This is a genomic window from Gilliamella apicola, assembly GCF_003202915.1.
GTDB lineage: Bacteria > Pseudomonadota > Gammaproteobacteria > Enterobacterales > Orbaceae > Gilliamella > Gilliamella apicola_Q.
This window is the reverse complement of record NZ_QGLP01000007.1, coordinates 57,672-115,342: the sequence shown is the minus strand read 5'-3', so window position 1 is coordinate 115,342 and position 57,671 is coordinate 57,672. Positions and strand designations below refer to the sequence as shown.

52 protein-coding genes and 1 riboswitch (2 of these 53 cut by a window edge) are annotated in these 57,671 nt (G+C 36.3%); of the genes, 22 read left to right on the top strand and 30 right to left on the bottom strand.

Translation table 11 applies throughout. The annotated features are described in order from the left end of the window. A protein-coding gene (gene plsB / locus DKK79_RS12400) for a glycerol-3-phosphate 1-O-acyltransferase PlsB (RefSeq protein WP_110424354.1) crosses the window boundary here: on the bottom strand, window positions 1-360 show its beginning. The gene continues 2,061 nt to the left of window position 1, outside the view; the window shows 360 of its 2,421 coding nt (coding positions 1-360); the start codon lies at window positions 358-360; its stop codon lies off the left edge, out of view. Window positions 361-835: 475 nt separating this feature from the next. Between plsB and DKK79_RS12395 the strand changes: the two genes are divergently transcribed. Beyond that, a complete protein-coding gene (locus tag DKK79_RS12395) occupies window positions 836-2,179 on the top strand; it encodes a Na+/H+ antiporter family protein (protein ID WP_110424353.1) in 1,344 nt (447 codons plus the stop codon). A gap of 31 nt (window positions 2,180-2,210) precedes the next feature. Continuing rightward, window positions 2,211-3,500, top strand: coding sequence for a 16S rRNA (cytosine(967)-C(5))-methyltransferase RsmB (gene rsmB, locus DKK79_RS12390; protein ID WP_110424352.1), 1,290 nt, complete (start codon window positions 2,211-2,213; stop codon window positions 3,498-3,500). Window positions 3,501-3,552: 52 nt separating this feature from the next. On the opposite strand, the gene DKK79_RS12385 is transcribed toward rsmB, so the two are convergent. After that, window positions 3,553-4,089 (bottom strand): NAD(P)H-dependent oxidoreductase, encoded by a 537-nt coding sequence (locus DKK79_RS12385; protein ID WP_110424351.1) that lies wholly within the window; start codon window positions 4,087-4,089, stop codon window positions 3,553-3,555. 111 nt (window positions 4,090-4,200) lie between these two features. Here DKK79_RS12385 and DKK79_RS12380 point away from each other — a divergent pair, with 111 nt between their 5' ends. The 3 genes from DKK79_RS12380 to radA all read left to right on the top strand — a co-directional run bounded on the left by DKK79_RS12380 (window position 4,201) and on the right by radA (window position 7,093). Further along, the gene (locus DKK79_RS12380; RefSeq protein ID WP_110424350.1) at window positions 4,201-4,542 is read left to right on the top strand and encodes a winged helix-turn-helix transcriptional regulator; all 342 of its coding nucleotides are present in this window, start codon (window positions 4,201-4,203) and stop codon (window positions 4,540-4,542) included. A gap of 190 nt (window positions 4,543-4,732) precedes the next feature. Beyond that, window positions 4,733-5,707: a phosphoserine phosphatase gene (gene serB / locus DKK79_RS12375; RefSeq protein ID WP_110424349.1), complete on the top strand. Its 975-nt coding sequence runs from the start codon at window positions 4,733-4,735 to the stop codon at window positions 5,705-5,707. A 9-nt stretch (window positions 5,708-5,716) separates the two neighbouring features. Beyond that, complete coding sequence (gene radA / locus DKK79_RS12370) at window positions 5,717-7,093, top strand: DNA repair protein RadA (RefSeq protein WP_034883774.1); 1,377 nt, start codon at window positions 5,717-5,719, stop codon at window positions 7,091-7,093. 73 nt (window positions 7,094-7,166) lie between these two features. Here the strand turns inward: radA and ppnN are convergent, their stop codons facing one another. Both ppnN and DKK79_RS12355 read right to left on the bottom strand, forming a co-directional pair. After that, window positions 7,167-8,543 carry a nucleotide 5'-monophosphate nucleosidase PpnN gene (gene ppnN / locus DKK79_RS12365; RefSeq protein WP_110424348.1) on the bottom strand — a complete coding sequence of 459 codons (1,377 nt, stop codon included), beginning with the start codon at window positions 8,541-8,543 and terminating at the stop codon, window positions 7,167-7,169. Between the two features lie 536 nt (window positions 8,544-9,079). Then, window positions 9,080-11,638 (bottom strand): tetratricopeptide repeat protein, encoded by a 2,559-nt coding sequence (locus tag DKK79_RS12355; RefSeq protein ID WP_110424346.1) that lies wholly within the window; start codon window positions 11,636-11,638, stop codon window positions 9,080-9,082. 537 nt (window positions 11,639-12,175) lie between these two features. Continuing rightward, a riboswitch (molybdenum cofactor riboswitch) is annotated at window positions 12,176-12,301 on the top strand. Here DKK79_RS12355 and moaA point away from each other — a divergent pair. Beyond that, window positions 12,298-13,272, top strand: coding sequence for a GTP 3',8-cyclase MoaA (gene moaA, locus DKK79_RS12350; protein ID WP_110424345.1), 975 nt, complete (start codon window positions 12,298-12,300; stop codon window positions 13,270-13,272). Its footprint overlaps the riboswitch before it by 4 nt. On the opposite strand, the gene gluQRS is transcribed toward moaA, so the two are convergent. The 3 genes from gluQRS to folK all read right to left on the bottom strand — a co-directional run bounded on the left by gluQRS (window position 13,252) and on the right by folK (window position 15,254). Then, window positions 13,252-14,142 (bottom strand): tRNA glutamyl-Q(34) synthetase GluQRS, encoded by an 891-nt coding sequence (gluQRS, locus tag DKK79_RS12345; RefSeq protein WP_110424344.1) that lies wholly within the window; start codon window positions 14,140-14,142, stop codon window positions 13,252-13,254. The two genes, moaA and gluQRS, sit on opposite strands and share 21 nt — an antisense overlap. A 35-nt stretch (window positions 14,143-14,177) precedes the next feature. Continuing rightward, window positions 14,178-14,633 (bottom strand): RNA polymerase-binding protein DksA, encoded by a 456-nt coding sequence (gene dksA / locus DKK79_RS12340; RefSeq protein ID WP_034883770.1) that lies wholly within the window; start codon window positions 14,631-14,633, stop codon window positions 14,178-14,180. A gap of 135 nt (window positions 14,634-14,768) precedes the next feature. Beyond that, window positions 14,769-15,254, bottom strand: coding sequence for a 2-amino-4-hydroxy-6-hydroxymethyldihydropteridine diphosphokinase (gene folK, locus DKK79_RS12335; protein ID WP_034883769.1), 486 nt, complete (start codon window positions 15,252-15,254; stop codon window positions 14,769-14,771). A 187-nt stretch (window positions 15,255-15,441) separates the two neighbouring features. Here folK and DKK79_RS12330 point away from each other — a divergent pair, with 187 nt between their 5' ends. Then, complete coding sequence (locus DKK79_RS12330; protein ID WP_110424343.1) at window positions 15,442-16,800, top strand: MmgE/PrpD family protein; 1,359 nt, start codon at window positions 15,442-15,444, stop codon at window positions 16,798-16,800. Window positions 16,801-16,854: 54 nt separating this feature from the next. On the opposite strand, the gene DKK79_RS12325 is transcribed toward DKK79_RS12330, so the two are convergent. The 7 genes from DKK79_RS12325 to syd all read right to left on the bottom strand — a co-directional run bounded on the left by DKK79_RS12325 (window position 16,855) and on the right by syd (window position 23,176). Further along, a complete protein-coding gene (locus DKK79_RS12325; RefSeq protein ID WP_110424342.1) occupies window positions 16,855-17,607 on the bottom strand; it encodes an amino acid ABC transporter ATP-binding protein in 753 nt (250 codons plus the stop codon). A 10-nt stretch (window positions 17,608-17,617) separates the two neighbouring features. Then, on the bottom strand, window positions 17,618-18,289 hold the full coding sequence (locus DKK79_RS12320) for an amino acid ABC transporter permease (RefSeq protein WP_110424341.1): 672 nt from the start codon (window positions 18,287-18,289) through the stop codon (window positions 17,618-17,620). Continuing rightward, on the bottom strand, window positions 18,286-19,068 hold the full coding sequence (locus tag DKK79_RS12315) for an amino acid ABC transporter substrate-binding protein (RefSeq protein ID WP_110424340.1): 783 nt from the start codon (window positions 19,066-19,068) through the stop codon (window positions 18,286-18,288). Before DKK79_RS12315 ends, DKK79_RS12320 begins: the two co-directional genes overlap by 4 nt. Further along, entirely contained in the window at window positions 19,068-19,589 is a 522-nt protein-coding gene (locus DKK79_RS12310) for a GNAT family N-acetyltransferase (protein ID WP_110424339.1), read from the bottom strand. The genes DKK79_RS12315 and DKK79_RS12310 overlap by 1 nt, the downstream gene beginning before the upstream one ends. Beyond that, on the bottom strand, window positions 19,586-20,947 hold the full coding sequence (purB, locus tag DKK79_RS12305) for an adenylosuccinate lyase (protein ID WP_110424338.1): 1,362 nt from the start codon (window positions 20,945-20,947) through the stop codon (window positions 19,586-19,588). The genes DKK79_RS12310 and purB overlap by 4 nt, the downstream gene beginning before the upstream one ends. Window positions 20,948-21,338: 391 nt before the next feature. Next, window positions 21,339-22,514 (bottom strand): amino acid aminotransferase, encoded by a 1,176-nt coding sequence (locus tag DKK79_RS12300; protein WP_110424337.1) that lies wholly within the window; start codon window positions 22,512-22,514, stop codon window positions 21,339-21,341. A gap of 128 nt (window positions 22,515-22,642) precedes the next feature. Further along, window positions 22,643-23,176 (bottom strand): SecY-interacting protein, encoded by a 534-nt coding sequence (gene syd, locus DKK79_RS12295; RefSeq protein ID WP_034883760.1) that lies wholly within the window; start codon window positions 23,174-23,176, stop codon window positions 22,643-22,645. A gap of 732 nt (window positions 23,177-23,908) precedes the next feature. Here syd and rne point away from each other — a divergent pair. From rne to metA, 6 genes are all read left to right on the top strand, one after another. After that, the gene (rne, locus tag DKK79_RS12290; RefSeq protein ID WP_110424336.1) at window positions 23,909-26,578 is read left to right on the top strand and encodes a ribonuclease E; all 2,670 of its coding nucleotides are present in this window, start codon (window positions 23,909-23,911) and stop codon (window positions 26,576-26,578) included. Window positions 26,579-26,641: 63 nt separating this feature from the next. Next, entirely contained in the window at window positions 26,642-27,571 is a 930-nt protein-coding gene (locus tag DKK79_RS12285) for an ABC transporter permease subunit (protein ID WP_034883758.1), read from the top strand. Beyond that, window positions 27,564-28,424, top strand: coding sequence for an ABC transporter permease subunit (locus DKK79_RS12280; RefSeq protein ID WP_110424335.1), 861 nt, complete (start codon window positions 27,564-27,566; stop codon window positions 28,422-28,424). Before DKK79_RS12285 ends, DKK79_RS12280 begins: the two co-directional genes overlap by 8 nt. A 2-nt stretch (window positions 28,425-28,426) precedes the next feature. Further along, complete coding sequence (gene sapD / locus DKK79_RS12275) at window positions 28,427-29,416, top strand: putrescine export ABC transporter ATP-binding protein SapD (protein ID WP_034883756.1); 990 nt, start codon at window positions 28,427-28,429, stop codon at window positions 29,414-29,416. Window positions 29,417-29,437: 21 nt separating this feature from the next. Beyond that, on the top strand, window positions 29,438-30,250 hold the full coding sequence (locus DKK79_RS12270) for a peptide ABC transporter ATP-binding protein (protein ID WP_110424334.1): 813 nt from the start codon (window positions 29,438-29,440) through the stop codon (window positions 30,248-30,250). 257 nt (window positions 30,251-30,507) lie between these two features. Next, a complete protein-coding gene (metA, locus tag DKK79_RS12265) occupies window positions 30,508-31,440 on the top strand; it encodes a homoserine O-acetyltransferase MetA (protein ID WP_034883754.1) in 933 nt (310 codons plus the stop codon). 145 nt (window positions 31,441-31,585) lie between these two features. On the opposite strand, the gene fucO is transcribed toward metA, so the two are convergent. From fucO to DKK79_RS12220, 9 genes are all read right to left on the bottom strand, one after another. After that, window positions 31,586-32,737 carry a lactaldehyde reductase gene (gene fucO, locus DKK79_RS12260; RefSeq protein ID WP_110424333.1) on the bottom strand — a complete coding sequence of 384 codons (1,152 nt, stop codon included), beginning with the start codon at window positions 32,735-32,737 and terminating at the stop codon, window positions 31,586-31,588. A gap of 18 nt (window positions 32,738-32,755) precedes the next feature. Further along, window positions 32,756-33,562, bottom strand: a complete 807-nt coding sequence (yfaU, locus tag DKK79_RS12255) for a 2-keto-3-deoxy-L-rhamnonate aldolase (RefSeq protein ID WP_110424332.1) — start codon at window positions 33,560-33,562, stop codon at window positions 32,756-32,758. Between the two features lie 55 nt (window positions 33,563-33,617). Beyond that, on the bottom strand, window positions 33,618-34,883 hold the full coding sequence (locus DKK79_RS12250; RefSeq protein WP_110424331.1) for an MFS transporter: 1,266 nt from the start codon (window positions 34,881-34,883) through the stop codon (window positions 33,618-33,620). A 144-nt stretch (window positions 34,884-35,027) separates the two neighbouring features. Beyond that, window positions 35,028-36,233 carry an L-rhamnonate dehydratase gene (gene rhmD, locus DKK79_RS12245; protein WP_110424330.1) on the bottom strand — a complete coding sequence of 402 codons (1,206 nt, stop codon included), beginning with the start codon at window positions 36,231-36,233 and terminating at the stop codon, window positions 35,028-35,030. Between the two features lie 28 nt (window positions 36,234-36,261). Next, a complete protein-coding gene (locus tag DKK79_RS12240) occupies window positions 36,262-37,020 on the bottom strand; it encodes an IclR family transcriptional regulator (RefSeq protein ID WP_110424329.1) in 759 nt (252 codons plus the stop codon). Window positions 37,021-37,424: 404 nt separating this feature from the next. Beyond that, entirely contained in the window at window positions 37,425-38,201 is a 777-nt protein-coding gene (locus DKK79_RS12235; RefSeq protein ID WP_110424328.1) for a class I SAM-dependent methyltransferase, read from the bottom strand. 203 nt (window positions 38,202-38,404) lie between these two features. Then, window positions 38,405-40,117, bottom strand: coding sequence for a dihydroxy-acid dehydratase (gene ilvD / locus DKK79_RS12230; RefSeq protein ID WP_110424327.1), 1,713 nt, complete (start codon window positions 40,115-40,117; stop codon window positions 38,405-38,407). 27 nt (window positions 40,118-40,144) lie between these two features. After that, window positions 40,145-41,413 (bottom strand): MFS transporter, encoded by a 1,269-nt coding sequence (locus tag DKK79_RS12225; RefSeq protein WP_086358802.1) that lies wholly within the window; start codon window positions 41,411-41,413, stop codon window positions 40,145-40,147. A 14-nt stretch (window positions 41,414-41,427) separates the two neighbouring features. Next, entirely contained in the window at window positions 41,428-42,345 is a 918-nt protein-coding gene (locus DKK79_RS12220) for a dihydrodipicolinate synthase family protein (protein WP_110424326.1), read from the bottom strand. A gap of 224 nt (window positions 42,346-42,569) precedes the next feature. On the opposite strand from DKK79_RS12220, the gene DKK79_RS12215 reads away from it, so the two are divergent. Continuing rightward, on the top strand, window positions 42,570-43,712 hold the full coding sequence (locus DKK79_RS12215) for an iron-containing alcohol dehydrogenase (RefSeq protein WP_110424325.1): 1,143 nt from the start codon (window positions 42,570-42,572) through the stop codon (window positions 43,710-43,712). A gap of 52 nt (window positions 43,713-43,764) precedes the next feature. Here the strand turns inward: DKK79_RS12215 and DKK79_RS12210 are convergent, their stop codons facing one another. Next, window positions 43,765-44,517 carry an IclR family transcriptional regulator gene (locus tag DKK79_RS12210; protein ID WP_034883954.1) on the bottom strand — a complete coding sequence of 251 codons (753 nt, stop codon included), beginning with the start codon at window positions 44,515-44,517 and terminating at the stop codon, window positions 43,765-43,767. A 257-nt stretch (window positions 44,518-44,774) separates the two neighbouring features. Here DKK79_RS12210 and pgi point away from each other — a divergent pair, with 257 nt between their 5' ends. Beyond that, window positions 44,775-46,424: a glucose-6-phosphate isomerase gene (pgi, locus tag DKK79_RS12205; protein WP_110424324.1), complete on the top strand. Its 1,650-nt coding sequence runs from the start codon at window positions 44,775-44,777 to the stop codon at window positions 46,422-46,424. 88 nt (window positions 46,425-46,512) lie between these two features. Here pgi and crr read toward each other — a convergent pair whose 3' ends face one another. From crr to DKK79_RS12185, 4 genes are all read right to left on the bottom strand, one after another. Beyond that, window positions 46,513-47,016 (bottom strand): PTS glucose transporter subunit IIA, encoded by a 504-nt coding sequence (crr, locus tag DKK79_RS12200; RefSeq protein WP_034883952.1) that lies wholly within the window; start codon window positions 47,014-47,016, stop codon window positions 46,513-46,515. Between the two features lie 9 nt (window positions 47,017-47,025). Continuing rightward, window positions 47,026-48,753, bottom strand: coding sequence for a phosphoenolpyruvate-protein phosphotransferase PtsI (gene ptsI / locus DKK79_RS12195; RefSeq protein WP_110424323.1), 1,728 nt, complete (start codon window positions 48,751-48,753; stop codon window positions 47,026-47,028). A gap of 52 nt (window positions 48,754-48,805) precedes the next feature. After that, window positions 48,806-49,063 carry a phosphocarrier protein Hpr gene (gene ptsH, locus DKK79_RS12190; protein ID WP_034883950.1) on the bottom strand — a complete coding sequence of 86 codons (258 nt, stop codon included), beginning with the start codon at window positions 49,061-49,063 and terminating at the stop codon, window positions 48,806-48,808. A gap of 140 nt (window positions 49,064-49,203) precedes the next feature. Continuing rightward, window positions 49,204-49,536 carry a hypothetical protein gene (locus DKK79_RS12185; protein WP_110424322.1) on the bottom strand — a complete coding sequence of 111 codons (333 nt, stop codon included), beginning with the start codon at window positions 49,534-49,536 and terminating at the stop codon, window positions 49,204-49,206. 125 nt (window positions 49,537-49,661) lie between these two features. Here DKK79_RS12185 and DKK79_RS12180 point away from each other — a divergent pair, with 125 nt between their 5' ends. After that, window positions 49,662-50,204: a UPF0149 family protein gene (locus DKK79_RS12180; protein ID WP_110424321.1), complete on the top strand. Its 543-nt coding sequence runs from the start codon at window positions 49,662-49,664 to the stop codon at window positions 50,202-50,204. 33 nt (window positions 50,205-50,237) lie between these two features. Next, window positions 50,238-51,551 carry a Xaa-Pro aminopeptidase gene (gene pepP / locus DKK79_RS12175; protein ID WP_110424320.1) on the top strand — a complete coding sequence of 438 codons (1,314 nt, stop codon included), beginning with the start codon at window positions 50,238-50,240 and terminating at the stop codon, window positions 51,549-51,551. An 82-nt stretch (window positions 51,552-51,633) separates the two neighbouring features. On the opposite strand, the gene DKK79_RS12170 is transcribed toward pepP, so the two are convergent. After that, window positions 51,634-52,428, bottom strand: a complete 795-nt coding sequence (locus DKK79_RS12170; RefSeq protein ID WP_110424319.1) for a TonB family protein — start codon at window positions 52,426-52,428, stop codon at window positions 51,634-51,636. A gap of 154 nt (window positions 52,429-52,582) precedes the next feature. Here DKK79_RS12170 and ispB point away from each other — a divergent pair, with 154 nt between their 5' ends. The 3 genes from ispB (at window position 52,583) to DKK79_RS12155 (ending at window position 54,991) form a co-directional block, all read left to right on the top strand. Beyond that, window positions 52,583-53,566, top strand: a complete 984-nt coding sequence (gene ispB / locus DKK79_RS12165; RefSeq protein WP_110424366.1) for an octaprenyl diphosphate synthase — start codon at window positions 52,583-52,585, stop codon at window positions 53,564-53,566. Window positions 53,567-53,721: 155 nt separating this feature from the next. Further along, the gene (locus tag DKK79_RS12160; protein WP_110424318.1) at window positions 53,722-54,594 is read left to right on the top strand and encodes an EamA family transporter; all 873 of its coding nucleotides are present in this window, start codon (window positions 53,722-53,724) and stop codon (window positions 54,592-54,594) included. Between the two features lie 46 nt (window positions 54,595-54,640). After that, entirely contained in the window at window positions 54,641-54,991 is a 351-nt protein-coding gene (locus DKK79_RS12155) for an EamA family transporter (protein WP_110424317.1), read from the top strand. A gap of 121 nt (window positions 54,992-55,112) precedes the next feature. Here DKK79_RS12155 and ffh read toward each other — a convergent pair whose 3' ends face one another. Further along, window positions 55,113-56,480 carry a signal recognition particle protein gene (ffh, locus tag DKK79_RS12150; RefSeq protein WP_110424316.1) on the bottom strand — a complete coding sequence of 456 codons (1,368 nt, stop codon included), beginning with the start codon at window positions 56,478-56,480 and terminating at the stop codon, window positions 55,113-55,115. 147 nt (window positions 56,481-56,627) lie between these two features. Here ffh and DKK79_RS12145 point away from each other — a divergent pair, with 147 nt between their 5' ends. Both DKK79_RS12145 and DKK79_RS12140 read left to right on the top strand, forming a co-directional pair. Beyond that, complete coding sequence (locus tag DKK79_RS12145) at window positions 56,628-57,011, top strand: RidA family protein (RefSeq protein ID WP_110424315.1); 384 nt, start codon at window positions 56,628-56,630, stop codon at window positions 57,009-57,011. Window positions 57,012-57,295: 284 nt separating this feature from the next. After that, a protein-coding gene (locus DKK79_RS12140) for an amino acid aminotransferase (protein WP_110424314.1) crosses the window boundary here: on the top strand, window positions 57,296-57,671 show its beginning. It continues 818 nt past the right edge of the window; 376 of the gene's 1,194 nt are visible here — the first part of the coding sequence; its start codon is at window positions 57,296-57,298; its stop codon lies beyond the right edge, outside the window.

Below are 57,671 nucleotides of genomic sequence, written 5' to 3'. Positions count from 1 at the left end.
ATCCAGTTCATCATTTTGTTGGTGAGCTGAAATATATTCTCTTAAAATTTCAATTGTTTTACTTTTTTGCTTATTTGAAGCAAAAATGCCCGGTCCTTTATCGATATAAATATAAGCCGGTACAGTTTTACCATTGATCTCAATGCCTAATAACGGATCGGGTAAATCATATTTAAGGCAAAGTGATCTCACTACCATTAAGTCAATTTGAGAGTTATAAGGTAGCACATACAAAATTGGCCGATGGATATCGAGCTCCAATTCAGTAATGGGATCAGTTGGAATGGGTTTACTTTTAACAAAAAGCTTAACAGGGATCTGAATTAGTGAAAAATAGATTTTTGTCCACCAAGAAAACATAAAAATAAACCTCATACTTTGTTGCTAATTGTATACTTAAATCATGTTAAGTTATTCATTTACCAACTTAATAATGAATGTTTAAGCTGTAAATTGCTATCTTATTTTAAAATAAGAAACGTTAATTCAAGTATATATACATTATTGTATAGCTGTTAGCAAATTTGCATAATATTGTAGTTATTACCACAATATTATGATAATGACTGCTTATTATAAAGGTTTATTTAGACCAATACCATATTGAACATTAAATGAACTTGAACGCTAATTAAAGTGGTTAATAACAGTAATGTTTTTTTAATTCCTAAATTAATTATGTTTAATTAGCTACACAAACATTAAACTGCTAATAAGTTCTCTTTTGTTTTGCCTAAAAAAATAATTTATCCGCAGTAAGCGTATACTAACAATTGCACTTTAAATAGCTATCGCCTAGAATAACCACCTTTCTCTCGCTACAAAGAATCTATCTATGAATACTATTTTTGAGCTATTTTCCTCAGTAAATGCAGTTGTTGTTGCGGTCATTTTAATGTTGGTACTTTCGCTTTGCCGTGTTCATGTGGTTATTAGCTTGATTATTGGGGCATTTGTCGGTGGTTTGTGTAGTCATTTAACACTAAAAGAAACGATTGATGCTTTTAATACCGGGATAAGTAATGGGGCTAATATTGCTCTATCTTACGCTATGCTTGGTGCCTTTGCGGTGGCAATTTCAAAATCAGGATTACCAGAATTATTAGCTGATAAAGCTATCAAACAATTAACGACCAATGATGCGAAAACACGGATTAAATGGTTGTTAATTATTATTATTGGCTTAGTTAGTATTTCCTCACAAAACATTATCCCAATTCATATCGCCTTTATTCCGTTGTTAATTCCACCACTTTTATATGTGATGTCGAAACTACAATTAGATAGACGCATGATTGCTTGTATTATGACATTTGGTTTAATTACCCCATATATGTTCTTACCGGTTGGATTTGGTAATATCTTCTTAAATCAAATCTTGTTAAAAAACATTATTTCGTCAGGAATGGATGTTAGTCATGTTAATGTTATGCATGCAATGGCTATTCCGGCTTTGGGGATGTTTGTTGGTCTACTTTGGGCTATTTTTATCAGTTATCGTAAACCAAGAGAGTATAAACTTATTCATGAAAAGAGTCATGCTGAAGCATTTAGTAATGTAAGTACGCGTTCACTTATTGTCTCACTATTAGCCATCGCTCTTTCTTTTACCGTGCAACTTTATACTGGATCGATGATTTTAGGTGCTTTAATCGGCTTTATTTGCTTTATCGTATCAGGGTCAATTAAATGGGGCGAAGCAGACGGAATCTTTACTGATGGTATCAAAATGATGGCGATGATTGGCTTTGTGATGATATCTGCGCAAGGATTTGCTGAAGTACTAAAACAGACTCATGAAATCGAACCATTAGTTGTCAATAGTGCTGCGTTATTTGCCGGTAACAAAGTGGTGGCATCTTTTATGATGATGTTAGTTGGCTTGGTGATTACCCTAGGTATTGGTTCATCTTTCTCAACGGTACCTATTATTGCGGCTATTTATGTTCCACTATGTGTTCAGCTAGGGTTTTCACCAATTGCTACAGTCTGTTTAATTGGTGCCTCAGGAGCGATTGGTGACGCAGGTTCACCGCCTTCAGATACTATTTTAGCCACTTCAGCTGGTTTAAACAGTGATGGTCAGCATGATCATATAAGAGATAGTGTTATTCCAACCTTTACCCATTTTAATATTCCATTATTTATTGCTGGTTGGGTGGGATCATTGATTCTTTAATCAATACAAAGAATTAAGGCTATTATTAGTTATGAATAAAAAGTCATACCAAAACATTCGTGCGCTTTGTGCAAAAGCTGTTTTTGCGGTGCTTGAAGACGGGCAATCACTCAGTACCGCGTTAGCATCTTTAAATCACCAAGTTGCCGATAAAGATAAAGCACTAATTCAAGAGATCAGCTTTGGTGTGATGCGCGTATTGCCAGAGCTTAATTTCTATATTCATCATTTAATGAAAAAAGTGCTGACGGGTAAAAATAGAGTTTTACATTATCTATTATTGGTCGGACTTTACCAGATTCTTTATACCCGAATTCCTGAGCATGCCGCAGTGGCTGAAACAGTTGGTGCGGTTAATGATTTAAAAAAAACGCAATTAAAAGGTGTGATTAATGGTGTTTTACGTGAATTTTTACGCCAACAGGCATCATTAAAACAAAAATTTCAGCAAGATAGTAAACAACAAATTAGTCAGACCTTACATCCTAGTTGGTTATTAAATCGTTTAAAATCAGCTTATCCAGAGCAGTGGCAAGCAATTGTTGCGGCGAATAATCAAAAGCCACCGATGTGGCTGCGAGTTAATCTTAATCACTATTCGGTAAGTGAATACCAACAACTACTTCAAGCGCAGCAAATTGCTTCCGAGAGTTGTGCTGATATCCCCGGTGCGCTTCGCTTAACTACAGCGGTGAATGTGAATAAATTACCGTTTTTTGCTGAAGGCGCGGTAACCGTACAAGATTTATCGGCACAATATGCGGCTTATCTATTAGCCCCTAAAAATGGTGAGCAGATTTTAGATATGTGTGCTGCACCTGGCGGTAAAACCACCCATATTTTAGAACTAGCGCCAACAGCTAATGTATTAGCTGTAGATGTTGATGCCAACCGAGTTAAACGAATAGATGAAAATTTAACTCGGCTCAAACAGCATGCGCAAGTCAAAGTCGGTGATGGTTTAACCCCTGAAAAGTGGTGTGATGGGCGCCTGTTTGATCGTATTTTACTCGATGCACCTTGTTCGGCGACCGGCGTTATTCGTCGTCACCCAGATATAAAATGGTTGCGTCGTGATAGCGATATTGCTCAACTTACTGAGTTGCAATATGCTATTTTAACTCGTATATGGCCTTATTTAAAAACAGGTGGCACTTTAGTTTATGCCACTTGCTCCGTATTACCAGAAGAAAATAAATTACAGATTTGCCGTTTTTTAAAAGAAAATCCTAATGCCAAACAGCAGGGGGAACTAAGACAGTTTTTACCGACTGAATTGGGCGGTGATGGTTTCTTTTATGCGGTGTTAAATAAAGTGTAGTTATTATGCGTGATGATTTATGCTTTAAACATGGATCATCACAATTAAACTATTAACGATATTTTTCAATCAGCGCTACTAATTTTTCACTATGTTGTTTTGCTTTAGCTTGTATATCATTTTGCTCAGAGGTTACAGGTGATACCCCATATAAAACAATCGGTGTTAGGTATTGCATTTGGCTATAAAGTGTTGATAGTTTTACTGGTTCATGCAGATGATTGATAATATCAACGTCATAATCACTATAATTTTGCTCAACTTGGCCGATAGTTAAACTGGTAAGTAATTTTTTATCTTTCAATTTATCGCCTTTTGAACCATAGGCAAATTGATAGGTAAACACTTCATCAAACCATAATTTCAGTATCGCTGGCATGTTAAACCAATACATTGGGTATTGTAAAATGATTAGCTCATGTCTTAGTAATGCGGATTGTTCTTCCGCTACATTGATTTGGTAGTTTGGATAAAGCTGATGAATATTTCGAACTTCAAGATATTTAACTTTATTTTGTAAAGTTGCAACAATAGTTTTATTGGCTGTTGATTGTTCAAAATGGGGATGGCCTAAAATAATTAATGGCATAATATTTCCTTTATTTTTATACTATAAAAAATAGAGTTACTCTATTTAGTTTAGTGATTAATACTTTTTAAGCAATATCTATCAAACTTGATAGTATAGTTAGGAATATTTATGCAAAGTGCTGAAGAACGGCCGCTAAAACGCTATAACAATAAAATTTATTATTGTCCAATAAGTTTAGCAATGGATTTAATCGGTGGAAAGTGGAAAGGGGTTATTCTCTATTATCTGCTGTCTGGTGAAAAACGATTTAGTGAGTTAAAGATCTTGATTCCCGAAATCACTGATATGACGCTAACTATCCAACTAAAAAAACTGGAAGAAGATGGGCTTATTATTCGCAGTGTCTATGGCAAAAAGCCACCACTTAAGGTGTTATATAAATTAACGCCACTGGGTGAAAAAATTGGCCCAGCACTTGAACAACTATGTTTGTGGGGGCTAGCGGTTTGACGTTTGTTTGCACTTTCTAATTCGGACTTATTAACAAATAATCAATTAAATATTTAGTCAAAAAAGTTGAGGAACGAGGTTTTTTAAATTGCAAAATTGATTAAATAACCTCTTATAATCCTTACTTGGACAATCTTTGGCAGATATGGTAAATTCCGAATCTGATTTGCACTTTTAAGACTTTCGAAATATGGCTTACACATTAACCTATAGTGATCTCCCAGAGAATATACAACATTGGCAAGGTTTACCTTTGTCTTTAAATGGTTGTGAAGTAGTTCCATTAGATTACAATGCCGGAAAAACTGGTTGGATTATTTATGGAAAAAAGTTAAACAAAACATTACTGTCGAAATTTCAAAGACAACTTGCAATGCCGATGGTAGTGGTTTCATCGTGGAAAATTAAAACCTATCAAATTGTGCGTATTGCTGGCGTAATGCCGAAAAAAGCCAAATCGATTTCGTTAACCTTAGGAATTGATGTTGCGCCAATTGATAATTTACCTTCATTACATTCTCCAGGCTTGTTGGTCATGGATATGGACTCAACGGCTATTGGTATTGAATGTATCGATGAGTTGGCAAAACTTCAGGGCGTCGGTGAACAAGTTGCCGCGGTCACCGAGCTTGCTATGCGCGGTGAACTCGATTTTGCCACTAGCTTACGCAAACGCGTGGCAACTTTAAAAGGTGCAGAGCAAACTATTTTAGAACAGGTAAAAGAGGGCTTGCCATTAACTCCTGGATTAACTTATTTAGTTAAGGAGTTACATAAAAAAAATTGGCATGTTGCCATTGTTTCCGGTGGATTCACCTATTTTGCCGACCATTTAAAACAGAAGCTAAAACTAATAGATGCTCATGCTAATGAGTTAGAAATTAAAAATGGTAAGCTAACTGGTAAAGTGATCGGCCAAATTGTTGATGCTAAATATAAAGCTCGAACCTTGCAACAATTAGCTACCTCTTTAGATATTCCTATTGAGCAGACGGTTGCAATAGGTGATGGCGCCAATGATTTAATGATGATTAGAATTGCTGGACTTGGTGTTGCTTATCACGGCAAACCTAAAGTCGTTGAAAAAGCAAGAATTAGTATCAATTATGCCGATTTAACTGGTTTATGGTGCATCTTATCAACCAGTTTACTAAGTGAAGGTTAGGAGAAAAATTTGGCCAAAACCGTAAAGCGCGCTTATGTTTGTAATGATTGTGGCGCGGACTATCCTCGTTGGCAAGGTCAATGTAGTGCTTGTCATGCTTGGAATACGATTACTGAAGTAAGGTTAGCGAGTACTTCGTCACGTAATGATCGATTAACCGGTTATGCAGGTGGCGCCGGGCAAACTAGAATCCAAAAACTATCTGAAATTAGTCTTGAGGCCTTGCCAAGATTTTCAACCGGTTTTTCTGAATTTGACCGAGTACTAGGCGGTGGTGTGGTGCCGGGTAGTGCTATCTTAATTGGTGGTAATCCCGGTGCCGGTAAAAGTACTTTGCTATTGCAAACCATGAGTAAACTTTCGGCACAAATGAATACGCTTTACGTTACTGGTGAGGAATCACTACAACAAGTGGCGATGCGTGCCCACCGTTTGGGTTTACCAACTGATAATATTAATATGTTGTCTGAGACAAGTATTGAGCAGATCTGTTTACTGGCCGAACAGTCTCAACCCAAATTAATGGTTATCGACTCAATTCAAGTGATGCATCTTGCTGATATTCAATCTTCACCGGGTAGTGTGGCACAAGTTCGTGAAACAGCAGCTTATTTAACCCGGTTTGCCAAAACCAAAGGAATTGCCATTATCATGGTTGGCCATGTGACTAAAGATGGATCACTGGCTGGGCCTAAAGTCCTTGAACACTGTATTGACTGTTCGATTTTACTCGATGGCGATGCTGATTCTCGATTCCGTACTTTACGCAGCCATAAAAATCGCTTCGGAGCGGTAAATGAACTAGGTGTGTTTGCCATGACAGAACAAGGATTGAAAGAGGTTAGTAATCCATCTGCAATCTTTTTAAGTCGTGGTGAAGAGATCTTATCAGGGAGTTCGGTAATGGTATTATGGGAAGGAACTCGCCCATTACTGGTTGAAATCCAAGCATTAGTCGATCATTCGGTTTATGGCAATCCAAGACGAGTAACCGTCGGACTTGATCAAAATCGGTTAGCGCTTTTACTCGCCGTTCTACATCGTCATGGGGGGTTACAAATGGCCGACCAAGATATTTTTGTTAATGTTGTCGGTGGGGTAAAAGTAACCGAAACCAGTGCCGATTTAGCATTAATTGCCGCATTGGTATCGAGTTTTCGCAATCGGCCTTTGCCACAGGATGTGGTAATTTTTGGTGAAATAGGACTAGGTGGTGAAATTCGACCTGTACCAAGTGGCCAAGAACGTATTTCAGAGGCGGCTAAACATGGCTTTAAAAAAGCAATTGTACCTATTGCCAATATGCCAAAGAAAAAACCAGAAAATATGCAGATTTTTGCCGTTAAGAAAGTAGCAGAAGCGTTAGATATTTTAAGTAATTTTTAATTTGCGCTATAACTGCTAAATATGCCGCCGATTTCGATATCGGCGGAGAGTAATTGCTTTATATTAAGATTAATTAATAACAAATTTCATAACAAGGTTGATAAGCACTGCCTCCAGGTAGCTTCATACGGTCTTGTTTCACATAGCTAAGCAGTAAATTATCTAACTGCTTCATGATTTCTGGATCACCTTGCAATTTATAACGGCCATGCTCAGCAATTTGTTTCATCCCGAACTCTTTAACATTACCGGCCACAATACCAGAAAAAGCTCGACGTAAATCAGCTGCTAATAATTCAACAGGTTGATCTTTATGTAGATTGAGGGATGCCATGTTTTCATGGGTTGGTTCAAATGGGTGCTGTAGTGCTTCATCTATTTTCAGTAACCAGTTAAATCCGTAAGCATCGCCAGTCGCTAACCGTGATGATTTCACCTGTTTTACGCCATGTTTCATGATGCGAGCGACTTGTTCCGGCGAATCAATGATAATTTCATACAGCTTAGTCGCTTCTTCACCTAAGGTATTACGGATAAATTGGTCAATCGCCGCAAAATAATCTTTACACTCTTTGGGACCAGTCAAAATAATTGGTAAAGTCTGATTTTTATTGGCAGGATTGAGCATAATCCCCAATATATAAAGTAATTCTTCCGCGGTACCAGGGCCACCAGGAAAGATAACAATACCATGCGCCATACGTACAAACGCTTCAAGTCGTTTTTCAATGTCAGGCATAATAATCAGCTCATTAACTAATGCGTTTGGTGGTTCGGCGGCAATAATGGATGGTTCGGTCATACCAATAAAACGACTATCTTTGATACGTTGTTGTGCATGACCAACAGCAGCACCTTTCATCGGGGCTTCCATAATTCCCGGACCACAGCCAGTACAGATATTTAGTTCACGTAGCCCTAGTTGCATACCAACTTGACGAGCATAATAATATTCGTTTTCATTGATAGAATGACCTCCCCAACAAACAATTAAGTTAGGTTCTTCACCAACATGTAGCGCATTGGCATTACGTAGAATAGAAAAAACCAGATTGGTGATATAATAGGAGCGATCTTTTTCAAGCTTCTCATTGGGTACCAAATGTTTAATTGCGGTAATTTGGCCATTTAAAAAAAGAATATCACGTAAAACAGCAAACAGATTGGCTTGAATTGAGCGAATGATTCGTTTATCAACAAATGCACTTTCGGGCGCATTAATCAGTTCTAATTTAACACCACGCTCTTTGCTGATAACGTTAATTTCGAAAGATTTAAATCTATCCAATAATTCTTGGGTATTATCGGTTTTACTGCCCGCATTAAGAGTAGCCAATGAACAATTTCTATATAATTGATAAAGTTCGCTATTTGCTGATTTCTTTAAAATATCAACTTCAGCCTGCGCAAGTAAATCCATTGATCCTAATGGGCTAATATGGGTGATCATCACAACCTCCATTTGACGGTTTTATTGACAAGAGGACTATATATACTTGAACCAGTTAAATAAGTAAAGTGGATAAAAACTTTACTTAACACAATCACAATATTATTAGAATTTGTAATAAAAATATAGGTAAGATGATTTACCTATATTTGCTATAATTTGTTTGATAAAGGTATGCAATTTTCGCGTTTGTCTTGAGCATCATCATATCTTACAGAAAAAGAGGTATCACTTTCTTTTTGACCTTCATATCTAATATTTATAATGCATTCAAAATTTTCACTATATTCCAAATCCATGTTCCTGTTCTCTGTCTTAAAATATTTACCTATCTGTGGTTGTGAGGAAGATAGTGATCCATAACATAAGTAAATTACACTGCATATTATTAATATAAATATCAAAATAAGAAACCCAATTTTTTTTCGTCGTTTTTGGGAGTTAGTTGTTGTAACTATCGTTTTATTCATCTTTTATATTCCGTATTAAGTTGCTGATATTAAGCTGCTATATTATTGGTGATCAAATTTTAATTTTTAATGTATATCCAAATGCGTTACTGGAATAAAACGATATAGCTTACTGTATTGTTCTAGCCGATTATTAGCTTGAGTCAATTGTTCTGCTGTTAGTTGCTGTTTTAATTCTTCAGCTTTTTCTGCAGCTCGAGGTTGTTGATGTTCTGATAATAGACTATACCAAACATAAGCTAAACTATTATTCTTAGGAACTTCAATGCCTTCCTCATGCATATTGGCCAATTCAAACCAGATTTTATAAACTTCAGAAGATGAAAGTTCTTTGCTGCTTACAGGCTCATAATATTTAAGTTGAGTTAAAGGTGAGCTATTAAATAAAGCAAAGACATTAAAAGAGCGGTAGTTTCCAAATTTAGTAACATCATCTAAATCATTTACTAATAGAGTAATTTTTTGCCGTTGATAGGCGTTATCAACATATTCACTTTGGGATGAGTAATAATTAAATAGTAATCTAGCTGCGTATTGATTACCAGTTTTTAATAGTTCTTTTAAACTTAAAAGCAATTCCTCATCTCTATTATCATAATGCCAATTAGCTCGAGCTCGATCTATTGATTCAATAATCGCATATTGATTTTGCTTATCGATTAAAGATTTTAGCTCTACATCATACTGGTCGGTAGCTATGTAATAATGTGCTTTTAAAAATTGTTTTCTATCATCTTCAAGATTGCTGTTGTCTATCCAAGTAAAAAATTGATCTTGTGGTAGTTTACAGACAAGTGCTTTAGTATTTAATGCTTCGACGACAAAGTATTGTTGAAGAGAGATATCACCTGCGAGAGCAGCATTGACGACTATATCGCAACTCATACTTTGAAACCTACGTGTGTTATGCTTCAACAAACGATAATTAATTTTAGCGGTTGGATTATTTTCCTTTTCAACTTTTAACCAATCTTCACCATCAACTAAAACCGTTGGTGATCGGTAATTCTGCTCATGCTCTATATACTGCGTAGTCAACCAGTCAAAATCAGGATGAGATTTATCAATTGTTATCAAAAAGTTTTGGGCGGCAGCGTAATTTTGTTCAGCCGCTAAATTAAGGTACCGCCAAGCTTCTCGGTAGTTCTGTTTAACACCTCTACCTTTATAATAGATGACACCTAAACGATATTGAGCAGGCATATATCCTGAATTTGCTGCTTGTTGGTAATAGGGTATTGCGGTCTTTGGTTTCTGGTTTAAAAAATCATATACTGTACCTAAACCATATAAAATTTTGGGGTTTTTAGGTTCAAGTTTTAAAGCTGATTGGTAAAGCTCAATTAATTGATCTATTGTTTTTCCATTAATCCTTTGAGCATCTTGATAATAACCATAAGCCATTTTCCTTTCTTTGGCTAGGGCTAATACCGGAGAAATAATCCAAGCTTGATCTGAATCAATAGGATATTTAGATCGTATTTGATCAATTAGTTTTGTATAAAACCTTTCCTCATCTTCTGAATTTTCACCAAATACCAATGCAACATATTTACTTGCATTGGTAGCATAGGCTTGATTCTCCAAAGTGAGAGTTTTCATTTTCTTATTATAAAGATCTGTATGTACAAATTCGTCAAATTCTCTTATGTATAAATCCTTGTTTTTATAAATGGGTTTAATAACATTCAGTAAAAATTCTTTTCCCATTAATTTATCATCAATTGATTCAAATGTTTTACCAAGTTCAAGACCTAAATGATAGTATATGGCAGCTTTTTCAGGATCTTTTTCCACACCTAAACCATTTAAGTAAAACCAAGCTAATTGAAAAGCTATTTTTTGTCTGATACTTTTTTCTATGCCACTACAATTAACAAAAAACATTAGATATTTAGCAGCCCATAAATAATTGGGTTGTTCTAATTTTGTACCGTCTGCTTGACCACCATCTAAGAAATAATCAATTAATTCATATGTTAGCTTTAATGCTCTTTTATCATCCATTTTTTTTAAAGATTGCTCAAGCCAGTATAAAGATTTTACGGGATCATTTAATTTATATTTATACAACCAATAGAGTTCATATTGTGCACTACCATTATGTCCCCAATCTCTGCTACTGCTTGCTAGTTCATAATATTTAATTGCTTTAGTATAATCTTGTTTAACCTCTAAACCCTCTTCATAGAGGTTACCGAGAAAATATTGTGCTTTGCCTACATAAGCTCCCGCTTTAGCTGCTTTTTCCAACCAATACAATCCTTTTTGGATATTTTTAGTAACTGATTTACCTTCAATATAGGCAATACCTAAATTTGTTTGTGCATTTGGATGTGAGTTTTTGGCTGCTTTGGTTAAGAATTCAATATATTTGTCGTCAGATTTATTTTGACATCCTCTTAATTTTTTATTTTGTACTTCAAGATAAAATTGATGAGGGCGACAATCCCAATCATAATTGCTAATGGATGGGTTATAAGCTTGAGCAATTTTATATTGGGCATCACCATCATTGTTATTCATTGCTAATGACCACACTGTTTGCGATATCGTTTCGGCAAAAGCGTTATGTGATGGAATAGAAAAAAGTATTAAGCCAGATAAAATTATAATTTTATTCATTATGTTATTTCCATATAAATAACAAACAACCCATTTTTTAGACAAATGATAAGTTAGTTTAAAAATTAATCCAATAGCGAGATATATTAAATAATATATAATAATCAATCAATTATTAATTTTATTTTTATGGTTATTTTGTGTTATCCGTAGTCAATATCACTTTCTTGTAAGCTAATTTTTGTAACTATCCCAACCTAATTTATAAATAATTTAATTGATTCCAAATGAAAAAATACAATTGTTCTTCTTTTATCCAATTTTATCAACATGATATTTAACAATGATTTAAATATAAATCTAGTATAAAATTATCTTAATTTTAGTCATGAAGAAATTGTGTTATCAATGAAAATGGATTTTTGTTTACTCAGAGGAACGGTCAGTCAGCTAAAAAAGGATATTACCTGATTGGCTGAACGTTATCCGTACCGAGAATGGTAATGAAAAAGTCGAATCTTAGGTAAAAAAATAAATTGTTTTTTATTAGATTGATATTAAATAATTGTCCATAGTCAAAAAATAAACGCTATGCTAGACTAAACTAAACTCTGAAGCTACTTTGCCTAAGTGATAATGTTATTCATATGGTGATTTAGCCGCGGTATAGCGCAGAAATGGCTATGCTTCCCGATTTGGATAAGGTGTTCATTACATATATGCAATTAGTCGATAATTATCAACGTCGATTTCAATACTTACGCTTATCGCTTACTGAACTGTGTAATTTTCAGTGTCAGTATTGTCTACCTAATGGGTATCGACCTAATAAAGATCATCAATTTCTATCGTTAAATGAAATTAACAATGTTGTGTCAACATTTACTGAACTTGGCGTACATAAAATTCGCTTAACTGGCGGTGAACCGACGTTGCGTCGAGATTTTATTGATATTTTGTCAATTATTTCGGCTTATCCGAGTATTAAACAATTGGCAATTACGACCAATGGCTCACGGTTATTAAAAAATGTAGATAGCTGGCAACAAGCAGGACTTAATGCTATTAATATTAGCATTGATAGTTTTTCTCCTTATGTTTTTAAACAGATAACCGGTCAAGATAGACTTATTGAGTTGATTCAAGGCGTTGACAAATCATTAGAAGTTGGCATCAATAAAGTTAAAATTAATACTGTTTTGCTGAGAAATATGAATGATCATCTGGCTGATTATTTAACTTGGATTAAACATCGTCCGGTTGAATTACGTTTTATTGAACTGATGGAGACAACGGAGAGCCGTGAGTTATTTAATCGTTATCATTTAGCCGGTCAGAGGATGGAAGCACAACTTATTGAACAAGGTTGGCAATTACAGTCAAAAGAGGCGTTATCTGGTCCGGCTAAAGTTTATGCCCATAGTGATTATCAGGGTAAAATTGGTCTGATTATGCCTTATTCGCGGGATTTTTGTAAAAGTTGTAATCGATTGCGCGTTTCATCGCTTGGTAAACTTCATTATTGCCTGTTTGGTGATGCCGCAGTTGATTTACGAGATTTGCTAAGCAGTCCAGAACAGAAAGCACAACTTAAGGCACGAGTATTAGCTTCGCTATCAGTAAAACCGGAAAAACATTTATTACATGAGCATAATCTGGGCATTACACCTAATTTATCCTATATCGGAGGTTAACACTCTGTTGTGTTTCGGTACTTGGTTAATTTGCCAATGAGTTGTAGCCCAAGCTAATAACTGTGTTTGTGAGGCATCTTGCCAATTGTCTGGCAATTGTTGACCTAAAAATTGTAATGCTTGTGCGGTTAATAAATTCGCTTTTTTACTATCAATTGGGCTAGCATGATTCTGTTTTGACAGCTTGTTACCATGACTATCTAAAGCCAATGGTAAATGGCAGTAATTGGGTATGGTGAAATTAAATAATCGATAAAGTGAGATCTGTTTAGCAGTTACCGGCAGTAGATCAGCACCGCGAACAATTTCGGTGATCCCTTGATAATTATCATCTAACACCACAATTAAATTATAAGCAAATAGCCCATCTTTGCGATGAATAATAAAATCCTCTAAAGCATTAGCGGAATCAATGGTTTGTTGCCCTCGAATTTTATCATCGAAGGAAAAAATTGGCTGATTTTGCTTTAGTCGGATAGCACATTGTTGTGGGCTATTCGACGCTAAATGTCGCTCACGACAAAAGCCATCATATATACGATCGGTAAGGTTATGAATTCTTTGTCTAGTACAATCACAATAGTAAGCTTCTTGTTTAGAAAGTAATGATGCTAAAACGGATCGATACCGCTGACTACAGTTTGATTGATATAAAACTTGGTCATCCCAATACAGCTCGAAAGCCTCTAAGGCTTTTAATATTAACGATGCGGCGCCTTTTACTTCCCTTGGTGGGTCAATATCTTCAATGCGAACAAGCCATTTACCAAAATTGGCTTTGGCTTGTAGGTAACTACCGAGAGCCGTCACCAACGAACCAAAATGTAATGGTCCAGATGGTGAGGGGGCAAAACGACCAATATATTGCATGGGCGTATTGAATAAAATGACAGTTTAAATGGAATCTACATACCCATTTGTTTTTCACGAAGTTCAGCTAATGTTTTGCAATCAATACATAAATCAGCTGTCGGTCTTGCTTCTAAACGACGAATACCAATTTCAACACCACATGATTCACAAAAACCAAAATCATCGGTTTCAATTTTCTTTAATGTTTTTTCAATTTTTTTGATCAATTTGCGTTCTCTGTCACGCGCTCTTAATTCTAAGCTAAACTCTTCTTCTTGAGTAGCGCGGTCAGCCGGATCTGGGAAATTTGCAGCCTCATCTTGCATGTGAGAAACTGTTTTACCCATTTCACCTTGTAACTGTGACAGCCATGCTTCTAAGATAAGTTTGAAATGTTTTAATTGCTTAGGATTCATATACTCCTCATCTTTTGCCTCTTGATAAGGCTCAAGCCCAGCAATAGCAAGCAGGCTAAGAGAAGATGTATTTACTTTTTGTTCCTGTTTCACAGCAATCCCCTTAAGTACAGATTATTTGCGAGCGGTAAACTATAGCAATAATTTAGCCGTTGGCAAATTTTTTTTATTATTTTTTTTACCATTAAACCGCAAAAATTTACAACTATATGTTATTAATAAGATTAATTATTCATGCCATTTTTTCATTCCATTCATTGGACATTTTGTTAATAAATTAAAAAGTTTATCGTTATCAGGTAATATAAGGTCAGGTGAGATATCAAATAAAGGGTAAAGCACAAATTCTCGATTTTTCATATGATAATGAGGAATAGTTAATCTTTCATTATCTATCATTAAATTATCATATAACAAGATATCTAAATCTAATGTTCTTGCTCCCCAGCGATTTTCTTTACGGACTCGACCTTGTGATTTTTCTATCGCTTGCAGCTCATCTAATAACGCTATAGGTGTAAGTGAAGTGGTTAATTTGATGACTGCATTAAGATAATCGTTTTGATCTTGCGGTCCGAGAGGTTTACTACGATAAAACGGTGAAACGTCAGAAACTTCGGTATTCGGTAATTGTTTTAACGCAGCTATAGCCTGATGGGCTTGTGCTAGTGGATCGTTAAGATTACTGCCTAAAGCAATATAACATATTGACATAATCAGATCTATTTTTAGGTGATGTTAAAATGTAGGCTCATTTTAGCACATAAAAAAGCTTATTAACCGAGCTTGGTAAATAATGATTATTTCGGGTTATTGTTATATAACGATATAATCTTTAAGATGTATATTTGTTATCCACTATTCGCTCAACATATTATTGCGATTTTTATGAGAGTTTGTCATGCATCTAGGCCAGCAATTGAGTTTGTTAATAAAAAATACGCCAATTATTGCGCAACAGTCACTCCTTGATTGCGCAATTAATGGGCTTATTGACTATTTTGCTAGTAGTTTACAGGCATCTAATGAGGCGAATGTTAAGAAATTGTTGACTTGGATTAATGACGAAGGCGGCCATAGCCGTGCTTGGTTAATCGGCCAAAAGGAATTAGCTACCCGTCGCCAAGCAGCATTATTTAATGGCTTTCAGGCACACTGTTTGGATTATGATGATGTGCATTCAGATATACGCGGTCATCCATCAGCGGTTATTTTATCGGCGTTATTTGCGAGTATCCGCTTAGATGATTCATTAAGCCAGTTAGATGGGCGACGGTTTTTAACAGCCTATGTAATTGGTATTGAAGTTATGGCCTTATTGGGGCAATGTGTCAACCCTAAGCATTATGAAAAAGGTTGGCATACGACAGTCACTTTAGGTGGAATTGCGGCAACAGCTGCGATTGGTTATTTATATGATGAGCCATTTCTTGCTCAAGCATTAACGTTAGCCGCTACACAAGCATCAGGTATGCGCTTATTGATGGGAACCCCGATAAAATTTTTGCACGCAGGATTGGCGGCACAACATGCTATACAAGCCATTGACTGGCTAAGAGCAGGCATTTCGGCAGATAAAGATTTTCTTGATGATAATTTAGGTTTTTTAGCTATCTATGGCCAAGGTAATGATAATTTAGATTTAACTGGTTGGGCAAAACCTTGGAAGATTGTCCAGCCAGGATTATGGTTTAAAACTTATTCATATTGTTCTGCGGCTTCATATATTGCTGATGCTGGTAAATTACTGTATAAGCATCCTAAATTTAATGTGGATAATATTAAGCATATTACCCTTTTCTTTGCCCCAGTTAATAGTGATGCCGCGCTGATCTATAAAACGCCATTATTAGCTGAGCAGGGGCGTTTTTCAGCAGAATATATTTTGGCATTGATTTTATTGGGTATACCGATCGATTTTCAACAATTTGGTGCAACACCAATAGCTGAAAATATCCAAAAATTAATGCAAAAAATGCAGCGTAGTTATGATATCCAATTACCTCCGCATCCGGATGCATATAATAAGCGTTATGTGGTTATTGAAATTGTCTTTGATAATAACCAAAAAATTAGCCAGCGAATAGATGTCCCGAAAGGCTCACCGAAAAATCCCTATAGTCAACAAGAGCTAGCTGCCAAATTATTTACGGCATTGCAAAATGACGTTAAAGCACAACAGTTACTGACCGATATTCATGCGTTAGCCAATGGTATGGATATTAAACAATTACTGTTATCACATTGGCAAACGCTTTAATGCTTGAGATTGGATAGTGAGGATAAACAACTTAACCATTTTATAAAGGTAAGGTTAAATCTCAAAATCCACCTCATCAGTGAGTTGCCGTAAAAAGCGTTGGGTTAACTCATGTTGTGGATTATCAATTAATGATTTTGCTTGCCCTTCCTCTACAATAATACCATTGCTCATAAAAATGATACGATCGGCGACATATTTGGCAAACTCCATCTCGTGGGTTACTATCAACATGGTAATATTTTCTTTAGCCAGTTTTAACATCACTTGCAGAACTTCATGTACTCGCTCGGGATCTAATGCTGATGTTGGTTCGTCAAATAATAACACTTTGGGTCTTACCGCTAAAGCTCTGGCAATGGCAACTCGTTGTTGTTGTCCTCCTGATAAGGTGATTGGGTATTGATTAGCATAAGCTAACATGCCAACACGCTCTAATAATGATAACCCATACTGTTTGGCTTTATCTTTAGCCATTTTTTGACCGACTATTAAGGGATAAGTAATATTCTCTAATGCGGTTTTATTTTTAAATAAATTATAGTGTTGAAAAACCATTGCCGACTGTTTGCGTAAATTGGTTTCTTGTTTATGGTTGTAATGTTGACTATTAAGTATGACTTGATCAATAGCAATAGTACCGCTATTGGGCTTTTCAAGTAAATTAAGACAACGCAATAAAGTTGATTTTCCAGAGCCTGACGGCCCAATAATGGCAACTACTTCACCTTGTTTAATACTGAGATTTATTTCTTTTAATACTTCATGATTGCCAAATCGTTTAGATAAATGAGATACATTAATCATCATGCTCTCCTTAACGATGATATGGTTTAGTCAGTTTTCGTTCTAGCTGCTTTTGTAACCATGAATAGGCGACAACCGTTAGCCAATAAACAATACCGACGGCTAAATAAGTTTCAAAGTAGAGGAAAGAATTTGCGGTTAACATTTTTCCTGCCGCTAATAGCTCTTGTACGCCGACAAAAAAAGCTACAGATGAATCTTTAAGTAGTGAAATAAACATATTACCGGTATTCGGTAGGGCGTTGATCATCGCTTGCGGTAATATGATGCCACGATAAACCTGAATGGTACTTAACCCTGAGGTTAATCCTGCCTCTTTTTGTCCATGATCAACCGATGCTAAACCTGCACGAAAGATCTCGGCTAAATAAGCCGAATATTTTAAACTAAAACAGATGATTGCCGCGGTAGTTGCCCCCATATGTTTCATTATTGGAAATATTTGTGGTAAACCATAGTAAATAATAAACAGTAAAACAACGGATGGAATACCACGAAATAACGAGATAAACAGTGCCAAACAAGAATCAATAATAATAATCCGATTGTTTCGAATGAGCGCGATGGCAAGTCCCAATATAATGGCAAACAGAATTGAAACGATGGCAATAAAAAGTGTAACCGGCAGATAAGGTAATATCTGCGGAAATACACTAAAAAAATAGTTTATATTAAAATTCATGAGGTAATATCTTCACCAAAATATTTAATCGACAGATTTTTCAGTGTGCCATTAGCACGTAATTTTTCGATCACTTGGTTAAATTTTTCGCGTAAAGCTTGGCCTTTTTCATCTTTATTAAAAGGGAAGGCAACTTGTTCAATCGTAATAGGATCGCCAACTAGCTTAAATGGTAGATTTTTTCGTTTGATCTCGGCCAATAAAATGGGTTTGGAATTGACATAACCATCGACGCGTTGAAATTCAGCGTCATGCATTGCACCATCTCGGGTTTCATAAGTTTTGATGGTAATTTCGTTATTTGGAAATGCTTTTTTTAGGTTATTGATATGATTTGAACCAAGTACGCCGGCGATAGTTTTGCCATTGAAATCAGTTAACTGATTAATATTGTTATTGTCTTTATGAGTAACAATTTGACTGCCATAAAAACTATAAGTTTCGGAGAAATCATATTTAGCCTGACGCGCGGGAGTTACCGCCACCGCATTAGCCACGGTGTCTAAACGGCCTGAGTCAAATTGTCCCATTAATCCACCAAACTCAGCAATTATCCATTCAACTTTATAACCTAACTCATTGGCAATCGCTTCGGTCACCTCAACATCAAATCCAACTAACTTACCATCTTGTTTATAACCATTTGGATAGCTTTGGCCTGTAGAGCCTACTTTAATAATATTTTGTTCAGTTGCCTGATGGTTAGATTGATCATCACAACCAATTAAGCTTAGGCTGGTTAATAAAATAGCAGCAAACCACGTTATGATTTTTTTCATTATCGATGACTCCTCTTCATCCAATTGGTATAGTTTTGATGATTGAATATTTTTTCAAAATAAAGGGTAGTGTGATCACTAGTTAAATCTGCTTGGCCAATTGGTTGATAGCCTTTTTGGCGATATAATTTGGCTAGCCATGGATGATTGGCTGCTGTACCTAAAGTGACTGCCGGTAGCTTAAGTTGATTAATTAGAATTTCGTTTTCAACCCAATCCCATAATGCATTACCGTAGCCTTGCCCTTTATAAGTTGGATCGGTGGCAAACCAGCCTAAATGCGGTAAGCCATAAGGGCCTGGGTTATTTCCCCATGGAAAACGAATACTAAGCGTTGATATTAATTGTTGCTCTTTTTCCAGTAGATATACGGCATTCGAATCAATATGCTGAGCGATTTCTTCTGGTTCGACAGTGGCAGCAGCAAAATGAATGCCTAATTGTGATGTGGCTTGATAGGCACGGTGCAATAATTGCTGATATGCCCGAATATCGGAACCCTTGATTAAGCGAAAGCTCATAATAATACTCCGCTTTGCTCGGCATATTTGATGACTTGTTCAACCTTTTCGGCTGCACTGCCGAGATAATTAATTGGATTTAGCCAATTATCGAGTTCAGATTCCGTAAAGTGATTATTTATACGAGGATCCTCTAATAATAGTGATTTAAATGGTCGATTTTGTTCAAATGCTTGCATAGCGTTTTCATAAATTAAATGGTGAGCGGTTTGTTTGCCTAGACGTTTGCCAATTTCAAACATTATTTTTTCGGATAACAGTAAGCCATTTTGTTTTGCTAAATTAGCTAACATTTGATCGGCATTTACCTTTAAACCTTTTAACACGGCTAAAGCCGTTTGCAGTTGCGCGGAAATATAGAGATTGATTTCCGGTAGCGCGATCCACTCCGCACGCCAACTCATGGCATCACGCTCATGTTCAACCTTCATTGATTCATGAATAAGCGCCACACTTTTCAATAAAGGGGCGGTAAGACTAGCCAACCCCTCTAAGGCGGCAGGGTTACGTTTATGCGGCATGGTGGTTGATCCAATTTTACCGTCGGAAAACGGCTCTTCGACCTCATTTATTTCGGTTCGCATCAGGTTGTAAAATTCGTTACCAATTTTGCCAAGTGTGCCACTAATAAGGGCTATCACTGATGCATATTCAGAAAATCGGTCGCGGGCTGCTTGCCAACCTATATTGGGTGTATTGAGTCCAAGTAACGTTAGCGCTCGCTGCTCAACTTGTGGGCCGAGTTCTCCCATTGATGCGTAAGTACAAATAGCGCCACTTATATTACCCACTAAAACCCGTTGTTTAATTTCAGATAAACGTTGTAAATGGCGAACAAACTCATCTAACCACACCGCTAATTTAAAGCCAAATGTGGTTGGTAAGGCTTGCATACCGTGGGTACGACCGACTATCGGTAAATATTGATATTGTTTTGCTAACAGTTTTAATTGACTAGCAATTAATTTGGTATCCCGTTCAATGATAGCGAATGATTGTTGTATCTGTAGGACGGTTGCTGTATCAACAATATCTTGAGTGGTTGCGCCATAATGAATGTATTCACCAGCGTCGCCAACTTGCTTTTGCAAGGCACTGATGGTTGACATTAGTGAATGTTTGGCTTTGGCTGCCTCTTCGGCAAGTTGTTCAAGGGATAATTTTGATGCATCCGCTTTGGCAATAATGGTATCAGCAATCTCAGCAGGAATCACCCCTAATTCACCTTGTGCTTTTGCCAAAGCCACTTCGACTTTTACTTGCTTCTCTAAACGATTTTGCTCAGACCATATCTGACGCATTTCGCTAGTACCAAAATTGTTGCCTAAAATTAAAAAATCTAAAATATGCGATGCCACAAAACCATCCTTAATCAAAATACCATGTCGTTAGCAATTATTATTAATTATTGAATTAACGTCTAATAGTTAGTTTGTCTATCGATATAACTAAAAAGAATAATAGAATTAATAATGCAACCCTATTCTTCATTTATTGTTTAAAAAGATGGGGAACTGGCAAAAATTTTGTCGAGCAGGTGGGAAAGGTCAAAAAGGTCAATAAAAATCAATTTTTTATTAAACGTGAATGTAATGATGGTTGCTAGCCATTCAGGGCCTAACACCTAATATTGATTGCGGTTTTAAGCAGATTTTTATATTCAAGAAATTGAATACATTGGTGACTAAAATGTAGATTAACTACCAATGTATTCGACAAGATTAAACAAAAGTTTATTAAAATGACCAACTATAAAACGTCGACAATCGATTCACATAATCTCGACATATTATCAATAGTCATTCCAGCGACATTAATTCGGCCGGAGTTAACAATGTAAATACCATAATCATCACGTAATTTAAGCACTTGTTCTTCATTTAAACCACTAAATGAGAACATGCCATTTTGTTTAGTAATAAAACTAAAGTCTTGGTTAGCCCCTTTGTCTTGTAGCGTTTTAACAAATAGCTGCCGCATACGATGTATCCGTTGGCGCATGCTGGTTAATTCATCAATCCACTCTTCTTTTAGTTCTTCATTATTTAAAATATAAGAGACAATTTTAGCGCCATGCGCGGGTGGATTGGAGTAATTAGCTCTGATAATGGTTTTTACCTGACTAAAGGCGCGATCAGCAATCTCGCTATCAGCAGCAATTAACGTAAATGCCCCCACACGCTCATTATAAAGACCGAAATTTTTAGAGTAAGAGCTGGCAATTAAGAGTTCCGGCTGACTATTGGCAAATAATCTAAGCCCATATACGTCCTCTTCTATCCCTTGACCAAATCCTTGATAAGCGAGGTCGAATAGTGGTAACCAACCGTTTTTTAACGCTAATTCTGAGATAGCTTGCCATTGTTCCGGTGTTGGATCAATGCCGGTTGGATTATGGCAACAGCCATGAAATAACACCGCTTCACCCTCGGCAACTAGGCTTAAATCACTGATTAATCCCTCAAAATCTAAGCTTCGTGTTTGCGCATTGTAATAACGATATTCGCGAACTTCTAAGCCCGCGGTTTGGAATACACTACGATGATTTGGCCAAGATGGATTACTTACCCAGACACGTTTTACTTTGGTACGACGCGACAAGAAATCCGCCATAATACGCAATGCTCCGGTGCCTCCTGGTGCTTGCGCGGTTCGAGCTCGTGGATTTTCATTACCGAATAGTAGAGTTTGGGTGGCACTATTAAATGGATTAAGACCATCGATAGGTAAATAGCTTTTGGTGGTTTCATCATTTAATATTAGATGCTCAGCTTTTTTTACACTTTCTAAAATAGGCGTTTTGGTGGTCTCATCTTTATAAACACCAACACTTAAATTGATTTTGTTGGTGCGTTCGTCCTTGTTATAGAGATCCGCTAAACCTAAGATGGGATCTGCAGGTGCTGCTAATAAATATTCAAACATAATGTACCTATTTCTTTTTCTGACCCTCAATGCATTATATACACATTGTTTGGTAAGTTACAATTTGGTTAGCAATCTTGTTTTGGCGCAATATTTTACCATTAACAGTGGTTATCCCTCCCAAGTTATCAGTTTTTAATTTCCAATTTTTCAAAAAATGATTTTAAATCAGATGTTAACGTACTTAACTGCCCGGTTATTAAATCTTCTTTAACCACTTCTCCTGTTAAGTTATTTAATGCGATGATTTCCGTATCTTTATCGGTTGAACCAATGAAAATGGTTGGCTGACGTTTTAATTTTCTTAATTGAGATAGATGCGCAATTAAATTTTGTTCTAAATTGGCGAAGTCATCATCACTCCATGGTTGCAGTAAAATTAGCTCAATATCAGCAAATTTGGCGGTCATATTGGCCGCATATTGTGTGCCGTAATAAATATGAGCACTTGGATGTATCTTGATATTAACCACTTGTTCAACGATGGTTAAATCTCTTGGCGGAATAAGCAAAAAAGGTTGCCAATAAACAGCAAGATTTTCGGTTTTTATAATGCAAGGTGAGGGTAACGAGTGTAATTCTTCACTTTTGGGAGCGTCATCAAATTGAGCAATCCAGCGCTGGGTAAAATCAAGTAGAGCAACTTTTTCCGGTAATTCCATAAATACACACTATTTTATTGTTCATTTCACAAGCAAATCTACTGGGTATTATACGGTTAAAATAAGGATATGCACCAGTGTTATTGTTAGGTTTAATACATTAATAAAATGGTGTATAAAATTAATGATGATAAGCAAAAAAATTCATCTATATCGCCTTTAGCAAACAACCAAAAAAGATCGTTTGCGATTAAGCTACTTACCGATTTTGGCACTCAGCTAAAATTAACAGGTAATTGTTTATAAAATAATCAGTTTAATTTACTTGCTATCCTCTGCTGAAACGTGAATAATAGGCAGGGATAATTTATCCGTGTAATGCAGCAATGGCGTTAGACATTACAGTTTGTCAAAATAAAATAGCGTAAGTAGAATTATTATAATTAATTAATATGTTTATTTTAAACAATCATATAAAGATTTTGCGGTTTGTTAAATTGTAGAAATTTGCAAACTCATCGTTGAAATAATATCAATTGTTGTCAGTTTAGTGGTATTGAAAACAGTACATAAGTGTTTTGAATGTAATATTACCGTTAAACAGTATATTGATGTTGTATAATTTATACTGATTTCACATAAAATAATAACAAAAATAACACAAATAAAATAATGAATACGGTATACCGAAATATTTAGTTAAGTACTATTGTTTATTATTGTTAAAATAAGCGTTTATTAATAATAAAATTCTACCTACAGTTAATTTAGATTAATCAAGAGTGTAGAATAATGAAAAGAATGCTAATCAACGCAACACAGCAAGAAGAGCTGCGCGTTGCCCTTGTTGATGGCCAACGCTTGTATGATTTAGATATCGAGAGCCTTGGTCACGAACAAAAAAAAGCCAATATTTATAAAGGCAAAATTACTAAAATCAATCCTAGTTTAGAAGCCGCTTTTGTTTCGTATGGTGGAGAGCGAGATGGTTTTTTACCATTAAAAGAGATCGCTGAAAGCTATTTCCCTTCAAATATTTCTGGCCGTCGCAGTATTAAACATTTACAAGAAGGTCAAGAAGTCCTTATTCAAATTGAAAAAGAGATTCGTGGCAAAAAAGGGGCAGCGTTAACAACTTATATTAGTTTAGCCGGTAGCTACTTAGTATTAATGCCAAATGACCCAAGAGCTGGAGGGGTTTCGCGTCGTATTGAAGGTGAAGAGCGCGCTGATCTAAAACGCGTTATCGATGCGTTAGAAAAACCTAAAGGCATGGGCGTCATTGCAAGAACCGCTGGCGTAGGTAAAAGCCAAGAAGAGTTACAACAGGATTTAAATGCCTTAGTTAATTATTGGACCGCAATTCAAAATGAGTCTAAGAATCATCCCGCACCAAGTTTAATTCATAAAGAAAGTGATATTATTACGCGCGCATTTCGTGATTATTTACGTGATGATGTCGGTGATATTCTTATCGATAATCCAAAAGTACTTGAGATTGCAAAAAAACGCTTAGTTGATTTAGGTCGAGTTGAGTACGTTAGTCGCCTTAAACTTTATGATGGTGATGTACCACTGTTTAACCATTTCCAAATCGAAGGTCAGATTGAATCCGCATTCCAACGTGAAGTTCGCTTACCATCTGGTGGTTCGATTGTAATCGATGCGACCGAAGCATTAACTGCGATTGATATTAACTCTGCTAAATCTATTCGTGGTAGCGATATTGAAGAGACGGCATTTAATACTAATCTTGAAGCGGCAGAAGAGATAGCTCGCCAATTACGTTTACGTGATTTAGGTGGTTTGATTGTTATCGACTTTATTGATATGACACCAATTCGTAATCAACGAGAAGTCGAAAATCGTCTAAAAGAAGCCATGAAAACTGACCGAGCAAGAATTCAAACCACGCGTATTTCCCGTTTTGGTTTGCTTGAAATGTCTCGCCAACGTTTAAGCCCATCTTTGCGAGAAGCAACCCATCATATTTGTCCGCGTTGTCAAGGAACCGGTACCGTTCGTGATAATAATTCATTATCACTGTCAATTCTTCGTTTAATTCAAGAAGAAGCGATGAAAGATAATACCGTGCAAATTGACGTAATAGTACCAGTGCCAATTGCCAGCTACTTGCTCAACGAAAAGCGCCGAGCAATTACTAATATTGAAAGAATGCACCCAGATGTGAAAATCGTTATTGCTGGCGATGAAGAGATGGAAACACCGCTTTATAAAGTGATTCGTAAACGCAGTGGTGAAGAGACCGATGTACTAAGTTACAATTTACCTAAGCTGATTCGTGAACTTGAAGAAGAGGAAGAAGATCAAGTTGCTGAGTTGGTGGTAGAGCAAGCAGTTTTATCGGGCCCTAAAGTCGAAGCGAGCAAAGCAGCTAAGGCGAAAACCGAACCGAAACAAGTTGAAAAATCTAGCGGTTTATTTGTTGGTTTCTTTAAGAAGCTTCAACAGCTGTTTGCTGCTCAAGAGGATGAACCTAAGCCAGAAGTTAAACCTCAGTCAAATAAACGACGAGATAACCAACGTACAAATAATCGACGTCAACGTAATAACCGTAATAGCAATAATGGTTCAGTAGCAAATAATACAGCAACTGAAGAGGTTAAAGAGACTACGCGCCCTAATCGTCGAAGTAAACAAAATGGTAATACCGCAAATGCCGCTAATACAGCAAATAACATTAAAGCCGATAAAGTAGCGAGTGAACCGGTACAACCAAAACAAAAGGAAGCGAAACCAAGGCGACAACAGCGTACATTAACTAAGAGCGTTCGGGTTAAAAATAGTGATGCGCCGGTACCAGATGAAAAAGAGCGTATCGTTATTCCGACATTATTAGTACCAGTTATTGTTCCTGAATCAGACGATAGTAACGTAACCGCTGATGCCCAACCGAAACGTCAACGACGAACTTCTCGACATTTGCGTATGAATGCCCCTCGGACTAAACGACGTGGCAAAAATACCGAATTAAAACAGTCAGCAATGCCATTAGAGTTTGCCGCCGCTTCATTAGAGCTGGCATTAGGTCGTGTAGCGGTTGATTATAGTCAAGTGAGTCGTGATGAGCCAAGTAACACTGTTACCGTGATCCCTTCACTGTTATTACCAATTGTAATCAAAGATGAGGTCTCTTCAGCTAACGCTAAACAAGATGTTGCAAGTATATCGCAATCAAATATCACAACATCTGCTACTCAATCTAATATTGAGAAACAGTCTACAGAACAAGAAATCAGCCAATCTACAGCTGATACTGCTTCAGGTTATTCATCATCAATAATGACTAAGGCTCCAGCTCCAGATTATGTGCAATCTGATAGTAAAATAAAGACTCGAGAAGAATTGGATTATCACTATGACGGTAAAGGTAATGCTGGTGGATTAAGCGCCCAAGATCACGCTTATGCCGCAGCAAGTAAACCGGTGATACCTGATTAGCCGACAACTAAAACAGCGGTGATGGATATCACCGTTGTTTTTAACTCATGATAAAGATAAACAATGATTATCTATATTTTTAAAAAAATAGTGACGTTTTTATTCATTATCTGCGTGCTTGCCCAGATTAGCTTCTGTCTGGTTTACTTTGTTCCTCAATCTATTTTTAGTGATTTAACTTTTCTTGATGCCTATAGTGCTTTTTTTAAACAATTACTACAAGGTCAATTTCGCTTAGCATCTGGTGAAACTTTACCATTTTTAGATACCCTATTAACAACGTTTGAGCTATGTATTTTAGCGTTATTGGTGGCGTTACTTGTCGGCTTACCTTTAGGTATTTTTCTTGGATTAAGTAATATAAATTGGTTGAATACCACTATTCGCTTAACTAGTTTGATATTTTATTCTTGTCCGATTGTGATGTTGGCAACAATTGTGATGTATTATCTTTCGTCGAAATGGTCGATTTCTATGAACTTTGATATACCACCATCAGTAACGGGTAGCTCTTTGCTTGATATTTTAATCTCATCAAGGCCAGAAAAATTAATGGCTTTGTTAGATCAGCTTCACTATTTACTTTTGCCAACCATTATTTTAGCTATTCAGCCAAGTATTATGACCATTCAGCTGGTGAGTGAAAACGTCAAAAATACCTCAAGGCAAAACTATATTAAGATGGCAATTATTCGGGAACGTTCGCCGCTTAAAGTATTACGTCGGCATTTATTACCCAATTCAATTCCGGCTACCATTCCACAATTGACCTATAACACCACGACTTTACTGTTTTTTACCATGGTGATAGAAATCTTATTTAATCGAGTTGGTTTAGGTCAATGGGTGATGATGGCGTATCGTAATCATAATTATTTTATTATTTCGATAGCCATTCTTGCGTGTGGAACGGTAATAAGCTTATTAACTTTATTAGGTGAGATAACGGCTATTGCTATTTATCCATTACGTCATAAGGAACATTATGTCTAGGATAATTCAGTTAGGTAAGCGAATAAATTCGTGCTTCCATCGACTTCATAGCAATTTATATCTGATTGTCAGTTTTTATGGGATTTTAGCAATTGCTTTTATTGCATTATCAACCAAATGGTTCTTTCATGCGCATTTAAATCCCATCTATGTAAGCTCCTTACCGCCTGCTTGGTGGCCTAATGGTGATATTAATCATATTTTAGGAACTACTGAGCAAGGACAGGATATTTTTGACTATTTATTAATAGGTTATCGGTCAACGATTGTAATGACGCTAAAAGCAGTTTTTTATGTCATTATAATCGGTGGCGTAATTAACTATTTAATGTTTTTTGTCACATTTATCCGGCCTTTTATTCTATTTATCTTTAGATTTTTTATGGTAGTACCGCCATTGCTTGGGGTAATTGTTATCAGTTTGTTATTGGAAGATGATATTACCAATATATTAATTGTGATTGGTTTATCCTATGCACCGCGCTTTATTTATAATATCCATCAACGGGTTATAAAAGAGTCGAATAAAACCTATATTACGGCATATCGTTTAGATGGCTTATCTTCATTTTCGATTTTAAATCATTATATTATCCCCAATATTTTACCGGTTTACTTAGCTGAAGTGGTTTCATTATTTGGTTCGGTTATTTTAGCTATTACCACCATTACCTTTTTAGGCTTTGCTAATGACTTTTCTCGGCCGGACTTAGGCATGATGATGTTTAAAATGAAAGACATTATTGATGTTAATTTGCTGGCTTTTTTAGCGCCGGGTATTGCTGTTTCTGCTACAATTACGTTGGTTTATTTATTCAATTTTGGATTATACGGCCAGCGAGTAGGGCATTAATTATGGCATTATTAGACATTCGCAATTTAACCATTGAGTTTATTACTCCTGATGGCCTGTTGCGGGCAATTGATCGGGTTAATTTGAAATTATCAGAAGGCGAAATCCGAGGTCTGGTTGGTGAGTCGGGTTCCGGTAAAAGTCTGATCGCCAAAGCGATATTAGGTGTGAATAACCATAATTGGAAGATTTCCGCTGATCGTTTCCATTTTAATGATGTCGATTTGCTTAAATTGACCGCCAAACAACGGCGAAAAGTGATAAGTGATAATATTTCGATGGTGTTCCAAGAGCCGCAATCTTGCTTGGATCCTTCGATGAAAATCGGCCAACAGTTAATTGAAGCCATTCCTCGCAGAACCTTTAAAGGCCATTGGTGGCAACGCCTATTTTGGCGTAAGAATCGCGCAGTTGAATTATTGCATCGCGTTGGGATTAAAGATCATAAAGAGATCCTCAAATCCTATCCATTTGAATTAACCGAAGGTGAATGTCAAAAAGTGATGATTGCTATAGCATTAGCCAATCAACCTAAATTACTGATTGCCGATGAACCAACTAACGCCATGGAAGCGACCACCGAAGCGCAAATTTTCAGATTGCTGGCCAGTATGAATCAGAATATGGGGACGACGATTTTACTCATTAGCCATGATCTACAGATGGTTACTCGCTGGACTGATCGTATCAATGTCCTATATTGCGGACAAACCGTTGAGGTAGCTGATAGTGAAGATTTAATTAAATCACCTTATCACCCATATACGCAGGCATTGATTTATGCGATTCCTGATTTTGGTAAAGCGATGCCTCATAAAAGCCCTTTAAATACCTTACCTGGGGTTATTCCATCATTAGAACATTTACCTATTGGTTGCCGCTTAGGGCCTCGTTGCCCTTATGCGCAAAAAAAATGTATACAAGCACCAGAACTTATCCCAATAAAAGATCATTCGGTAGCCTGCCATTTTCCATTAAATACTGATGAGTAATTTGAGATATAGGAATAGTTAATGAACCCAATATTAAAAGTCCGCAATTTATCAAAACGATTTAAAATCCCTAAAGGACTCTTTGGTCATTTACAAATTGATGCCGTCAAACCCTTGTCGTTCTCGCTTAACGAAGGTAAAACCTTAGCCATTATTGGGCAAAATGGTTCCGGAAAATCGACATTAGCTAAAATGTTGGTGGGTATGATAAAGCCAGACAGTGGCGATATTTGGATCGATGGTAATAAAGTTGAATATGGCGATTATGGGCATCGTTCGCAACTGATTCGCATGATATTCCAACATGTGGAAAGTTCTTTTGATCCAAGACTTCGCATTGGTCAATTACTGGAAATTCCACTTAAACGCAATGCCAATTATACCGCTCACGAACGAGAAAAATTGATTAATGATGTTTTAAAACAAGTAGGTTTATTGCCGGAACACGCCTCTTATTATCCATCTGTGATGGCTGCCGGGCAAAAACAACGCGTTGCGTTAGCTAGAGCTTTAATTTTAAAACCAAAAGTGATTATTCTTGATGAAGCTTTAACGGCTTTAGATATCTCAATGCGTTCACAAATTGTTAATTTGATGCTGTCGCTACAACAAGAACAAAATATATCTTATGTCTATGTCACACAAGATATTGGCATGATGAAACATATTAGTGACCAAATTATCGTTATGCATAATGGTGAATTGGTTGAATATGGTAATACTGCTGAAGTTTTGGCTTCGCCACTAAGTGAAATCACACAAAAACTTATCAATAGCTATTTTGGTGAGGCGTTAACCGCAGATACTTGGCGGACCGATACCCGAGCCATTTAAATTCACCTCTTTGCTATATAGATTATCGATAACGGTTAACAGTTAAATCCAATAAGTTTGCTATTATTCTGATTTTGTTGGCAATATCCTGGCTATTATTTCTAATAAAAACGCTCGACAAATTTTCTAAAACCCACTATATTTAGCTATATAGATTTCTAGACGTCTATTTGAAAAATTATAAAAAGTAATTAATATAAAAAATAATTAATATAAAAAGTAATTAATATAAAAAGTAATTAATAGGAGCTTTTGATATGCCTATCTGTATTCCTGATTCATTACCGGCAGTAGATGTATTACGTAATGAAAATGTATTTGTGATGACCTCAACGCGTGCTAATACTCAAGAAATTCGTCCATTAAAGCTTCTTTTTTTAAATTTAATGCCTAAAAAGATCGAAACTGAAAATCAGTTTTTACGGCTACTCTCTAATTCATCTTTACAAGTCAATATTCAACTACTACGTATTGATCAGCGTGAGTCAAAAAATACCCCTGTAGAGCATTTAAATAGTTTTTATTGTGATTTTGAAGATATTCGTGAACAGAATTTTGATGGTCTAATTATCACTGGCGCACCATTAGGTAAAGTTGCTTTTTCCGATGTGGTCTATTGGCCTAAGTTAGCTGAAATAATTACTTGGGCGAAAGATCATGTAACCTCAACCATGTTTGTTTGCTGGGCGGTGCAAGCGGCTTTAAATGTACTCTATGATTTACCGAAATTCACCCGTTCACAAAAGTTATCTGGCGTTTATCAACACCAAATCTTGCAACCAAATGCGATTTTAACCCGAGGTTTTGACGATACGTTTCTAGCACCACATTCGCGTAATGCTGATTTTCCAATTGATAAAATTAAAAACTATACCGATTTAAATATCTTAGCTGAGTCAGAAATCACAGGTCCATACTTAATGGCAACCGCCGATAAACGAATGGCGTTTGTAACCGGTCATCCTGAATATGACTCATTTACTTTGGCTAATGAATATTCTCGTGACTTAAAAGCCGGTATTAACCCTGAGATCCCTTATAACTACTTCCCAGAAAATAATCCCGATTTAACGCCAAAAGCGACATGGCGAAGTCATGCCTATTTACTATTTAGTAATTGGCTTAACTATTACGTTTATCAATTAACACCATTTGATTTAACGACTCGTAATTTGACAATTGATGATTAACGATTAACGATTAACGATTAACGATTAACGATTAACGTTAACGATTAACGTTAACGATAGATGATAGATGGATTTATTAAATAAATAACTCCATCTATTTGACAATTATTAACTATTACTAATCATACAAAGTAAATAACTAAAATTAAAAAACAGAATGATATAATTTTTCAATATCTGATAGGTTTGTTTCTCTTGGATTTCCTTGAGTACACACATCAGCATAGGCTGCTTCGGCTAGAGCTTTTATATCTTCCTTCTTTACGCCAACCATATGTAAATTTGTGGGTATTTTGACGTCATGATTTAACTGAAAAACGGCATTCACGGCTACATTTCGAGCATCTTCAATCGACATCTCTTCACTATTTTTTATCCCCATTGCTTTGGCTATATGCCGATATTTTTCACCGGTGTATGGTGCATTATATTGCATGATATGTGGAAGTAATATTGCATTAGCAACACCATGAGGAACATTATAAAAAGCACCCAATGGATGCGCCATACCATGAACTAAGCCGAGGCCAACATTGGAGAATCCCATTCCGGCAATATATTGACCTAAAGCCATTTGCTCAACGGCATTAAGATCGCCATTTACTGAATCGCGTAGTGAACGAGAGATAATTTCAATGGCTTTCAAATGAAACATATCACTCATCTCCCATGCACCTTTCGTGATATAGCCTTCTATTGCATGAGTCAGTGCGTCAATACCGGTTGCTGCTTTTAAACTAGCTGGCATACTCATCATCATATTAGGATCAACCAAAGTGAGAACCGGTATATCGTGAGGATCCACACAGACAAATTTTCTTTTATTCTCTTCATCGGTAATCACATAATTGATAGTCACTTCCGCTGCTGTTCCTGATGTTGTCGGAATAGCAATGATTGGGATCGATGGTTTTTTGGTTTGCGCTAAACCTTCTAAACTACGAATATCGGAAAATTCAGGATTATTTATCACAATTCCAATCGCTTTAGCGGTATCTTGCGGTGACCCACCACCAATCGCTATTAAATAGTCTGCATTTGATTGCTTAAATATCTCTATTCCTTGTTTTACTATACTTATTGTTGGATTCGGCATAACTTCATCAAATATTTGATAATCTAATTTTGCCGAATCAAGTAACTCAGTAACTTTAGTTGCCACGTTAAATTTAATCAGTTCTTTATCAGTAACCACTAAAGCTTTTTGATAACCGCGTTTTTTTACTTCATCGATAATATTATTGATTGAATTCACCCCAAAATATGCGGTTTGATTCAAAATCATTCTATGACTCATTTTTAACCTCTTTCTTTATTAATATGCAACTGAAGATGATTTATTGGGGTTTTTTAACTGTTTAAAGTGTTTTAATCGTTCATCAATCGCCTGCATATACAACATAGTATCCACGCCAACAGCAACGAAATTTGCTCCCCATGAGATACATTTTTGCGCCATTTCGATATCAACCGCTAAAAATCCAGCCGCTTTACCTAATTGCCTAATCCTTTTAATTGTTTTTTCGATAATTTTTTGTACATCTGGATGTCCAGCATTATCAGGATAACCTAAGGATGCCGATAAATCGGCCGGGCCAATAAATACGCCATCTACCCCGTCGGTCATAACGATTTCATCAAGATTTTCGAGGGCTTTTTTACTTTCTACTTGTACTAATAGACAGAGTGAATCGTTGACTTGTTGCATGTACTTTTCAATTTTTCCCCAGCGGGCAGCTCTGGCCACACTGGCGCCTACGCCGCGAGTTCCTTCGGGTGGATAACGTGTCGCTGAAACGACAGCTTTGGATTGTTCACCTGTTTCGACCATCGGTATTAATAAAGTCTGAGAACCAATATCTAGAATCTGTTTAATGTTAGCCTGACTGCCTTCTAAAGGTCGTACTACAGGATGACTGGCATATGGAGCGATTGCTTGTAGCTGGGTGAGTAAGGTTTGTGCTGTATTTGGTGCATGTTCACCATCAAGTAGTAACCAATCATATTCTGAGGTTGCAGCAATTTCAGCCATATAAGATGTCGCTGAAGATAACCAAAGACCAATTTGTAAATTTCCTTGAGTAATTTCTTGTTTGAATTTGTTTTCCAATAGTTTTTTCATTATGTTATTCCTAATGTATTAGGAGCTTATTGATAAAATCAATAAGCTCAGTTGGTTAACTATTTTTGTTAGTTTGTTTTAGCATGAATATAGTGATAGTGCCGACTATTGTTATCACTGCTAAAGTTAGTAAACCTGCTATATTGTTATCAAAAAGCGTTTCTGCTTTTACCCGAATAATTGGCGCGAAAAAACCACCAAATGCCCCAAACATATTAATAAATCCTATGCCTGCAGCTAGGGCTGCTCCAGATAACAGGTTGGTTGGTATAGTCCAAAAAACAGGTTGTACCGCAATAAAACCAATTGCGGCAAAACAAAGAGCAATAATTGCAATGATAGGGCTAGCCAGTGCGGAAATTCCAATACCTAAACCCGCTACCAATAATGTTATAGCAGCGATATTTCTCCTTTCTCCAACTTTGTCTGAATATCGAGGAATAAAATAAGTACCGAATAATGCAGCAATCCAAGGAATTGCTGCGACCAGTGAGGCTTTAAAACCAACCGTTGTTCCCATTAATTGAGCAACTTGTGTTGGTAAAAAGAAAATAAGCCCGTAAACACTTATTTGAATTATCATGTAAATAATGGCTAGATGCCAAACGGTGACATTACTGATAGCATCGATTATTTTAGAGGTGGTTTTGACACTCTCTTCTGATGATAATTTTTCTTGTAATGCTTGTTTTTCATCTTCATTTAAAAATCTAGCATGACTGATCTTGTCATCAAGGTAAATAAAAGTGACAACACCTGCTATAACAGCAAGAATACCTTCGATAATAAACATCCAGTACCAACCAGGATGATCTAAAAAGCCATGCATCTCTAACAAAGCCCCTGATAGCGGTGAGCCAAATGTTAGCGCCAAAGGTGCCCCCATATAAAATAACCCCATTATTCCGGCACGATGTTTTTGTGGGAACCATTGCGAAGTTAAATAGATCATACCAGGGAAGAAACCAGCTTCAGCCATACCAAGCAGTACACGAACCGTTAAAAATTTCCATTCAGAATCAGCATAAGCCATGGCAGCGGATAATAATCCCCATACTAAAGTTGTACCGCCAATCCAGTAACGAGCACCAAATTTACGCATTAATAAATTGGCTGGTGCGCCTAAAAAGGCATAAGCCACGAAGAAAATACCTGCTCCAAGTGCAAATGCTTCATTACTTAGTCCGGTATCTAATTGATATGCCGATTTGGCAAAACCAATATTTGCACGGTCTAAAAATGCTAATACGTAGAGTATTAACATGAATGGCACCAGTCTTAAACGGGTTTTGCTTACCGCTTTTTCGAGAATATTAGACATAAAAAACCCCCTCTCCATAAAAATGACAGAGATATAAATAATGTGTAGATGAGGAAAATAATTTTATTTAATCTAAAATCGCAGTTTTAAACTCCTTTTAAAACTGCAATAAATCAATAAATAAACTTCTTTTTCCTCATATAATTAATGAGAATAAGGACGAATTAATTTACATTCACGATTTAATTCAACACCAAATCCAGGTTTATCCAGTACCGATTTATGAATTTTTCCATTTACAGGAACCGGTTCATCAATCAATATTGGATCAAATTGTGGACGGAGTGTTGAACAATCCGGACTTGTCATTAAAAACTCACTAAATGGGGTATTTGTAAAGGTAATTACTGCATGGTGAGAATAAACGGATGAACCATGAGGTACGACCAGCTGTCCTTTTGATTTCGCAATTGCAGCAATTTCAAGTAAGGTGGTTAAGCCACCACACCAACCAACATCGGGTTGCATGATATCAATTCCAGTTTCAGATAATGTTCTAAATGATTGAATTGTTCCATGATGTTCACCAGAGGTCACCATCATTCCTGGCGGTGCATTGCGTTTTAACTCTCGGTATCCTTCATATTGTTGCGGAGGTAAACATTCTTCAATCCATTTTAAGTTATAAGGCGCACAAGCATAAGCAAGTTTTGTGGCGTAATTTACGTCTTGACTCATCCAGCAATCAAGCATGAGCCAAAAATCAGGTCCGCACTTTTCGCGCATGTCGGCAACCATTTGAGCATCTTTTTTGATACCTTGATCACCGTCATTAGGTCCCCAATGGGTAGGCATCTTGCCACCAATAAAGCCCATCTCTTTTGCCAAATCGGGGCGAGCACCAGTTGCATAAAATTGAATTTCATCACGAACTGCACCACCTAATAATTTATAGACAGGTAGATCAGTCACTTTACCAAATAGATCCCAAAGGGCTAAATCAACACATGATATCGTGTTCATCACTAAACCACCTGAACCAGAATAATACATGGTGGCATTCATCATTTGGTCGTGAATTAGTTTGATATCAGAAACACATTTTCCTTCAATAAATCTATTTAGATGTTTTTCAACAATAAAACATCCCATTTCTCCGCCGGTTGATACGGCAAATCCAATTTGTCCATTATCAGCTTCAACTTCGACAATAAGTGTTCCAAGAACGTTAATACCAAAAGATTGACGTGATTGCTCATACTCTTTATACTTACTCATTGGCGTGGCGATATGGTCGTCGATCCAGTGGTGGCCGCCCTGATCGTGATAGTCTGCCCCGCCACTACCTTTCTCGGCGGTTGCTCCTCCCATAAAATAAGCTCGTACTTCTTTTATTTTTGGTAGCTTCATTTACTTTCTCCTTTAAAAGTTACAAAAATTATTCGTACATAAGACAACCCAATTCTTTTGAGATATCTTTTGCACACTCCTTGATTTTAATCGTAATTTGCGGTAATACATGGTCGGTTATTTGAAATGTTGTTCCTACCGCTGATATTGCTGCTGCGATATTGTTTTGTGCATTAAATATAGGTGCGGCTATACATCTGATATTGATATAATCTTCTTCATTATCAAAACTACAACCTTGTTGGCGAATCTTGGCCAGTTCAGTATGTAGTGAACTCGATGTCATAATTGTATTTGCGGTTTTTTGTTCGAAGGTAATCTGGTTAACGATTTCAGTTATTTTTTCGCTTGGTTGGAAGGCTAATAAGCACTTACCTACCCCTGAACGGTAAAGGGAAACTTGTTTACCTACATAAGAACGAACACTGATTGTGCTGTGTGATTCACATTTCAAAATATAGTAAGCGGTTTTATTGTCTAAAATGCCTAAATGAGTTAAAAGCCCGGTGTTATTGGTTAATCTGGCAAGATGTTTTTTGGCTATTTCTCTAATATCAAAACAATTTGAAGCAAGTTCACCTAACTCGACTAATTTGATCCATAAAAAATAGTCACCATTCTGATCTTGTTTAATAAATTGATAGGACTTTAGTTCTTCTAATAAAAGATAAGCGGAACTTTTCGGTATTTGTAGACTGCTGATTATTTCGGCAGCACTACACCTTCCTTTAGAAGAGATAAAGTTAAGTATTTTTATTGTTCTTTGTAAAGCCGGTACTTTAGACATACATTCCTATATATTGTACTTTAATCCTGTATATTGGATGGGTCGATTTTACGTTTATCAAATCTGGGCACAACTATTTAATCGCATAATTGTGAAGTTGATCATAAAAAATTTATAATTAACAAATGGTTATTCCTCTATATTGGAATTTTTCGTTTTATTCCAGTATAGAGGAATTTAAAATGGATAACTTTATCAAAGATATCAAATGAGAGGATTGTGCTTTAAATTGCAGTGATACCATGAAGCGTTTTTAATTAAAACCGATTTAATAGTCGCCAATAAGATAATATTCAAATATTAGCGTAATGGTATAGACGCCTTAATTATTTTTACAAAGAAATCTCAGTAACTAAAAAAATCTCAATAACTAAAGTAATCATATTTCTATGTGAAATATATTTTTACGCTTTTTCCGCCATTATTAAAAACATTGGTGTTGAATGATAATTAATTTGTTCAATTTCATCCCAAACTATCTTGGATATATCGTTGTGAATATGAATATTTTTATAGCCGATTGATTGTAGGATATTCATATCCCATTCAGGTCTGATTTTTTGACTTAACGGTAGTAATCTGGCGATCCGTTCCATTTCGTGGGTATCGGTTTGGCGATAATGATCGTCTATACCACAATTGGCTGTATTTTCTCGGTCTTGCATGTATTGTGAATGAAGATCTTTATTAAAAAGAAATAAGTACCAGTTTGCATCAAAATTAAGTAATTTTCCTTGAGAATTTAGTACCCGAAACCATTCTTGATAAGCTACTGTGGGATTACTTAGGTTCCAGGTTACATTACGTAACACAATTAAATCAAAATGATTATCGTCAAACGGTAAGCAATGAACATCTGATAAAACAAAATTCACTTTTACCCGATATTGAGAGGCATTGTCTTTTGCTTGATCTATCATCGCTTGAGTAACATCAACTGCGGTTACTTCATGGCCAGCTAAGGCTAAGGTAATCGCCAAAAAACCAGGACCGGTTCCAATGTCTAATATCCGCAATTTATTTTTGTTAGGAGCATGGTTTAAGATTAACTTTTGCCAGATTTTTCTTTTATCCGTTGCCAGTTCGTCTTGGTTAGTTTGGCTGTATCCTTTCGCTCGGTTTGTCCAATAGATAATAAGATCTTGCAAAAGATTATCATCATTATTATTCGCTACTAGCACTTAGTTTCTCGCTTTTTTAAATAATTTTTAATTGTGAGACAGGTAGTATAATCATTATTACTCAATAATATCTACTACTATAACTTTATAGATAAGTTTTTAGTATTAAAAAATAGGTTATTATTTGAGATAGTTAAAGGTAAATTTTAGCGTGAATTATTTGAAATGCCACCAATGTAGATAGGTGGCACTTTGTATCAATTTTATTCTATATAGGCACCGGCCATTAATGATTTAGCTCTTTCTGTATATTGTTTAAATACACCTTTTCGTTTTGAATAATCGGGAGGTGTCCATTTTTGCTTACGTTTAGTAAATATTTCAGCAATTTCTTCTGTAGATTTAATTTCACCATTAATACCAATAATATTAAGTTTTCTAGCATGCACATCGATTTCGACAATATCGTTATCTTCAACAAGTGCAATTGGACCGCCATCCGCCGCTTCAGGAGATACGTGACCAATGCATGGACCATGTGTTGCTCCCGAAAAACGTCCATCGGTGACCAATGCGACACTACCATTAAGACGCTTATCAAAGACAATTGCATCTGTGGTCATTAGCATTTCTGGCGCACCTGAACCTTTTGGCCCTTCATAACAAATGAAAATAACATCACCAGGATTAACCTTATTATTAATAATAGCCTCTTGAGCTGCTTCTTCCGAATTATAAACTTTGGCTGGTCCAGTATGTTTATGCATATCAGGACTACAGGCAGTATATTTTATAACTGCACCATCTGGCGCTATATTGCCTTTTAAAACAGCGATGGATCCCATTTTTTCTTTGTTAGGTTGGCGAATTAAATCATTTCGTTCTAATTTGTAATTATGCAAATAGCCTAAATTACGGTCAAAGAAACCGGTTTGCTGCATCATTTCCAAATTATCACCTAAAGACTGGCCAGTAACTGTCATTACATCAAGATCGAGTAAATCCTTAATCATCCATTGAACCATTGGAATACCGCCGGCAAACCATAATAGTTCTGTTACGTATTTTCCACTTGGCTGTACATTGGTAAGGTATGGTACGGTATTATTAATGCGATCAAATACATCTGCGGTTAATTCAAATCCTGATGCATGTGCGATAGCCGGTAAATGAATCAGCGCATTTGTACTACCACTGATAGCTGCGTGTACTTTAATGGCATTTTCAAATGCTGCAGGTGTAAGTATTTTACGAGAGGTTATTCCTTCTTTGGCTAAATACATGGCATGGTGGCCAGCAGATCTAGCCATCCTGCGAATTTCAGACATGGTCGAAGGTGCTAATGCGCTTCCTGGTAGTGCTAACCCGAGTGCTTCTGACATGCATTGCATTGTACTTGCGGTACCCATGAATTGACATGCACCAGCGGTAGGACAACCACATCTTTGTAAGGTTTGAATTTGTTTGATATCAATCTCACCTTTTTTATATTGCGCAGTGGCACCGCCTAAGTCTGATGTCGTCATATTAGGAGCAGGGCGCATTGAACCACCAGGAACATGAACTAACGGTATGTCAAGTCGTGCAGCTGCAATAAGGTGAGCAGGTACTGATTTATCACAACTAGAAATAAGTACTGCTGCATCATATGGTATGACAGAACCATGAATTTCGACCATATTAGCAATCGCTTCTCTTGATGCTAAGATATAATTCATGCCATCATGACCTTGTCCCCAGCCATCACAAATATCTGTAACATGGCTACGTACTGAACGACCGCCTCGTTCATGCACGCCAAGAACAACTTCATAACCTAAACTATCGAGGTGATAACTACCCGGATGACTTTCTCCATAACAGTCATCAATAAGAACTTGTGGTTTTTCAGTATCTTCAACGGTATAATTCATGCCCATTCGTAATGCATCTAATTGTGACCATAGATCCCTGGCAAATTTACATTTTTGTTGCATAATTTCCTCCAATGCTTTTTTAATTTTTTATTTTGTTGGTTTTGCTGTTACAGCAGGTAGCGTGAATAATAGAATAATTGCAATGATTAAAGCCCCAACTAAGGTATATAGTCCTGCATTTTTACTTACGGTAACGGTTAATAAACCAACTAGATATGGCCCGATAAATCCTCCTAGATTACCAAGGGCATTGATTGTTCCTCGTACTCCACCTAAAACATTTGATGGGAATAATAGTGGTGGTAATGTCCAAAATGGGCCGGCGTATGCTTGTAGGAAAAAGCCACATAAAACCATCATTCCATAAGCAAGCCATGTACTGTTTTCTAATAATATAGATAACGTTAAACATACAGCAAACCCAATCATAGGAATTGCAGTATAGAGCCTACGATTCATGGTTTGGTCACATAATTTAGCAATATAGTATTGTCCAAATATACAAAGAATGTATGGTGCCGCGGTTAATAGTCCAACAATAGACATACCACTACCGGTTAATTGTTTAATTAACATTGGCATCCAAAGGGCAAAACCGTAAAAACCAATTTGGAAGAAGAAATAGATAGCAACCAGTTTCCATAAGTTGATACTACTTAATACTGTTTTAACACTTGCTTTGTCATCTAATTTTATAAGCGCTTTATCTTCGGCAAATTGTTGGTTTAACCAATTTAATTCTTTAGGATCTAGCCATTTAGCTTGATGAGGATAATCAGAAACAAGAGGCATCCAAACAAAGAGTAATGCTAAAGATATAATACCTTCAATGATAAACATTTCTCTCCAACCCCAAGCTTCAATTAACCAACCAGATAATGGACCGGTAATGATAGATGCTGCCGCTAAATTCATTTGGAAAAATGCAATTGCTCTAGCTCTTTCATGATTTGGAAACCAATGCCCAATCAATGCCAATATAGCAGGGTATACTCCCCCTTCAGCTACCCCTAATATAAAACGTATGATAAGTAATTGAATGGGATCTCGAACAAATCCTGTTATTGCAGCAAAACCACCCCAAACAACAATAGTCCATGCGATAAATTTTTTGGCGCTATAGCGTTCAGCGATTTGACCACCAGGAATTTGTAAAAATATATAGCCAATAAAAAAGATCCCTGCGACAAGACCTGCGAAAGACGCGGTCATACCTAAATCTTTATTCATTCCTCCAGCAATACCAATGGCAATATTTGTTCTGTCCATATATGCCACGATATACACCAGAATGGTAGCCGGAATTATATGTTTCCAACGCCCTTTAGGAATTGTTTTGTCTTCTGTATTATTCATATGGATGCCTCCAATTATTTATTTATAATAGGAATTTGAGCAGACTCTAATACTTGAATTAATAGGTCTTTTTTGTTTTTTGGTAATTTTGTTACCGGCGCCAAAACCTCAGTTGAAATATCTACTCCAGTTAGTTTGATAGCTTGTTTAATAACCCCAAAGAAAGGCGATTCAATCGCATAAACCGGCATTAATTTTGCTAATTGACGCTGTAATTTAAATGCGGTTTGGTAATCTTTTTTAATGAATGCTTTATAAATTCCCTTGGTAATTTTCGGGGCAAAATTAAATGTTGCTGGAATGCCACCATGACCACCAAGAATAAGCGTGTCTAACATATATTCATCAAATCCACTGAAGATGATAAAATCTGGACGGAAGGCGTGAACTCTGTTGATGACTTCTCGGGTATGGCTTATGTTATCAATGGTGTCTTTCAAACCAATAATATTTGGCTGCTCCTTGGCTAATCGGGTAATAACATCAATACCAATATCTTGGCCGGTTAATGCCGGGAAATTGTAAAGTAGCACTGGTATATCAAGATTTTCAGCGACAGTTTTATAATGGTGATAAATGGCATCACTATTCAATAAAGCATAATATGGATTGACCACTAAAACGGCATCTGCGCCTATTTGTGCTGCATGTTGACCATATTGAATAGTTTCTTTGGTACTTGGACTGGATATTCCAATCATCACTGGAATGCGTTTATTGATATGTTTTACCGCAAATTCAGCAACTTCAAGTCGTAGTTTCGGTGGCATATGACAAAATTCACCACCACTCCCTAAAATCAAAACGCCATCAGCTTCACTATCGATCAGATGATCTAATAGATTAGCCATTCCTTTTTTATCCAGTTCCCCATGTTTATCTACAATTGTCGGCACGGGTGGAAATATCCCTTTAAATTTTGCTAAACTCATTTTTTCTCCTTTGTTCATAATATGGAACTTTATTTCTTTCTTGTGAACGGATTATTGAGGAAAAAATTTTGAATTGCAATGCATTAATTCAAAAGAAAATTAATTTTGTGATCCTCCTCTCATTGTAAAAAATATTTTTTCGGCAAGTTTATTTTTTCCGTATAATGAAATTAAGTTCTTTTTGTGGGATTTTTTTTGAAATATGATTAATTAAAGAGGTAAATATGATTTATTACATTCCACCCGTTAATTTATTAGGAAAAGGATGTCTATCTGAGTTAGGGGTACCGGTTAAAAAACTAAATTGCCAAAAGGCATTTGTGGTTAGTGACAAGTTTTTAGTCGGTAATGGTACGGTAGATAGAGTAGTCGATATTTTAGCCAAAGAGGGGATTGAATCGGTTATTTTTTATGATGTTAAACCAAATCCTACCGTTGCTAATGTTGAAAATGCACTAAAATTATGTCAAGAATCTAAATGTGATTTTGTGGTTTCCATTGGTGGTGGATCACCTCAGGATTGTGGTAAAGCAGTTGCGGTGTTAGCGACGAATGGCGGTAAAATTACTGACTATGAAGGGATGCATAAAAGTAAACATAAATGTTTACCTATCGTGGCAATAGCAACCACCGCAGGTACATCTGCCGAAGTTACCATCAATTACGTGATTACTGATGAAAGCAGACACGTAAAAATGATTATGGTCGATCCAAATACACTGGCATCAATAACGGTTAGTGATCCCGATTTAATGATTTCTAAACCAGCAAATTTAACCGCAGCAACCGGTATGGATGCGTTAACTCATGCAATAGAAGCGGTGGTTGCTAAAGGGGCGATGGATGTCACTGATTCGACCGCACTATATGCAATTGGTCAAACCTTTAAATATTTAGCGCTCGCGGTTAAAAATGGTAACGATATTGAAGCCAGAGAGCAGATGAGTTATGCCTGCTTTTTAAACGGTATTGCTTTTAGTAATGCTGGTTTAGGTAATGTCCATGCGATGGCACATCAACTAGGTGGTCTTTATGATTTACCTCATGGGGTCTGTAATGCGATGCTATTATCGGTAGTTGAAAAGGAGAATGCGAAACATGCCCCAGAAAAATTTAGAGCGATTGCCGAAACAATTGGATTTGACACTAAAGATAAAACCGACCAAGAATGTGTCGATTATGTGATAAAAAGAATTGAAGATTTGGCACAAGAAGTCGGCATACCTAAATCATTGAAGGAGTTAGGCGTGGATAATCCTGATTTTGAGTTATTGGCAGAAAATTCAATGAAAGATGCTTGTGCCGGTGCTAACCCCGTCTTTTTTGATAAACAAAAACTTATTGAGCTATTTAAGAAGATAGCCTAATGAGTTATGGATTAAAATAATTTCAATAATATTGAATCATAATGATTCAATATTATTGAAACTTGCTAGTCAGTTGTTGACATGCTTTACGCACTAGCTCTGAATATTTTTCGATCTTCTCTACCGGTAATTGAAAAAGCACACCAGAAATACTAATCGCCGCAATTGGTTCATGATTTTTATTAAAAATAGGAGCAGCGATACAATGGACACCTTTTACATCTTCTTGATTGTCATAGGCCCAACCTTGCGAGCGAATTTTCGCCAGCTCTTTTTTTAACTGTTTTTTGCTGGTAATTGTAGTGTCGGTATATTTAACCAATTTATCTTCTGGTATAAGTTGATCGATTTTTTCATCTGGCAACCAAGCTATCAATGCTTTACCAATACCAGAACTATGCAGAGGTAATTTTTTGCCTATCCAAGTACGAATACCGATAGCTTGGTCATTTTCAATTTTTGCAATATAGACTGAATATAGACCATCTAACACACCTAGATGGCAAGTTAAATTGGTTTGATCTCTTAATTTTGACATCAACGGTTCCGCTATTTTGGTGATATCAAACTGTTCCAGCGATTTATCACCCCATTCATGCAATTTTAATCCAAGATAATACTGGTTCTGATCTTGACGCAATATACCATGCATAACTAATGCATTAAGTAGGGTTGAAGTACTACTTTTGGGTAAATTAAGATCCTGAAATATTTGACTAAAAGTTGCACCTTTGTGATTATCTAAATAATCACAAATGCGTACTATTTTATCTAATGCAGGTACTAGAGTTTGAATATTTGGCATGAAATATCCTAATATAATAATGTCAAAAATTTAGTTATTTTATTGGTACTAATTAGTTAGAAAATTATTTTTTGAACGGTTATATGTATCAAATAGCTTATCTGTAACATTATATTCAAGTTATTTGATTAGGAAAAGAAAATAACTTTTATTATTTTTTATTTTAACTTAATTTGAAAGAATAAATCCTTATCTTGCATCATGTTAGGCATAGTTATATTATGGTTAATAGTGCTATATTAATTAAGGAATAAGTCATGTTAAAGTCAATTGATCCAACAACTACTTCCGCCTGGAAGTCCCTTCAAGCTAGTTATCAAAAGCATCACGCTAAAACGATTGCCCAAATTCTAAAAGATGAACCTAAGCGAGTTGAAAAGTTAAGTATTCCTTTTGAAGATGAGTTCTTGGTTGATCTTGCAAAAAATCGTGTAACGCAAGAGACATTAGAAATTCTTTATAAACTTGCCGATGAATGTGATTTAAATGGTGCCATTAAGGCTATGTACAGCGGTGAAAAAATTAATCGCACAGAAAATCGCGCCGTTTTGCATGTTGCGCTTCGTAATGTATCAAATTCACCAATTTATGTTGATGGTAAAAATGTTATGGATGATGTCAATGCAGTGCTTGCTAAGATGGAATCCTTTAGTAAAAAAATTATTAGTGGTGAGTGGAAAGGTTATACTGGTAAAGCAATTACCGATGTAGTTAATATCGGTATTGGTGGTTCAGATTTAGGGCCACATATGATAACCGAAGCGCTAAGACCTTATAAAAATCATTTAACTATGCACTTTGTTTCAAATGTTGATGGTACGCATATTGTAGAAGCTTTAAAGGGTTTAAATCCAGAAACTACGTTATTTTTAGTTGCCTCAAAAACGTTTACAACTCAAGAAACGATGACCAATGCGCAAACGGCTCGCCAATGGTTACTTGATGCGGCAAAAGATGAGAAAGCCGTTGCGCTTCACTTTGTGGCGTTATCAACTAATGCCAAAGAAGTTGAAAAATTTGGTATTGATACAGCTAATATGTTTGAATTTTGGGATTGGGTAGGTGGTCGTTACTCTTCTTGGTCAGCTATCGGTTTATCGATTGTCCTTTCAATTGGCTTTGAAAACTTTAAACAGTTTTTAGCTGGCGGTCATGCAATGGATAAACATTTCCAAAGCGCACCAATTGAAAAAAATATTCCGACTTTACTTGCTTTAATTGGTATTTGGTACAATAACTTTTATGGTGCCGAAACCGAAGCGATTCTACCTTATGATCAATATATGCATCGTTTTGCCGCCTACTTCCAGCAAGGTAATATGGAATCAAATGGTAAAAGTGTTGATCGTAATGGTAACAAAACTGGTTATACAACCGGCCCAATTATTTGGGGAGAGCCGGGAACAAATGGTCAGCATGCTTTTTATCAATTAATTCATCAAGGTACTAAACTGATTCCTTGCGATTTTATTGCGCCAGCCATTAGTCACAATCCGGTTGGTGATCATCATCCGAAGTTACTTTCTAACTTTTTTGCCCAAACAGAAGCTTTAGCTTTTGGTAAGACAGCTCAACAAGTAGAACAAGAGTTTGTTGCTGCGGGTAAAACACTCGATGAAGTTAAATCTATTGTTCCATTTAAAGTCTTTGAAGGTAACAAACCAACCAACTCTATTTTAGTCAAGAAAATCACGCCTTATACATTAGGGGCACTAGTCGCGATGTACGAACATAAGATCTTTACCCAAGGTATTATTCTTAATATCTTTAGTTTTGATCAATGGGGAGTTGAGCTTGGTAAGCAATTAGCTGGCCGAATTTTACCGGAATTAGCGGATGATAAACCAGTTAGTTCTCATGATGATTCTACTAATAATCTAATTAATCAATATAAGAAATGGCGTTAACCACTATTTTGTGAATTGAATAAGTATTATGAATTGAATAAATAAAAAAAACCTTCAGCTTCTAAACTGAAGGTTTTTTTATAACTGATTATTTTTTAACACGCATTATTGGTGTTTTGCCCGCTTCAACTGAACCTGTTAGTTTAGTTAATTCAACCACGGTTTCCATATTTGAAATAACCACTGGGGTTAATACTGATTTAGCTCTACTTTCAAGTAAAGGTAGATCGATTTCAATGATAGTATCACCAATCTTAACTTGTTGTCCTTCTTCGGCAACGCGGGTAAAACCTTCACCTTTTAATTCAACAGTATCTATACCAAAGTGAACAAAAAGCTCGATACCTTCATCTGATTCAATAGCAAAGGCATGATTGGTTTCGAAAATTTTACCAATTTTACCATTTAATGGTGCAACAATTTTGTTACCAGAAGGTTTGATAGCTACGCCATCACCAACGATTTTTTCTGCAAAAACAACATCGGGTACATCTTCAATTTTAACGATTTCACCACTAAGCGGTGCAATAATTTCGATGTTATTTTTGTTATCATCAGATACAAATTGTTTAATTTTATCAAATAGCCCCATCATGGCCTCCTAACAAATTTGCTTTTCAGCAGTATATTTTTCAATTAAATCGGTTACTTCTTTAGCTGTTGCTTTTTCAAGAACCGTGTCAGCAAATTTCTTCGCTTCTTCATAATTAGTATTACGAATTAGTTTCTTAATTTTAGGAATTGATACCGCACTCATACTAAACTCATCAAGACCCATACCAAGTAATAAAATTGTTGCTCTTTCGTCACCAGCAAGTTCACCACACATTCCAGTCCATTTACCTTCTTGGTGAGACGCATCGATCACATTTTTAATCAAAGTTAATACTGACGGTGAAAGTGGATTATAAAGATGTGAAATCAATTCATTACCACGGTCAACAGCAAGTGTATATTGGGTTAAATCGTTAGTACCAATACTAAAGAAGTCAACTTCTTTCGCTAAGTGACGAGCAATGACCGCTGCGGCTGGGGTTTCGATCATAACACCGATTTCAATGTTTTTATCGAATGCTTTACCTTCAGAGGTTAATTGTTCTTTAAGGATGTTAATTTCAGATTTTAAGATACGAATCTCTTCAACCGAAATAATCATTGGGAACATAATACGTAATTTACCAAATGCCGAAGCACGTAAAACTGCACGTAACTGAGCATGTAAGATTTCTTTACGATCTAAACAGATACGAATTGCTCGCCAACCTAAGAATGGATTTTCTTCTTTTGGTAAATGCATATAAGGTACATCTTTGTCACCACCAATATCCATGGTACGAACAATAACCGATAAACCATTAGTTGATTCAGCAACTTCTTTATATGCTTTGAATTGTTCGTCTTCATTAGGATACGCATCACGATCCATAAATAAGAATTCAGTACGATAAAGACCAACACCTTCATAACCATTACGATCTGCACCAGCAATATCACGAACTGTACCGATATTGGCACAAATTTCAACTTGATGACCATCAAGGGTCACAGCAGGTAAGTCTTTTAATTTTGCTAACTCTTCTTTATCAGCAATATATTTGGTTTGAACTTGTTTTAATTTTTCTTGAGTTGCGTGATCTGGATTAATGTAGATAGCATTGTTGATGGCATCTAAAATAACAAAATCACCTTGTTTGATTGCTTGGGTTGCATTAGAGGTACCAACGATAGCTGGAATTTCTAATGAACGAGCCATAATCGATGTATGTGACGTACGACCGCCGGCATCAGTGATGAAACCTAATACCATATCTAAATTTAATTGCGCAGTTTCAGATGGTGTTAAATCAGTCGCAACTAAAATACAAGGTTGGCTAATAGCACTTAAATCAACAATTTCAATACCTAAAATATTTTTTAGCAATCGTTTACCAATATCTCGGATATCGGCCGCACGTTCTTTTAGATATTCATCATCTAAGTTCTCTAACTCTTTTGCTTGGGTTTCAAATACAGATTGGACTGCGGCATCAGCACTTGAGTGTTTACTTTTGATACGTGAAATAACTTCTTGTTCAAGATCTTCATCTTCAAGAAGCATAATATGACCTTCAAAAATGGCAGCTTTATCTTCACCTAAAGTGGTTTTTGCTCGCTCCATGATGGCATGTAATTGTTCGCTTGATTTTTCACGCGCTTCTTTAAAGCGATCAATTTCAGCATCAATTTTGTTATCTAGAATTTGCCTATTATTAATAACAATAGGTTCTTCTTTTAATAATAGCGCTTTTGCAAAAGCGATACCGGGGGAAACAAGTATACCTGATACCATAACATTTAATCCTTATCTAATATTAAAACCGTTTAAAGCTGATATGGGAGTATTATTCCAATTCAGGAATTAATTTTACTAAATGAGCTACTGCTTCTTTTTCATCTTCACCTTCAGCTGAAATAGTAATAGTAGTTCCTTGAGTTAATCCTAGTGTTTGTAATTTAAATAAGCTTTTAGCACTAGCACTTTTTCCATTTGATGTGACAGTAATTTCAGAATTGAAATTTTTAGCTTCCTTTACGAATTGTGCAGCAGGGCGGGTATGAAGACCGTTCGATGCAGTAATGGTTACATCTTGCTTATACATAATTATTTAACTCCCAAAAATATATTTATTCATGCGACAATATAAATAAAAACAGCTTGAAAGGCTAGTAAGATTTCACAGATATGTAACATTTAGTTAATCTTATTAGCCATAATCATCAAAGTTAGCTGATATATTTATTAATATTGGTAAATCCGAGTGATCTTATCACTACATTTTTTAAATTCTACCTGCCCGTGAATTCCCCGTTTGATATTTTCATATACTAACTCCTCACTACCATCTAGTTGTGAGGCACGGATCTCTTCTCGGCAGAAAGATTCAAACTTATCAAGTTCTTGTTCACTATTGCCTAACTGATAATTTTTAGGTAAATCTTGGCTAGTTACAACGGTATTTGTTTTATTTCGCACATCAAGAACGATTATACCTTTGTTTGGTAGCCATGAACTACACGCAGTTAATGATATAACTATGTATAGCGATGTTAAAATTAATCTTAAAATGTTCAAAATAATTCCTTTATAAAGCGCAATAACCTGTTTATTATTTACAGTTAGGCGCAAATTATATACTAATAATGTGTGAAAGTGCAGGGGTGTATTTTTACCGTTATCACAAAACAAGGGTGGAATTAATGACAGATAGCAAAATTTATGATGAGCTTAATCGTCAACTTATTCAGAATAAAATTGGTATAACCGCAGCTGAATTACATGGATTTTTAACTGGCATCTTGGCTGGCGGCAATCATGACGAGAGCTGGAGAGTGTTAGTGCAAGACATGTTAAATGATGGGCAAAAAATTGCTGAACCGTTAAATAAACAAATAGAAAAATTATATCATTCAACAAAACAACAATTTATTGATGAAGATTTTGAGTTCCAGCTTTTACTTAGTGAACAAGATTTGTTTCGCCAAATTGATGATTTAGTTGGCTGGGTAAATCATTTTTTATTAGGTATTGGTTTAGTTCAACCTAAACTTAATCGGCTTAAAGGCGATGTAGGTGAAGCAATATACGACCTAAGACAAATAGTTAAACTCGGTTATGATGAAGATGAAGATCAGCAAGAGCTAGGTTTTGCATTTGAAGAGATCAAAGAGTACGTTCGAATTACGGCGATGTTATGTTTTGATGAATTTAATGAATCTGATATCACCCCAACTCTTCACTAAAATGCTGTATTATTGATCATTAAGGTAAAGGCTATGATAGATATTGATACCAAGGCAGAACTGTTAGCTCGACGAAATAAATTATTGGCACAGATGGAGTTAAATAGCATTGCCTTATTTTTTGCTTCGCCAGAAGTTAAGCGAAGTAATGATACCCATTATCCTTATCGACAAGATAGTGATTTTTGGTATTTTACTTCTTTTGCTGAACCAGAAGCATTTTTTGTGGTTATTAAACAGTCAGATAATCAACCACGTTATATTTTATTTAATCGTAAAAAAGATCCTCTAGCTGAAACATGGACCGGATATCGGTTAGGTCAACAAGCTGCACTTGAAAAAGTTTTAGTAGATGAAGCCTATCTTTTTGATGAGATTGATGAGGTTTTGCCTAATTTAATCAATGGTAAAAAAGCTATTTATCATGCTGACCAGCTATATCATTATGCTGACGAGATAATTAAAAAAACGCTTAATACTTTACGGCAAGGCAGTCGATTAAAACTTTCAGCGCCAAGCATAGTTATTGATTGGCGACCAATCGTTCACGAAATGCGGATGTTTAAGTCTGAATATGAAATCGCCATTTTACGTCAAGCTTGTGAAATCAGTGCGCAAGCACATATTCGAGCAATGCAAAAATGTCAGCCCAATTGGTTTGAGTATCAATTAGAAGCCGAAATCTTACATGAGTTTGCTCGGCGTGGTGCTCGTTGGCCGTCATATAACACCATCGTTGGTGGTGGTAATAATGGTTGTATATTGCATTATGAAAATAATAGCGACAAGTTGCAAGATGGTGATTTAGTCTTAATTGATGCCGGTTGTGAATACCAATATTATGCAGGGGATATCACTAGAACATTTCCAGTTAATGGTAGATTTAATCAAGCTCAACGCGAAATATATGACATAGTATTAACGGCACAATATACCGCTATCAAATTATTAAAACCAGGTACTTCAATATCCTTAGTGAATCAAGAAATTATTCGGATGATGGTTGAAGGGTTAGTTCAGTTGGGAATTATGCAAGGCGATGTTGAAACATTGATTGCTAATAAAGCTTATCAAGCGTTTTATATGCATGGTTTAGGCCATTGGTTAGGTATTGATGTGCATGATGTTGGCAGTGATCGCGATCGTCTACTGGAACCGGGTATGGTCTTAACGGTAGAACCTGGTCTCTATATTAATAAAGATGCTGATGTTGCTGAACGCTATAAGGGTATCGGGATTCGGATTGAAGACAATATTTTAATTACCGACTCTGGCAACCAAGTTTTAACCGCAACGGTACCAAAAGATCCACAGCAGATTGAATTTTTAATGCAAAATAACCGATGAATTTAAATAAGGCGCTAATCAAAATGTTGAGATTAGCGCTTTTTATTGTTTAAAAGACAATTATTGATTGGTAACTGTATGATTAACCTAAGCTAATTGAATTATCGCGGTTAAAAATAATCTTTATTTTGATATCTTTACCAGCAATTGGTTTGTACTTCCATGTTTTCATTGCCGAGATAACTGAGCGATTAAAAATATTATTAGGTTGGGTTTCAATGATTCTAATATTTTCAACACGCCCCTCACTTGTAACATCAAACATGGCAACAACATAACCCTCTAAGCGCATATCAAGTGCTCTTCGAGGATATTCAGGTCGATTACGACTAATTGGTGTTGGATTGCCTGAATATTGTCGATTTTCAGATACTTTAGGTGCTACTGAAGTATTTGCCACTTTATCACTGATCACGTCTTGTTTAACTTGTTGACGAGATGATTTTTGGGTAGGTGGTTTTTTATTTTTCGGCTTTGGTTCGGTTTTAATAATTACCGGTTTATCGGTTTCAACCACTGGTTTTTCTTCTTTGACTATCTCGGGTTCTTCCACCGGGTCAACTTGCGGTTCTTCAATCGGTTTATTGTCGATGATTTCACTGTTTTCAGCACCTTTAATGTCAGGCGCATCTTCAACTAAGGATTGTTCAGGGGCGGCTAACTGAGTAAGGTCGACCATCATAGCTTTAATTGAATTATCACCTTCATCAATCGTGATATTAGTTGCAAACAGTGCTGAACTGAATAATAATCCGAATAAAAATAGATGCGATATCACAGAGATAGATGTATATAAATAAACATCCTTTGGCTTATTAGAAGCAGGTGATTGTGGTTCTTGTTCGTTGTTGATATCTATATCAAAATTAATCTTCATAACGGTAAATAATTTTCGCTTAAGGCGAGTATTCTAAATGAAAATGCTTATCATTTGTAGCATTTTTTTAAATATGATTTATCACTACTTGTTGCTTAAAAATATTTATCAGATAATAGTAAGCAAATATTTCCCATTTGTAGCGGTTAGACTGATGAATAATCCATCAATAAAACAAATACTCGATTTAGTGCAAGATGATTTAATTAAGGTTAATGAAGCAATACAAGCAGAACTCTGTTCCGATGTGTTATTAATCAATCAATTAGGAAATTATATCATCAGCAGTGGTGGTAAGCGTATTCGTCCTATTATTGCATTACTCATCGCTAAAGCGCTCAATTATCAAGGTGATAAACATATTATTACCGCAGCTTTTATTGAATTTATCCACACGGCGACTTTATTGCATGATGATGTTGTTGATGAATCTGATTTACGGCGTGGCAAATCAACCGCTAATGCATTATTTGGTAATGCGGCTAGTGTCTTAGTTGGCGATTATATTTATACCCGATCTTTCCAAATGATGGTACGTACCGAATCATTCAAAGTATTAAAAATAATGTCAGAAGCGACCAATGTCATTGCCGAAGGTGAAGTTCAACAACTTATGAATTGTAATGATCCTGATATTACTAAAGAGCAATATCTACAAGTTATTTATCGTAAAACAGCAAGACTGTTTGAAGCAACTTCACATTCAGCCGCGGTATTAGCCGATGCTACGCCTGAGCAGGAATTTGCCCTGCAAGAATATGGAAAATATTTGGGAACAGCCTTTCAAATTATTGATGACCTATTAGACTATAGCGCTGATAGTAATCAAAAATTAGGTAAAAATTTAGGTGATGACCTTAATGAAGGTAAACCAACTTTACCATTATTACATGCTATGCATCATGCTAATTCAGAAGATGCGACTTTAATCCGCCAAGCCATTGAGCAAGGAAATGGTCGTCATTTATTAGATCATATTTTAGCGGTGATGCAGTCTTGTGGATCACTTGAATTTACTTTTAAAACCGCTCAACAAGAAGCCAATAAAGCATTTAATGTTATTTCAATCCTACCGGATTCCCCTTATAAAAAAGCGCTTCAAGATCTGGCATTGCTATCAGTAAAAAGGGAAAACTAAACGTGATGTGATATTTTTAAAAAACGTTATTGATGCAATTTATTTAATAACAACGTGTTTTAGCTACATATTGTAATAATCTTAAGTTGATTTTGCGTTGTTATGCAAACAGATTGCGACCCTTAAATGCAGTTACTTCAATCAAGGTAGTTATTATGTTCAAAAAATCTTGGCCTGTATTATTAATTTTTGTTTCGATGATATCGGTACAAGCAAGTGCTTCATTCGCTAAATACTTGTTCCCGGTACTCGGGCCAGAGGCGATGACTGCTTGGCGGCTATTTTTCTCGGCAATTTTATTGGTAATAATCTTTAAACCTTGGCGTAAAACCATCACTAAACCGGCCATTAAATATATTATTTTATATGGTGTAGCGATGGGATGTATGAATTTAGCTTTTTATAATGCTATATCACGAATCCCGATAGGTATCGCGGTAGCCATTGAGTTAACCGGCCCCATTATGGTGGCGATGTTTTCGGGACGACGGTTAACCGATTTTATTTGGTTAGCTATTGCGATAGTTGGATTAGTGATGTTGCTACCTATTCATCAAGCTTCCAATGATTTAGATCCTATTGGTATTTTATTGGCTTTATGTGCAGGTAGCTGTTGGGCGGGTTATATTCTTTTTGGCCGTAAAGCGGGGGAAATTTATGGTGCATCAAGTGTTGCGGTAGGTTCAATTGTCGCCTCGCTATTACTGTTTCCAATTGGCGTATGGCAAAGTGGAAGCACCATGTTTTCAATCGAACTGTTGCCACTGGTTTTTGTGGTTTCACTGTTAGCATCAGCTATTCCATATGGTCTTGATATGATCGCGCTACCACGCTTACCGGCGCAAACTTTTAGTACCTTAATGAGTTTGTCACCAGTATTTGCGGCGTTTTCCGGATTAATTGTGTTGCACGAACAATTAACACATTATCAATGGTTGGCTATTATGTTCATTATCGTTTCATCGATTGGAACCGTATTAACCATGCATCGGCCAAGTAAGATTAAAGCAGTAAATCGAGAGAATTAAGATTATTGAAATACTATCGCGCCGAGCCGCGCGATAGTGGCGTAAAGTGGGGACAACTTATGACGCATCAAGTGTTGCGGTAGGTTCAATTGTCGCCTCGCTATTACTGTTTCCAATTGGCGTATGGCAAAGTGGAAGCACCATGTTTTCAATCGAACTGCTGCCACTGGTTTTTGTGGTTTCACTGTTAGCATCAGCTATTCCATATGGCCTTGATATGATTGCACTACCACGCTTACCGGCGCAAACTTTTAGTACCTTAATGAGTTTGTCACCAGTATTTGCGGCGTTTTCCGGATTAATTGTGTTGCACGAACAGTTAACACATTATCAATGGTTGGCTATTATGTTCATTATCGTTTCATCGATTGGAACCGTATTAACTATGTATCATTAACCATGCATCGCATCGGCCAAGCAAACTTAAAGCAGTAAATCGCGAGAATTATGTTTTTTGAAATACTATCGCGCCGAGCTGCGCGATAGTAGTGAATTGCAAGAAAGAAAAAAGTAAAACGTTATCTCGGTGGGAAACCCATACCGCCGCCCATTAACCCTTTCATTTGGCGCATCATCTTCATCATGCCACCACCTTTCATTTTTTTCATCATCTTTTGCATATCTTCAAACTGTTTAAGCAGTTTGTTGACATCTTGCACTTGGGTACCCGAACCATTAGCAATTCGACGTTTACGAGAACCTTTTATAATTTCTGGATTTGCCCGCTCTTTTAATGTCATAGAACCAATAATTGCTTCCATCTTGATGGTGATTTTATCATCCATCTGCGCTTTGATATGCTCAGGAAGCTGACCGACACCCGGCAGTTTGGCTAGCATTGCGCCCATTCCGCCCATACTACGCATTTGTCGTAGTTGATCTTGAAAGTCGTTAAAATCAAACTTATCGCCTTTTTTTAGTTTTTTGGCGATTTTTTCCGCTTTTTCACGATCAACATTACTCTGTAATTCTTCAATTAAAGAGAGAACATCACCCATGCCTAAAATGCGTGACGCGATACGGTCAGGATAAAAAGGTTCAAGAGCATCCGTCTTTTCACCCATCCCTAAGAATTTGATTAGTTTACCGGTAATATGACGAATTGATAATGCTGCACCACCACGCGCATCACCATCCACTTTAGTTAAAATAACCCCAGTTAGAGGTAATGCATCATTAAATGCTTTTGCTGTATTCGCAGCATCTTGCCCGGTCATGGCATCGACCACAAATAAGGTTTCAATTGGATTGATTGCATCATGTAATGCTTTAATTTCATCCATCATTTCGCTATCAACATGCAATCGACCCGCAGTATCGACAATCAGCACATCAAAGAATTGTAGTTTGGCATGCGAAATGGCTTTGTTAACAATATCAACCGGTTTTTGTTTTATATCTGATGGGAAGAACTCAACATTAATCGCTTTAGCCAGTGTTTCTAATTGTTTTATAGCTGCGGGACGATAAACGTCAGCAGAGACAACTAAAACTTTCTTTTTCTGTTTTTCTTTTAAGAATTTTGCCAGTTTAGCCACGCTAGTTGTTTTACCGGCACCTTGTAAGCCAGCCATTAGTATAACTGCTGGAGGCTGGGTAGCTAAGTTAAGTGTACTATTAACTTCACCCATTGCGCTGGTAAGTTCGGCTTGAACTATTTTAATAAATTCTTGGCCGGGTGTTAGACTTTTATTAACATCTAAACCGACAGCTTTTTGTTTAACTTGGTTAATAAATTCTCGTACTACAGGTAGGGCAACATCGGCCTCAAGTAATGCCATACGCACATCGCGCAACGCATCTTTAATATTATCTTCAGACAGACGCCCACGACCACTAATATTGCGAAATGTCTGTGATAAACGATCAGTTAAATTCTCAAACATACTAACTCTCAAAAAAATGAAAAAATTTTCACCTATCATATCAGAAAATTGACAGAAGTCCCATGATCATAAATTTACTGTGACTTGACACCAAATTGGCTTCCTGTTGAAATGGGAGGCATAACAAGATGAAAGGAGAAAGCATACATGGTAAAAGTTGTTAATACCGATAAAGCCCCTGCGGCTATTGGCCCTTATGTTCAAGGTGTTGATTTAGGCAATATGTTATTTGCCTCAGGTCAAATTCCGATTAACCCAGCAACAGGTGAGATGCCAAATTGTGTCAAAGAGCAAGCAAAACAAAGTTTAGCGAATGTTAAAGCGATTATTACTGAAGCTGGTTATCAAGTTAAAAATATAGTTAAAACAACGATTTTTTTAGCGGATATGAATGATTTTGCCGAAGTGAATAGTGTCTATGAGGCATTTTTTACTGAGAATCAAGCCACATTCCCTGCTCGCTCTTGTGTGCAAGTTGCACGCATTCCTAAAGATGCAAAAGTTGAAATAGAAGTGATTGCTGTCAAATAATCTCACTAAAATGGTTAGCACCGAAAGGTGCTAATTAACGGTGCCAATTAAAGTATCGAAAAGTTGAGGAACAGGGTTTTTGAAGCATTTTTTTTTACTTCATTCTCCTAATTTTTATCGTCTACTTTGGGATTTCTATATCAGAATCAATTTTTTAAACGGTCGCTTTTATTAACCTAAAATTATTTATATTTAAACTATTATTTAATGATTGATTGCCAATTAAGTTGGTGCAATAATCTACAAATATACATTGCTATTTACTGGTTAATTAGGTTGGAAAAATGTTTGAAAAAGTAGAGTCGTATGCGGGTGATCCCATTTTATCATTAGTCGCTGAATTTAATAATGATAAGCGTGCAGATAAGATCAATTTAAGTATTGGTTATTACTATGATGAAAACAGTGTAGTTCCGCAATTATCCTGCATAAAAACGGCTCGTGACTATATTTATCATCATCAACAAGGTGCGCAACTTTATTTGCCAATGAGTGGCTTACCGAGTTATTGTCAAGCGATCCAATCGCTACTTTTTGGTGAAGATAATCCTGCTTTTCAAGCACAGCGAATTGCCACTGTTCAGACATTAGGCGGATCTGGGGCGCTGAAAGTCGGCGCTGACTTTTTATATCGCTATTTTCCCGATTCGCAAGTGTGGG

What these genes read in the sequence shown, in the direction of transcription:
- ptsH (WP_034883950.1), bottom strand. Translation starts at nt 49,063, where the DNA reads ATGTATAAGCAAGATGTAACCATTACTGCATCGAACGGTCTTCATACC.
- DKK79_RS12220 (WP_110424326.1), bottom strand. Translation starts at nt 42,345, where the DNA reads ATGAGTTTAGCAAAATTTAAAGGGATATTTCCACCCGTGCCGACAATT.
- pepP (WP_110424320.1), top strand. Translation starts at nt 50,238, where the DNA reads ATGATAGATATTGATACCAAGGCAGAACTGTTAGCTCGACGAAATAAA.
- DKK79_RS12225 (WP_086358802.1), bottom strand. Translation starts at nt 41,413, where the DNA reads ATGAATAATACAGAAGACAAAACAATTCCTAAAGGGCGTTGGAAACAT.
- DKK79_RS12160 (WP_110424318.1), top strand. Translation starts at nt 53,722, where the DNA reads ATGTTCAAAAAATCTTGGCCTGTATTATTAATTTTTGTTTCGATGATA.
- ispB (WP_110424366.1), top strand. Translation starts at nt 52,583, where the DNA reads ATGAATAATCCATCAATAAAACAAATACTCGATTTAGTGCAAGATGAT.
- serB (WP_110424349.1), top strand. Translation starts at nt 4,733, where the DNA reads ATGGCTTACACATTAACCTATAGTGATCTCCCAGAGAATATACAACAT.
- DKK79_RS12355 (WP_110424346.1), bottom strand. Translation starts at nt 11,638, where the DNA reads ATGAATAAAATTATAATTTTATCTGGCTTAATACTTTTTTCTATTCCA.
- gluQRS (WP_110424344.1), bottom strand. Translation starts at nt 14,142, where the DNA reads ATGCAATATATTGGTCGTTTTGCCCCCTCACCATCTGGACCATTACAT.
- DKK79_RS12240 (WP_110424329.1), bottom strand. Translation starts at nt 37,020, where the DNA reads ATGTCTAAAGTACCGGCTTTACAAAGAACAATAAAAATACTTAACTTT.
- DKK79_RS12145 (WP_110424315.1), top strand. Translation starts at nt 56,628, where the DNA reads ATGGTAAAAGTTGTTAATACCGATAAAGCCCCTGCGGCTATTGGCCCT.
- ppnN (WP_110424348.1), bottom strand. Translation starts at nt 8,543, where the DNA reads ATGATCACCCATATTAGCCCATTAGGATCAATGGATTTACTTGCGCAG.
- DKK79_RS12280 (WP_110424335.1), top strand. Translation starts at nt 27,564, where the DNA reads ATGTCTAGGATAATTCAGTTAGGTAAGCGAATAAATTCGTGCTTCCAT.
- DKK79_RS12380 (WP_110424350.1), top strand. Translation starts at nt 4,201, where the DNA reads ATGCAAAGTGCTGAAGAACGGCCGCTAAAACGCTATAACAATAAAATT.
- DKK79_RS12320 (WP_110424341.1), bottom strand. Translation starts at nt 18,289, where the DNA reads ATGAATTTTAATATAAACTATTTTTTTAGTGTATTTCCGCAGATATTA.
- rne (WP_110424336.1), top strand. Translation starts at nt 23,909, where the DNA reads ATGAAAAGAATGCTAATCAACGCAACACAGCAAGAAGAGCTGCGCGTT.
- ffh (WP_110424316.1), bottom strand. Translation starts at nt 56,480, where the DNA reads ATGTTTGAGAATTTAACTGATCGTTTATCACAGACATTTCGCAATATT.
- DKK79_RS12300 (WP_110424337.1), bottom strand. Translation starts at nt 22,514, where the DNA reads ATGTTTGAATATTTATTAGCAGCACCTGCAGATCCCATCTTAGGTTTA.
- sapD (WP_034883756.1), top strand. Translation starts at nt 28,427, where the DNA reads ATGGCATTATTAGACATTCGCAATTTAACCATTGAGTTTATTACTCCT.
- yfaU (WP_110424332.1), bottom strand. Translation starts at nt 33,562, where the DNA reads ATGAAAAAACTATTGGAAAACAAATTCAAACAAGAAATTACTCAAGGA.
- crr (WP_034883952.1), bottom strand. Translation starts at nt 47,016, where the DNA reads ATGGGGCTATTTGATAAAATTAAACAATTTGTATCTGATGATAACAAA.
- metA (WP_034883754.1), top strand. Translation starts at nt 30,508, where the DNA reads ATGCCTATCTGTATTCCTGATTCATTACCGGCAGTAGATGTATTACGT.
- DKK79_RS12250 (WP_110424331.1), bottom strand. Translation starts at nt 34,883, where the DNA reads ATGTCTAATATTCTCGAAAAAGCGGTAAGCAAAACCCGTTTAAGACTG.
- syd (WP_034883760.1), bottom strand. Translation starts at nt 23,176, where the DNA reads ATGGAATTACCGGAAAAAGTTGCTCTACTTGATTTTACCCAGCGCTGG.
- DKK79_RS12385 (WP_110424351.1), bottom strand. Translation starts at nt 4,089, where the DNA reads ATGCCATTAATTATTTTAGGCCATCCCCATTTTGAACAATCAACAGCC.
- DKK79_RS12170 (WP_110424319.1), bottom strand. Translation starts at nt 52,428, where the DNA reads ATGAAGATTAATTTTGATATAGATATCAACAACGAACAAGAACCACAA.
- rhmD (WP_110424330.1), bottom strand. Translation starts at nt 36,233, where the DNA reads ATGAAGCTACCAAAAATAAAAGAAGTACGAGCTTATTTTATGGGAGGA.
- DKK79_RS12180 (WP_110424321.1), top strand. Translation starts at nt 49,662, where the DNA reads ATGACAGATAGCAAAATTTATGATGAGCTTAATCGTCAACTTATTCAG.
- rsmB (WP_110424352.1), top strand. Translation starts at nt 2,211, where the DNA reads ATGAATAAAAAGTCATACCAAAACATTCGTGCGCTTTGTGCAAAAGCT.
- ilvD (WP_110424327.1), bottom strand. Translation starts at nt 40,117, where the DNA reads ATGCAACAAAAATGTAAATTTGCCAGGGATCTATGGTCACAATTAGAT.
- moaA (WP_110424345.1), top strand. Translation starts at nt 12,298, where the DNA reads ATGCAATTAGTCGATAATTATCAACGTCGATTTCAATACTTACGCTTA.
- DKK79_RS12285 (WP_034883758.1), top strand. Translation starts at nt 26,642, where the DNA reads ATGATTATCTATATTTTTAAAAAAATAGTGACGTTTTTATTCATTATC.
- DKK79_RS12325 (WP_110424342.1), bottom strand. Translation starts at nt 17,607, where the DNA reads ATGATTAATGTATCTCATTTATCTAAACGATTTGGCAATCATGAAGTA.
- DKK79_RS12395 (WP_110424353.1), top strand. Translation starts at nt 836, where the DNA reads ATGAATACTATTTTTGAGCTATTTTCCTCAGTAAATGCAGTTGTTGTT.
- fucO (WP_110424333.1), bottom strand. Translation starts at nt 32,737, where the DNA reads ATGAGTCATAGAATGATTTTGAATCAAACCGCATATTTTGGGGTGAAT.
- ptsI (WP_110424323.1), bottom strand. Translation starts at nt 48,753, where the DNA reads ATGGTATCAGGTATACTTGTTTCCCCCGGTATCGCTTTTGCAAAAGCG.
- folK (WP_034883769.1), bottom strand. Translation starts at nt 15,254, where the DNA reads ATGTCAATATGTTATATTGCTTTAGGCAGTAATCTTAACGATCCACTA.
- DKK79_RS12315 (WP_110424340.1), bottom strand. Translation starts at nt 19,068, where the DNA reads ATGAAAAAAATCATAACGTGGTTTGCTGCTATTTTATTAACCAGCCTA.
- DKK79_RS12310 (WP_110424339.1), bottom strand. Translation starts at nt 19,589, where the DNA reads ATGAGCTTTCGCTTAATCAAGGGTTCCGATATTCGGGCATATCAGCAA.
- DKK79_RS12210 (WP_034883954.1), bottom strand. Translation starts at nt 44,517, where the DNA reads ATGCCAAATATTCAAACTCTAGTACCTGCATTAGATAAAATAGTACGC.
- DKK79_RS12270 (WP_110424334.1), top strand. Translation starts at nt 29,438, where the DNA reads ATGAACCCAATATTAAAAGTCCGCAATTTATCAAAACGATTTAAAATC.
- DKK79_RS12215 (WP_110424325.1), top strand. Translation starts at nt 42,570, where the DNA reads ATGATTTATTACATTCCACCCGTTAATTTATTAGGAAAAGGATGTCTA.
- pgi (WP_110424324.1), top strand. Translation starts at nt 44,775, where the DNA reads ATGTTAAAGTCAATTGATCCAACAACTACTTCCGCCTGGAAGTCCCTT.
- DKK79_RS12330 (WP_110424343.1), top strand. Translation starts at nt 15,442, where the DNA reads ATGCATCTAGGCCAGCAATTGAGTTTGTTAATAAAAAATACGCCAATT.